Annotated in this window: 53 protein-coding genes and 1 tRNA gene (2 of these 54 cut by a window edge); 32 read left to right on the top strand and 22 right to left on the bottom strand. The window is 46.5% G+C overall.

Translation table 11 applies throughout. From position 1 onward, the window contains the following. The 12 genes from Q1B04_RS07345 to lepB all read left to right on the top strand — a co-directional run. Positions 1-119 carry the final stretch of a CTP synthase gene (locus Q1B04_RS07345; RefSeq protein WP_299757462.1) on the top strand. It extends 1,495 nt beyond the left edge of the window, so 119 of the gene's 1,614 nt are visible here — the last part of the coding sequence; its start codon lies off the left edge, out of view; its stop codon occupies positions 117-119. Between the two features lie 29 nt (positions 120-148). Next, positions 149-1,984, top strand: a complete 1,836-nt coding sequence (gene yidC / locus Q1B04_RS07350; RefSeq protein ID WP_299757465.1) for a membrane protein insertase YidC — start codon at positions 149-151, stop codon at positions 1,982-1,984. A gap of 103 nt (positions 1,985-2,087) precedes the next feature. Beyond that, complete coding sequence (locus tag Q1B04_RS07355; protein ID WP_299757468.1) at positions 2,088-2,675, top strand: hypothetical protein; 588 nt, start codon at positions 2,088-2,090, stop codon at positions 2,673-2,675. Positions 2,676-2,692: 17 nt separating this feature from the next. Then, positions 2,693-3,181: a DUF6438 domain-containing protein gene (locus tag Q1B04_RS07360; protein ID WP_299757470.1), complete on the top strand. Its 489-nt coding sequence runs from the start codon at positions 2,693-2,695 to the stop codon at positions 3,179-3,181. Between the two features lie 345 nt (positions 3,182-3,526). Beyond that, on the top strand, positions 3,527-4,030 hold the full coding sequence (locus Q1B04_RS07365; protein WP_299757471.1) for a YsnF/AvaK domain-containing protein: 504 nt from the start codon (positions 3,527-3,529) through the stop codon (positions 4,028-4,030). 53 nt (positions 4,031-4,083) lie between these two features. After that, positions 4,084-4,890, top strand: coding sequence for a YsnF/AvaK domain-containing protein (locus Q1B04_RS07370; RefSeq protein WP_299757474.1), 807 nt, complete (start codon positions 4,084-4,086; stop codon positions 4,888-4,890). 418 nt (positions 4,891-5,308) lie between these two features. Beyond that, entirely contained in the window at positions 5,309-5,989 is a 681-nt protein-coding gene (locus Q1B04_RS07375) for a metal-dependent hydrolase (protein ID WP_299757476.1), read from the top strand. A gap of 7 nt (positions 5,990-5,996) precedes the next feature. Continuing rightward, a complete protein-coding gene (locus Q1B04_RS07380) occupies positions 5,997-6,779 on the top strand; it encodes an AAA family ATPase (protein WP_299757479.1) in 783 nt (260 codons plus the stop codon). A 12-nt stretch (positions 6,780-6,791) separates the two neighbouring features. Further along, positions 6,792-7,706, top strand: coding sequence for a ParB/RepB/Spo0J family partition protein (locus tag Q1B04_RS07385; protein WP_299757482.1), 915 nt, complete (start codon positions 6,792-6,794; stop codon positions 7,704-7,706). 5 nt (positions 7,707-7,711) lie between these two features. Then, positions 7,712-8,359, top strand: a complete 648-nt coding sequence (locus Q1B04_RS07390; RefSeq protein WP_299757484.1) for a DUF5683 domain-containing protein — start codon at positions 7,712-7,714, stop codon at positions 8,357-8,359. Next, on the top strand, positions 8,356-9,072 hold the full coding sequence (gene dapB, locus Q1B04_RS07395) for a 4-hydroxy-tetrahydrodipicolinate reductase (RefSeq protein WP_299757486.1): 717 nt from the start codon (positions 8,356-8,358) through the stop codon (positions 9,070-9,072). Before Q1B04_RS07390 ends, dapB begins: the two co-directional genes overlap by 4 nt. A gap of 14 nt (positions 9,073-9,086) precedes the next feature. Then, entirely contained in the window at positions 9,087-10,190 is a 1,104-nt protein-coding gene (gene lepB / locus Q1B04_RS07400) for a signal peptidase I (protein ID WP_299757489.1), read from the top strand. A 75-nt stretch (positions 10,191-10,265) separates the two neighbouring features. Here the strand turns inward: lepB and Q1B04_RS07405 are convergent, their stop codons facing one another. Further along, positions 10,266-12,662, bottom strand: coding sequence for a Smr/MutS family protein (locus Q1B04_RS07405; RefSeq protein WP_299757491.1), 2,397 nt, complete (start codon positions 12,660-12,662; stop codon positions 10,266-10,268). A 162-nt stretch (positions 12,663-12,824) separates the two neighbouring features. Between Q1B04_RS07405 and Q1B04_RS07410 the strand changes: the two genes are divergently transcribed. The 7 genes from Q1B04_RS07410 to Q1B04_RS07440 all read left to right on the top strand — a co-directional run bounded on the left by Q1B04_RS07410 (position 12,825) and on the right by Q1B04_RS07440 (position 17,728). Beyond that, positions 12,825-13,274 (top strand): YhcH/YjgK/YiaL family protein, encoded by a 450-nt coding sequence (locus Q1B04_RS07410; RefSeq protein ID WP_299757493.1) that lies wholly within the window; start codon positions 12,825-12,827, stop codon positions 13,272-13,274. A gap of 206 nt (positions 13,275-13,480) precedes the next feature. Beyond that, entirely contained in the window at positions 13,481-14,020 is a 540-nt protein-coding gene (locus tag Q1B04_RS07415) for an SRPBCC family protein (protein WP_299757496.1), read from the top strand. Positions 14,021-14,152: 132 nt separating this feature from the next. Beyond that, positions 14,153-15,547: an MATE family efflux transporter gene (locus Q1B04_RS07420; protein ID WP_299757499.1), complete on the top strand. Its 1,395-nt coding sequence runs from the start codon at positions 14,153-14,155 to the stop codon at positions 15,545-15,547. A 73-nt stretch (positions 15,548-15,620) separates the two neighbouring features. Beyond that, the gene (locus tag Q1B04_RS07425; RefSeq protein ID WP_299757501.1) at positions 15,621-16,070 is read left to right on the top strand and encodes a GNAT family N-acetyltransferase; all 450 of its coding nucleotides are present in this window, start codon (positions 15,621-15,623) and stop codon (positions 16,068-16,070) included. Between the two features lie 59 nt (positions 16,071-16,129). Further along, positions 16,130-16,930 (top strand): HipA family kinase, encoded by an 801-nt coding sequence (locus Q1B04_RS07430; RefSeq protein ID WP_299757503.1) that lies wholly within the window; start codon positions 16,130-16,132, stop codon positions 16,928-16,930. Next, the gene (locus tag Q1B04_RS07435; RefSeq protein ID WP_299757505.1) at positions 16,908-17,294 is read left to right on the top strand and encodes a DUF3037 domain-containing protein; all 387 of its coding nucleotides are present in this window, start codon (positions 16,908-16,910) and stop codon (positions 17,292-17,294) included. The genes Q1B04_RS07430 and Q1B04_RS07435 overlap by 23 nt, the downstream gene beginning before the upstream one ends. 116 nt (positions 17,295-17,410) lie before the next feature. After that, positions 17,411-17,728: a PaaI family thioesterase gene (locus Q1B04_RS07440; RefSeq protein ID WP_299757507.1), complete on the top strand. Its 318-nt coding sequence runs from the start codon at positions 17,411-17,413 to the stop codon at positions 17,726-17,728. Positions 17,729-17,795: 67 nt separating this feature from the next. Here Q1B04_RS07440 and Q1B04_RS07445 read toward each other — a convergent pair whose 3' ends face one another. Together Q1B04_RS07445 and proB are read right to left on the bottom strand one after the other, a co-directional pair. After that, positions 17,796-19,043, bottom strand: a complete 1,248-nt coding sequence (locus tag Q1B04_RS07445) for a glutamate-5-semialdehyde dehydrogenase (RefSeq protein WP_299757509.1) — start codon at positions 19,041-19,043, stop codon at positions 17,796-17,798. A 4-nt stretch (positions 19,044-19,047) separates the two neighbouring features. Next, the gene (proB, locus tag Q1B04_RS07450; RefSeq protein ID WP_299757512.1) at positions 19,048-20,139 is read right to left on the bottom strand and encodes a glutamate 5-kinase; all 1,092 of its coding nucleotides are present in this window, start codon (positions 20,137-20,139) and stop codon (positions 19,048-19,050) included. A 60-nt stretch (positions 20,140-20,199) separates the two neighbouring features. Here proB and Q1B04_RS07455 point away from each other — a divergent pair, with 60 nt between their 5' ends. Beyond that, a complete protein-coding gene (locus tag Q1B04_RS07455; RefSeq protein WP_299757515.1) occupies positions 20,200-20,376 on the top strand; it encodes a hypothetical protein in 177 nt (58 codons plus the stop codon). On the opposite strand, the gene proC is transcribed toward Q1B04_RS07455, so the two are convergent. Further along, positions 20,373-21,200 carry a pyrroline-5-carboxylate reductase gene (gene proC, locus Q1B04_RS07460; protein WP_299757517.1) on the bottom strand — a complete coding sequence of 276 codons (828 nt, stop codon included), beginning with the start codon at positions 21,198-21,200 and terminating at the stop codon, positions 20,373-20,375. The genes Q1B04_RS07455 and proC overlap by 4 nt on opposite strands. A 361-nt stretch (positions 21,201-21,561) precedes the next feature. Then, entirely contained in the window at positions 21,562-22,341 is a 780-nt protein-coding gene (locus Q1B04_RS07465; protein WP_299757519.1) for a TIGR02757 family protein, read from the bottom strand. A 184-nt stretch (positions 22,342-22,525) separates the two neighbouring features. On the opposite strand from Q1B04_RS07465, the gene efp reads away from it, so the two are divergent. The 3 genes from efp (at position 22,526) to accC (ending at position 25,052) form a co-directional block, all read left to right on the top strand. Next, positions 22,526-23,089 (top strand): elongation factor P, encoded by a 564-nt coding sequence (efp, locus tag Q1B04_RS07470; RefSeq protein WP_299757521.1) that lies wholly within the window; start codon positions 22,526-22,528, stop codon positions 23,087-23,089. Positions 23,090-23,092: 3 nt separating this feature from the next. After that, a complete protein-coding gene (gene accB / locus Q1B04_RS07475; RefSeq protein ID WP_299757523.1) occupies positions 23,093-23,584 on the top strand; it encodes an acetyl-CoA carboxylase biotin carboxyl carrier protein in 492 nt (163 codons plus the stop codon). Between the two features lie 121 nt (positions 23,585-23,705). Beyond that, positions 23,706-25,052, top strand: coding sequence for an acetyl-CoA carboxylase biotin carboxylase subunit (accC, locus tag Q1B04_RS07480; RefSeq protein ID WP_299757527.1), 1,347 nt, complete (start codon positions 23,706-23,708; stop codon positions 25,050-25,052). A 257-nt stretch (positions 25,053-25,309) separates the two neighbouring features. Here accC and Q1B04_RS07485 read toward each other — a convergent pair whose 3' ends face one another. From Q1B04_RS07485 to Q1B04_RS07500, 4 genes are all read right to left on the bottom strand, one after another. Next, positions 25,310-26,737, bottom strand: coding sequence for a M56 family metallopeptidase (locus Q1B04_RS07485; RefSeq protein ID WP_299757530.1), 1,428 nt, complete (start codon positions 26,735-26,737; stop codon positions 25,310-25,312). A 1-nt stretch (position 26,738) separates the two neighbouring features. Beyond that, positions 26,739-27,104, bottom strand: a complete 366-nt coding sequence (locus Q1B04_RS07490) for a BlaI/MecI/CopY family transcriptional regulator (protein WP_299757532.1) — start codon at positions 27,102-27,104, stop codon at positions 26,739-26,741. 131 nt (positions 27,105-27,235) lie between these two features. Beyond that, a complete protein-coding gene (locus Q1B04_RS07495; protein ID WP_299757534.1) occupies positions 27,236-27,817 on the bottom strand; it encodes a DUF3109 family protein in 582 nt (193 codons plus the stop codon). Positions 27,818-28,017: 200 nt separating this feature from the next. Beyond that, on the bottom strand, positions 28,018-29,697 hold the full coding sequence (locus tag Q1B04_RS07500; RefSeq protein WP_299757536.1) for an ankyrin repeat domain-containing protein: 1,680 nt from the start codon (positions 29,695-29,697) through the stop codon (positions 28,018-28,020). 284 nt (positions 29,698-29,981) lie between these two features. Between Q1B04_RS07500 and Q1B04_RS07505 the strand changes: the two genes are divergently transcribed. The 3 genes from Q1B04_RS07505 to murA all read left to right on the top strand — a co-directional run bounded on the left by Q1B04_RS07505 (position 29,982) and on the right by murA (position 34,382). Beyond that, positions 29,982-32,219, top strand: coding sequence for a UvrD-helicase domain-containing protein (locus tag Q1B04_RS07505; protein ID WP_299757538.1), 2,238 nt, complete (start codon positions 29,982-29,984; stop codon positions 32,217-32,219). 204 nt (positions 32,220-32,423) lie between these two features. Further along, positions 32,424-33,074, top strand: a complete 651-nt coding sequence (locus Q1B04_RS07510; RefSeq protein WP_299757541.1) for a DUF4290 domain-containing protein — start codon at positions 32,424-32,426, stop codon at positions 33,072-33,074. Between the two features lie 3 nt (positions 33,075-33,077). Beyond that, positions 33,078-34,382 (top strand): UDP-N-acetylglucosamine 1-carboxyvinyltransferase, encoded by a 1,305-nt coding sequence (murA, locus tag Q1B04_RS07515; protein WP_299757544.1) that lies wholly within the window; start codon positions 33,078-33,080, stop codon positions 34,380-34,382. 70 nt (positions 34,383-34,452) lie between these two features. Here the strand turns inward: murA and arsC are convergent, their stop codons facing one another. Beyond that, on the bottom strand, positions 34,453-34,794 hold the full coding sequence (arsC, locus tag Q1B04_RS07520) for an arsenate reductase (glutaredoxin) (protein ID WP_299757547.1): 342 nt from the start codon (positions 34,792-34,794) through the stop codon (positions 34,453-34,455). 120 nt (positions 34,795-34,914) lie between these two features. Here arsC and Q1B04_RS07525 point away from each other — a divergent pair, with 120 nt between their 5' ends. Beyond that, positions 34,915-35,685, top strand: a complete 771-nt coding sequence (locus Q1B04_RS07525; RefSeq protein ID WP_299757550.1) for an outer membrane lipoprotein-sorting protein — start codon at positions 34,915-34,917, stop codon at positions 35,683-35,685. A gap of 387 nt (positions 35,686-36,072) precedes the next feature. Then, complete coding sequence (locus tag Q1B04_RS07530) at positions 36,073-37,617, top strand: hypothetical protein (protein WP_299757552.1); 1,545 nt, start codon at positions 36,073-36,075, stop codon at positions 37,615-37,617. A gap of 104 nt (positions 37,618-37,721) precedes the next feature. Here Q1B04_RS07530 and ung read toward each other — a convergent pair whose 3' ends face one another. After that, positions 37,722-38,384, bottom strand: a complete 663-nt coding sequence (ung, locus tag Q1B04_RS07535; protein WP_299757554.1) for a uracil-DNA glycosylase — start codon at positions 38,382-38,384, stop codon at positions 37,722-37,724. Positions 38,385-38,475: 91 nt separating this feature from the next. Here ung and apaG point away from each other — a divergent pair, with 91 nt between their 5' ends. After that, entirely contained in the window at positions 38,476-38,862 is a 387-nt protein-coding gene (apaG, locus tag Q1B04_RS07540; protein WP_299757557.1) for a Co2+/Mg2+ efflux protein ApaG, read from the top strand. Positions 38,863-38,943: 81 nt separating this feature from the next. Further along, entirely contained in the window at positions 38,944-39,729 is a 786-nt protein-coding gene (locus tag Q1B04_RS07545) for a class I SAM-dependent methyltransferase (RefSeq protein ID WP_299757560.1), read from the top strand. 82 nt (positions 39,730-39,811) lie between these two features. Here Q1B04_RS07545 and kdsA read toward each other — a convergent pair whose 3' ends face one another. Both kdsA and Q1B04_RS07555 read right to left on the bottom strand, forming a co-directional pair. After that, complete coding sequence (gene kdsA / locus Q1B04_RS07550; RefSeq protein ID WP_299757563.1) at positions 39,812-40,621, bottom strand: 3-deoxy-8-phosphooctulonate synthase; 810 nt, start codon at positions 40,619-40,621, stop codon at positions 39,812-39,814. A 123-nt stretch (positions 40,622-40,744) separates the two neighbouring features. Next, positions 40,745-41,335 (bottom strand): methyltransferase, encoded by a 591-nt coding sequence (locus Q1B04_RS07555; RefSeq protein ID WP_299757566.1) that lies wholly within the window; start codon positions 41,333-41,335, stop codon positions 40,745-40,747. A 110-nt stretch (positions 41,336-41,445) separates the two neighbouring features. Here Q1B04_RS07555 and Q1B04_RS07560 point away from each other — a divergent pair, with 110 nt between their 5' ends. After that, complete coding sequence (locus Q1B04_RS07560) at positions 41,446-42,387, top strand: hypothetical protein (RefSeq protein WP_299757568.1); 942 nt, start codon at positions 41,446-41,448, stop codon at positions 42,385-42,387. Between the two features lie 187 nt (positions 42,388-42,574). On the opposite strand, the gene cphA is transcribed toward Q1B04_RS07560, so the two are convergent. The 9 genes from cphA to tsaD all read right to left on the bottom strand — a co-directional run bounded on the left by cphA (position 42,575) and on the right by tsaD (position 54,189). Then, a complete protein-coding gene (cphA, locus tag Q1B04_RS07565) occupies positions 42,575-45,202 on the bottom strand; it encodes a cyanophycin synthetase (RefSeq protein ID WP_299757570.1) in 2,628 nt (875 codons plus the stop codon). A 359-nt stretch (positions 45,203-45,561) separates the two neighbouring features. Then, positions 45,562-45,632: transfer RNA gene (locus Q1B04_RS07570), tRNA-Cys, on the bottom strand. Between the two features lie 172 nt (positions 45,633-45,804). Beyond that, entirely contained in the window at positions 45,805-47,919 is a 2,115-nt protein-coding gene (locus Q1B04_RS07575) for an ABC transporter substrate-binding protein (RefSeq protein WP_299757572.1), read from the bottom strand. 292 nt (positions 47,920-48,211) lie between these two features. Continuing rightward, complete coding sequence (gene rpsA, locus Q1B04_RS07580; protein ID WP_299757574.1) at positions 48,212-50,101, bottom strand: 30S ribosomal protein S1; 1,890 nt, start codon at positions 50,099-50,101, stop codon at positions 48,212-48,214. A gap of 599 nt (positions 50,102-50,700) precedes the next feature. After that, positions 50,701-51,204, bottom strand: coding sequence for an HNH endonuclease (locus Q1B04_RS07585; protein WP_299757577.1), 504 nt, complete (start codon positions 51,202-51,204; stop codon positions 50,701-50,703). Positions 51,205-51,285: 81 nt separating this feature from the next. Further along, positions 51,286-52,062 carry a C40 family peptidase gene (locus Q1B04_RS07590; protein ID WP_299757579.1) on the bottom strand — a complete coding sequence of 259 codons (777 nt, stop codon included), beginning with the start codon at positions 52,060-52,062 and terminating at the stop codon, positions 51,286-51,288. 159 nt (positions 52,063-52,221) lie between these two features. Beyond that, the gene (gene smpB, locus Q1B04_RS07595) at positions 52,222-52,689 is read right to left on the bottom strand and encodes an SsrA-binding protein SmpB (protein WP_299757581.1); all 468 of its coding nucleotides are present in this window, start codon (positions 52,687-52,689) and stop codon (positions 52,222-52,224) included. Next, positions 52,690-53,109: a hypothetical protein gene (locus tag Q1B04_RS07600; RefSeq protein WP_299757584.1), complete on the bottom strand. Its 420-nt coding sequence runs from the start codon at positions 53,107-53,109 to the stop codon at positions 52,690-52,692. Positions 53,110-53,181: 72 nt separating this feature from the next. Next, positions 53,182-54,189 carry a tRNA (adenosine(37)-N6)-threonylcarbamoyltransferase complex transferase subunit TsaD gene (tsaD, locus tag Q1B04_RS07605; protein WP_299757586.1) on the bottom strand — a complete coding sequence of 336 codons (1,008 nt, stop codon included), beginning with the start codon at positions 54,187-54,189 and terminating at the stop codon, positions 53,182-53,184. A 65-nt stretch (positions 54,190-54,254) separates the two neighbouring features. On the opposite strand from tsaD, the gene Q1B04_RS07610 reads away from it, so the two are divergent. Continuing rightward, on the top strand, positions 54,255-57,671 hold the 5' portion of the coding sequence (locus tag Q1B04_RS07610; RefSeq protein ID WP_299757588.1) for a translocation/assembly module TamB domain-containing protein. It continues 1,062 nt past the right edge of the window; 3,417 of the gene's 4,479 nt are visible here — the first part of the coding sequence; it begins with the start codon at positions 54,255-54,257; the stop codon falls past the right edge of the window.

Genomic DNA, 57,671 nt, shown 5'->3' on the forward strand with positions numbered 1-57,671 from the left:
ACCATCCATGGTTTGTGGCAGCACAATATCACCCTGAGTTGAAGAGCACTGTGCTTAACCCTCACCCACTCTTCTCAAAGTTTGTGAAAGCGGCCATCAACCATACAAAATCTAAATAAGCGCAATACACACAATTCAATAAAAGTAAATGGATAGAAATCAAGCGATTGGCTTTGGACTAATTGCCGTGCTGCTGCTGGCATACTCGTTCTTTTTCACGAGCCCGGAGCAGCCTGAGCAACAGGCAATGCAGGAAACAGCCAAAATAGAGCAACTGCAAACCACCACCGCGCCTACCCAGGAAGACTCATTGGCACAAGCCCACAGAGTCGCCTCTCTTGGTGCTTTTGGTGCAGCCGCAAACGGCCAGGCCAGCACAACTACTCTGGAGAACGAAAACATCCGCGTTATCTTTAACACAAAGGGTGGACAAGTAGAGGAAGTGCTGCTTAAGAACTACAAGACGTACGAAGGCGAGCCGCTCATCCTTTTCGACAGCGAGAGCAGCAATACGGATGTTGCCTTCACTACAAATGATGGAAAGCAGGTACAGCTTTCAGATCTGTATTTTACGGCTTCAGAGGTTAAAAATGTAACTGCTGAAGATAAATCAGGCAAAACAATCTCTTTCCGCGCTAACCTGGGCAATGGCCAGTTTATAGATCAGGTATATACGCTTTATAATGAAAACTTCATGCTGGGTTACAAACTGGCATTTGAAGGGCTGGAGCAACAGGTAGCAGGCAACAACTTGACCTTTACCTGGAGTGACAGACTGAAGCAGCTGGAAAGCGACCTGACGCAGAACCGTGCAAAATCCACGATCAACTTCGCTACGGTAGAAGACGGATATGACAACCTGTCGATATCTGAAGATAAAGAAACCATGACCGTGGAAGAACCGCTGAAGTGGGTAGCCAACAAGCAGAACTTCTTTACGGCAGGCATTATTGCGGGCAACCAATTCTCTGGTGCCCGCATGACTGCAACCGTTGACCCAACTGACACAACAGTGGTTAAAACGCTGGCATCTGAGATATTTATACCTACCAAGGATGTGGTTAGCGGCAATGGCGGCGAGTTCATGTTCTACTTCGGCCCGAACGATTACAAGATACTCAAGCACATCGGAAATGATTTTGACAGAAACCTTGATTTAGGCTGGGGAATATTTTCCTATGTAAACAAGTGGGTTATTATCCCGGCATTCGATTTTCTGGAGAATTATATCGGAAGCTACGGCATCATCATCATGCTGCTGGTGCTTTACATCAAAACAATCCTTTTCCCGCTGACATACAAATCATACTTGTCGATGGCGAAGATGAAGGTGTTGAAGCCTGAAATTGATGCCATAAAGGAGCGCAATGATGGTGACATGCAGAAAACGCAGATGGAAACCATGAAGCTGTACCAGGAAATGGGCGTAAACCCACTGAGCGGCTGTATTCCGATGCTGCTGCAGATTCCGATCCTGTTTGCCATGTTCAACTTCTTCCCGAACTCAATCGAGCTTCGCCAGGAGGCTTTCCTGTGGGCGACTGACCTGTCGACCTACGATGTATTTGCCAGGCTCCCGTTCACTATTCCGTTCTATGGCAGCCACGTAAGTATGTTTACCTTGCTGATGACCGCATCAACCATACTATATACTTGGTCTAACAACCAGATAAACTCACAGATGCAGGGGCCGATGAAGTTTTACAGCTACCTGATGCCGGTAATCTTCATGTTTGTACTGAACTCCTTCCCTGCCGGCCTGTCCTTCTACTACTTTGTGTCTAACATCGTAACATTCGGACAGCAGGCAGCCATACGTTACTTTGTAGACGAGACTAAAATCAGAACAAGGCTGGAAGAGAACAAGCACAAGAGAAAAGAGAAAAAAGAAAAAGGCGGCCCATCCTTTACAGAGCGTATGCAAGAAGCCATGCGTCAGGCACAGGAGCGCGAGCAGCAGAAACGAAACAAGGCTAAAAAATAAGCCTAGATAAGCTCAACAAAAAAGCCTTCTCCAATTGGGGAAGGCTTTTTTGTTGAGCTCTAATGCCGCAAAGCACGTATATAAGCTATATATGAAGAGCAGAATGAATACAACCAAATGGCCATACTTGCTATTGCTGCCGCTAACATTGCTTGGTTGCCAGCAAGGAAATGAGAATGAAGACGGCCTCGCCAGCACGCACCCAGAACTTGCTGAAGACCTAGCAAAAGACTCACTTACAGTTCCTTATAACGATAGCACCGATCGCGATCTCTACGACCGCTACCGCATTTCTACGGAGCAGTACTTGAACAGCGGTGATTACAATGTGGGCAATATATATCGGGGTAAACTGGCGCCTCTGGATGAGAGCAGCCATACCGATGCCCACACCCACCGCGCCGTACTTCAGCAGGGGCTGGAGCAAGGCGTCAACTTTGCTGGCAAGTATACTGTGGTTAGCATTGGCTGCGGCACCAACTGCCAGGAGCATTTTGTGATAGACAGAGAAACAGGCAAAGTGCTTGACAAAATTCAGAGTAGTACTGGCGCTAGCTTTAATGCCCAAAATCATTTATTTATAGTTAACCCACCGGACTCTGCCATCAACTATAACGCGTGCGCAGACTGCGAACCTGTCGCATATAAATTTGAAAACATGAAGTTCCAGCAACTGGAGCAGCAACCATAAACCTGTACATATAAAGCATGGCAACTACATTGATAAAGTATTGGAGTTATACTTTGCTTTGGTTCAGCATTATACTTTTAAGCAGCTGCACCAAAGTAAAATCCCAAATTAATCAAGTTCAGGCTCAAGTTCAGCCACAGAAGCTGCTACTGTTTCAGAAGACGCCATGCTACGGTACTTGCCCGGCTTACAATGCTACATTCTACACAGATGGCAGCGTGTTCTACGAAGGTTTCAGATACGCACCTGTGCAAGACACGCTTACACTCCAACTCTCAAAGGAACAGCTTCAAACGCTTAAAATAACAGTTAAAGATTTAGACTATACTTCCCTTAAGGATAACTACCTATCGCCTTACACTGATTTACCCTCTTCGTACTTAACCTTCTATGAACAGGATAAAGAAGTAAGGCGCATTAAGCATCAGCAGGAAGGCCCGAAACAGCTGCAGGAGTTTATTAAAGAATTGGAGCAGCTCGTTATGCAGTTATTAAAGATTAAATAATATCAAATTCTACTTGTATAGGATTACATATTATTGCTCTTCAGCTTTAAAGTAATCCGTCCAAATCTATTAGACTAAAACAGTCACCACTGCTCCTGTTCTCTGGCTGCAGCTGCCTCGCCCAAAAAAGTTTTATAATTAAATAACATAACCTTTCTCTTACCATATATCTCCCTTCACTAGCAATTACCGGTTACTGACTTAAAAAATCATGCTATTACACTTTGTCTTGTAAGGTCGGATTTTACCATTAGCCCAACATGTGCTTGGAGCCTTCGTAGGAATTAAAGGAAGTTATGCAAAGCACACTCTCCAAAAAACTATATTTTAATATGGTTGTAAACTATGAAAAAAAACAAATCAAACGATAAAGTACTAAAAACCGAATTTGAAGATCATTACTTGAATAGCACATCAGGAACTGAAGCGGAAACACCTTCTGCTACCTCTGCCCGACAGGAACAAGAGACCATACCTGTAGTGGAAGAACAAGTAAAAATCGGGAAAAAGGAAGTCGAGACGTCAAAGGTGCATATATCCAAAAAGGTGCACGAGGAGCTGAAAGACGTTGATATCCCGTTTATGTACGAGGAAGTTGAAGTAGAACGTGTGGCCATGAATAAACATGTTAATGAGCCGCCGCCTCCTGTTCGCTACGAAGGTGAGAAAATGATTATTTCAGTTTTAAAAGAAGAAGTTGTGGTGCAGAAACGCCTGGTGTTAGTTGAAGAACTGCATGTTACCAAAAAGCAGGTGGAAACTCACCAAAAACAAAGTATACCTCTCAAAAAGGAAGAGGTTCATATTGAGAGGGTTAAAACCTCACCACATGATCAAAAGCAAGTTTAAATTAATTGGACGCTTGCTTAATTTTTTATTATACTCTTAAAATCTAGTAAACTATGAAACGACAAACAGTAATTGGTATTTTCGACTATGGTATTGACGCTCAGATGGCAGCACAGGAACTAGAAAAAAGTGGCATACCTAGCAATAAAATAGACGTTGCCGTTCACGGCGCACGCGATAAGTCTAACGCCGCGCCGCAGCAACAGCAACCACAGAGCAGAGACAACGATAGCCGTGTAGGTAATTTTTTTAATTCCCTGATAGATAACCGCGATGAGTCTGCCAAGTATTCCCATGCGGCTCAAAATGGATCCATCGTCACCGTCCATACTTCCTCAGAAGAAGAGGCTAAGAAAGTATCGCAAACCCTTGACAAATGTGGCGCTATTGATGTAAATGAGAGAGCTTCACAGCAAAGGGGCACAGCACAATCTGCTAAAGGTAACTGGACAAATTCCAGCGAATCAATCCCAGTAGTGGAAGAAAACCTACAGGTAGGCAAAAGAGAGGTTGAGACAGGCGGGGTTAAACTTAGAAGCCGCATAATTGAGCGGCCGGTAGAAGAAAATCTACGACTGCGTGAGGAACACGTGAATGTGGAGCGCAGACCGGTTAACCGCCCAGCTAGCGAAAAAGACCTATCTACCTTTAAAGATGGTGAAAAGACCATGACAGAACATGCCGAGATTCCTATGGTTAACAAGGAGGCACGTGTTGTGGAAGAGGTAAGGCTTAACAAGGACACGACCGAGCACACTGAAAAAATTCAGGAGAAAGTGCGCAAGCAAGATGTAGAGGTGGACAAACTGAATCCCCGCAATGAGCATCAAGATCCTAATAAAAACAGAGATATAAAGTAAAATTCTAAGTTTAAAAAAACTATAAAGCGCTAGCTATTAATTTAGTTAGCGCTTTATTATTACAAAGTACTTTAAGTTAATTCAGCCATTCGGCACCGAGTTTTGAGTTGTTGTATACTGAAATTTAGTTAGCTTAAACTTTATGCTTCTTTAAAATCATACCTGTGCAATCTGAAGCTTAAAACTGACGTTTCTGAAGTATAAATTACAGCAGCACAAGAGCATTCTGACTGCAACGATTAGGTGCTCTTTTAACTCCTCCCATACTATCATGAAATCATGGTGAAAGCACTTGAAATGTGGATAAAAATAGTTTTTTAGCTATACAATACCACAGCTAAAATGGCTAAAATAATGTATCTTTGTGGAAGAATAAGTTATCTTGCGCTAACACAGGCAAGCTAAAATATATAGGATTATGAAAATAACGTACTACGGCCAGTCTTGCTTTTTATTTGAAATAGGTGATAACCACGTTTTGTTCGATCCCTTTATTTCGCCTAACGGTTTAGCATCCAGCATTAACGTAGACGATATCAAAGCTGACTATATCTTGCTGTCTCACGGGCACCAGGACCACGTGCATGATACAGAGCAGATTGCCAGAAACAACAACAGTACTATAATCGCCACTTTCGAGATTGTGCAATGGTATGGCGCCAAGGGTTTAGAAAATCTGCACCCCATGAACACGGGAGGCAAAGTAACATTGCCCTTTGGTACAGTTAAAATGGTGAATGCCATCCATTCTAACTCACTGCCAGACGGGACGTATGGTGGTTCTGCCGCAGGTTTTGTGGTAGAAACTGAAAACCAGACATTCTACTTTGCCGGTGATACTGCCCTCACCTACGACATGAAACTCATACCAGAGCAGTTTGATGTTGATTTTGCACTACTGCCAATCGGCGATAACTTTACGATGGATATACATGACGCCATGATAGCCGCCGATTTTGTGCAGGTAGAGAAAGTAATCGGGATGCATTATGACACCTTCCCTTATATCGAAATTGATAAGGAAGAAGTGATGGAAGTGGCGAAGATGGCAGATAAGGAACTTATTTTGATGGAGATAGGTCAAACTATTGAACTATAATTATAGCATGGGAAAAATTATAGCGGTTGCCAACCAGAAAGGTGGCGTAGGTAAAACAACTACAGCCATTAACCTTGCAGCAAGTCTGGCAGCCCTTGAATATAAGACACTTTTAGTGGATGCCGATCCGCAGGCAAACGCTACATCAGGCTTAGGTTTTGACCCGGCCACTATTACCAGCAGCATTTATGAGTGCATGGTGGAGGATGTGAAGGCAGAGGAGATTGTGCTGCAATCGCCAAGTATAGAGTTTCTCGACCTGATCCCCTCTCACATCGACTTGGTTGGTGCTGAAGTGGAGATGATTAATATGCCCAACCGTGAGGAGAAGATGCGTGAAGCCTTGGTCGGTCTGAAGCAGCATTATGATTATATCATCATCGACTGCTCCCCTTCCTTAGGCTTAATCACAGTAAACTCTCTGACTGCGGCTGATTCGGTAGTAATACCGGTACAATGCGAATATTTTGCCCTGGAGGGTTTAGGTAAGCTCCTGAATACCATCAAGATTATACAGTCGCGGTTAAACCCAGAGTTAGCCATTGAAGGCATACTGCTGACCATGTATGATGTGCGCCTGCGCCTGAGTAACCAAGTGGTGGAAGAGGTGAAAACGCACTTTCAGCAGATGGTGTTTGATACCATCATTCCCCGAAACGTAAAATTGAGCGAATCGCCTAGCTTTGGAATACCGGCCCTGCTGCACGATGCTGAGAGCAAAGGAGCGGTAAGTTACCTGAACCTGGCGCGTGAGATAGCAGAGAAGAATAGCGTAGTGCTGGCGAAATAACCATACGAGTACATGTCTGATAACAAAAATTCTGCAGCTAAACGTAAAGGCGGCCTCGGTCGAGGCCTAGGCTCTCTTTTGGAGGGCAACAAGTACACCGGAAAAACTGAGTCTTCCACATTAAATGACGTTAATACCATCGCAGATATAGCCATTGACCACATACAGACCAACCCCTACCAGCCCCGTACCCATTTTGATCAGTCGGCGCTGGAAGAGTTGGCAGAATCTATCAGAGTACAAGGCATTATTCAGCCTATCACTGTAAGGCAGCTTGGCCCGAACAGTTATCAGCTCATATCAGGCGAGCGACGTTACCAGGCTTCTAAAATTGCTGGCCTGACGGTTATTCCTGCTTATATTCGTAAAGCCGATGACCAGCAGATGCTGGAGATGGCTCTTATTGAGAACATTCAGCGCGAAAACCTAAATGCCATTGAAATCGCCCTATCCTATCAGCGTTTGCTTACAGAATGCAGCCTGAAACAGGAAGAGCTAGGTGACCGTGTAGGCAAAAAACGTACAACCGTAACAAACTACCTCCGCCTTCTTAAACTTCCGCCGGATATCCAAATCGGGCTTCGCGACAATGCGATAAGTATGGGCCATGCTCGCGCTCTTATTAACATTGATACCATCGAGCAGCAACTGGACGTTTTTAAAGAGGTAGTGGCCAAAGAGCTTTCAGTACGCAAGGTGGAAGAACTGGTGCGCAACCTGCAAAATGCTAAAAAGAAGCCTGATGTGCAGCAAAAACTGCTGTTTGGCAAGTATGATACCGAGCTTAAAACAGTAGAGAGCAAGCTAACATCCCAGTTCGGCACCAAAATACAGGTTAAAGCTAACAATGATGGTAAGGGAGAGATCAAAATTCCTTTCGTATCAGTAGATGAGCTTAACCGTATACTGGAGATACTAAACTACTAAAGCGAATGAGCTTGAAGGTTGGCGCTGTGGCATGGCTGCTGGGCATGGTTTTATACTTTGCCCCAACATACTCTCAGGGGCAGGTTATTACTGCCGGCCCGGATTCAGTGCGTGTGCCCATACCTGCGGACACTGCTGCACGCCAGGGTTTTTTCCTGAGCACATGGGACAAGCCAGCTAAAGCAGCCCTTTTCTCAGCTGTTATTCCCGGAGCAGGGCAAGTCTACAATAAAGCTTATTGGAAAGTACCTATTATATATGCCACAGGCGCCGTTCTAGCCTATTTTTATATAGACAATCAAAATAACTGGCAAGATTACCGCACTGCTATTCGCTTACGTGGAGACAATGATTCTACAACAGTAGATCAATTTGCTGATCATCCGATCTTAGGTACTCAAAACACTAACGCACTTAGTAATTTAAAGTATAGACGCGACTTTTGGCGCCGCAACCGTGACCTTACCATTATAATTTCCGTGGCTGCCTATACGTTGCAAATTGCAGAGGCGTATGTGCACGCTCACCTGAAAGACTTTGAAGTAGGCGAAGACCTGGCCTTGCGCATACGGCCTAATTTACTGCCTATGCATTCTCAGCCTGGTACCCTTACCCCCGGCCTAACCCTGACTTTATACACGCGCCCCAAATGAAAATTCTTTTGATTGGCTACGGCAAAATGGGCAAAACCATTGAGCAGATAGCCTTGGCTAAAGGCCATCAAATTGTTGGTACAATTAACCACAGCAACACAGAGGAGTTGCAAAACTATTCAGCGGCTAATACAGATGTGGCGATTGAGTTTACGCATCCGGAATCAGCTTTCGGCAACATCAGCTACTGCCTTGCCAACGGAATTCCTGTCGTATCCGGTTCTACTGGCTGGCTCGATCAGTTTGAAGAAGCCAAAACTTTATGCACTGAAAATAAAGGAGCTTTCTTTTATGCCTCTAATTTTAGTGTGGGAGTAAACCTTTTCTTTCATTTTAACGAGTACATCGCCAGTAAAATGAAAGACTACAAAGCGTATCAAGTAGCCATACGCGAGGTACATCACTTGCAGAAAGTGGATAAGCCTAGCGGCACAGGTATTACTGCCGCAGAAGGTATACTTGCCAGCTATAAAGATTTAGACGGATGGATTGCAGATAATCCGGAAGAAAAAACTAAATTAAACATCGCCTCGGAGAGAGAGCCCGATGTTGTGGGCACTCATATAGTTACTTACAGCTCCGAAGTCGACCAAATTGAACTGGGCCACATTGCCCACTCCCGAACCGGGTTTGCCGAAGGCGCCGTAATGGCTGCTGCCTGGCTGCAGGGCCGTCAGGGTGTTTACAGCATGAAGGACATGCTGAACCTGTAAACATAGCTTAGCAGATGAAAGTAAAATTTTGGGAAAAGAAGCCCGAAACGAAAGAACCTAAAAAGAAGAAAAGCTTTGCCCGCGAGTGGGGCGATGCCATACTTTTTGCAGTTGTCGCAGCCAGCTTAATTCGGTGGGCTACTTTTGAGGCTTATACCATCCCCACGCCATCTATGGAGAAATCGCTGCTGGTGGGGGATTTCCTTTTTGTAAGTAAGCTACATTACGGCCCACGCACCCCCATGACGCCGCTGCAGGTGCCGTTAACGCATCAGACTATATGGGGTACCAACATCCCCTCCTACTCTGATGCCTTACAGTTGAAATCTTATCGCTTACCGGGCTTTTCGGAAGTACAGCGAAATGATGTGGTGGTATTTAATTATCCGCCGGAAGAAGAGCATCCAGCTGACCTGCGTACCAACTATATTAAACGTGCGATAGGTATGCCTGGCGATTCGCTGCAAATAAAGGATATGCAGGTTTTCATCAACGGGCAGGCGATTAAAGACCCTGCTGAGATGCAGTACAAGTATATCTTGGTGCCTAATATGCAGCTCTCCGAGAAATTCTTCCAAGACCGTAATATCAACCTGGACGGTGTTCAGATGTTTGAGAATGGTTATATTGTGGATGCTTCTCCTGAACTTGCTGAAGAGATCAGAAAACTGGATTTTATTAAAGATGTGGTTCTTTATAAGCATCCTGACGAGGCTGAGGCAGGCATTTTCCCGCATGTGCCAAGCAAGCTAGAATGGAACCGCGATAATTATGGCCCCATTTACATCCCGCAGGAAGGTGCCACAGTAGCAATTAATCCAGAGTCTTTACCTTTTTACGAGCGCGTAATTTTGGAGTATGAGCACAATGATAATGCTGAAATTCGCGATGGCAAACTGTTTATAGATGGCCAGCAGGTACAGCAGTATACATTTAAGCAGAATTATTATTTTATGATGGGCGACAACCGTCATAATTCTTTGGACTCGCGCTATTGGGGATATGTGCCAGCAGATCATGTTGTAGGCAAAGCCGTGATGATCTGGATGTCAACGAACCCTGAAGGAAGTATGTTCAGCAAAATCCGCTGGAACAGGATCTTCAATATAATTGAGTAACTCCCATTACAAATTAAAAGCAGAAGGCCATGTTAAATTAAGATGGCCTTTTGCTTTTAATTCAAAGTATAATACCTACTTCAGCACGGCCAGCGTAGCGCCATCGCCGCCGCGTTCTTCGGCTTCGTTGCCTACGCTGGCTACTTCGCGCACCGAGTACAGGTAATCGCGGACTACCTGCCGCAGCACACCGTTTCCGCGGCCATGTATGATCTTAATCTCAGGGATGCCCAGCATGAGCGCCTCATCGGTAAAGTTCATCACCTTGTTCAGCGCGTCCTCGGCATACTCTCCCCGAATATCCAATGTGCTCGTGAAATCAGACATGCGCTGGGTCATGTTCATCCCACGGCTAAAGCCGCCAGCATTCTCCATCTTAGACTTCTTCGGCTTCTGCGATACCTGACCTTCTATGCGCTCCAGGTTATCTATTTTCACGATAGTTTTCAGGCCTCCAAAAAGAACTTCCGCCGTTTTGCCTTTTATACTTACCACCTGCCCTACAGAGTCCTGGCCAATCAGCGCCACGTTATCGCCGGGCTTTACGCTACCGTTGGAGATGCGCTTGTGGGCTGGGCGCGGCTCGTCTTTGCGCACTTCCTGGGCAAAGGTTTCCAAGTCGCGACGGGCTTCTTTTGTTTTCTCTTTCTCGGCCTGGCTCTGCTTAATCTGCTGAATGGTAGCCTCAATTTTCTGGTTGGCATCTTTCAGGAGTAGTTTGGCTTTGCCTTTAGCTTCGCGCATTACGTCCTGTTTGCTCTCCTCCAGGAAGTTTCGCAAGTCGCTGTACTCCTTCACTGATTTAGCAAGTTTCTGCTCCAGTTTGCTGGCTTCATGCACCTTCTTCTCCAGCTCCTGCTTCTCCGTTTCCAGCTCTTCCAGCAGGCGGTCGTAACGGATCTTGTCCTTGCCTACCAGCTTGCTAGCCCTGTCGATGATGTGTTTGGGCAAACCAATTTTCTGGGCAATTTCAATGGCGAAGGATGAACCCGGCTTTCCTATTTCCAGCTGGTACAGCGGCTGCAGGTGCTTATGATCGTAACGCATGGCACCATTTACTATGCCCGGTGTGCGCTCAGCATAGTTTTTCAAGTTGGTATAGTGTGTGGTAATCACAGCATACACGTTACTCTCATTCAGGTTCTGCAGCACGGCTTCGGCTATAGCGCCACCAAGCACAGGCTCTGTACCCGTACCAAACTCATCTATCAGCACCAAGCTGCGCTTATCGGCCACCGTCACAAACTTTTTCATGTTGGTCAGGTGCGAGCTATAGGTACTCAGGTCGTTTTCGATGGATTGTTCATCCCCGATATCAATAAAAATATCATGGAAAACACCTGCCTCCGAGTTATCTGCAGCCGGAATCAAAAGCCCGCATTGCAGCATGTACTGCACCAGCCCCACCGTTTTCAGGCTCACGGATTTACCACCGGCGTTTGGCCCCGAAATAAGGAGCATGCGCTGGTCGCGGTTAAGTTCCAGGTCCATAGGCACCACCGGCTTACCCGCCTGCTTGTGCGCCAAGTATAAAAGCGGGTGAAACGCCTGCTTCCAGTTAATTAGCGGATACTTGTGCAGCGTAGGTTTGGTAGACTCCACGCGCCGCGCAAACACGGCCTTCGCCCGGATAAAATCGAGCAGGCCCAGGTATTGGTACGCCTTGCGCAACTCGGGTATGTGGTAGCGCATGGTATTGGTCAGCCCAACTAAAATCCGGATCAGCTCACGGTGGTAAGCGTTCTCCAGGTCCTTAATATCGTTGTTGAGCTCGAAGATAGATTCCGGCTCAATGTAAACTGTCTGCCCCGTGTTCGACTCATCGTGGATCAAACCTTTAATACGGCGCTTGTGCTCCGCGATAACAGGTATAACCAGGCGGCCGCCGCGTATGGTTGGCTCTACGTCAGAAGGCGTCCAGCCTTCGTTTTTAGCATGCCGAAGGATAGAGGAAATGGTTTTACGAAGTGCTGCCTGTTGCGATATCAGATCGCGTTTGAGGCGCTGCAGTTCCGGGGTAGCATCATCGCGCACGGCACCGGCATCGTCCACTACCTTATCCAAGGCGGCCAGCAGCGAGCGCTCCACGGCTACTTTAGCGCCCAGCGCCTTAAGGGCCTCATACTTGCCTTCTTCGGATTCTGAGATAAAGCGCAGCGAATCGCGGATAGTACGCAGCGACATCTTGATCTCGAAGAACTGCACCACATCCAGGAAAGTACCTTCCAGGGCGGCCCGGTCCAGGTAAGCGGTAGGGTCATAGTAGTGCTGCAGCGGAATTTCGGCATCCGACTCCAGCAGTTGTTTAAATTCTTCGGTTTGTTGCAACAGCCTTTCCAGCAGGTCGTGGCGGTTCAGGAATTGCATGCGGCTTACAAAGTGGCGGCCCAGCGGACTCAGGCAAAGCTCTGAGAGCATCTCGCGCACTTGTGCAAAGCCAATTTTTATTTCAAAGTTTTCTGGATAGATCAATTGTTATCTTTTAATTTACTGCAAAATTAGCAATATCTATAACAAGTATACAGGCCTGTTTTGTTCGCTGCTGCAGACATAAGATATAAGATTCAGGCCAAAAGAAAATTACAGCGTTTTCATTCCTTTCTAACATTCTAAATTTTAATGTTCCAACTTAATATGGTTCTCGATAAACTCAGTAATACCGCACGTTATACCTGTATGCACCCATTATTTGCGCAAGCTTTCTCTTATTTGCAGGAAACCGACCTGGCAAGCATTGCTACCGGCGTGCATGAAATAGACGGTAAAAATCTCTTCGCGATTATTTCTGAAGACAAGGGTATAGCTAAGGAAAACGCCAAACTGGAAGTGCACCGCAAGTACATCGACATACAGTACGTGATCTCGGGCACCGACCACATGGGCTGGAAAGACCTGGCGGAGTGCAGCCAACCCAATGATCCGTACAATGAAGCACGCGACGCAGCTTTTTTCCCGGATAAAACGCAGAACTGGTTCGATGTACCGGCAGGTTCTTTCACGATCTTCTATCCCGACGATGCCCACGCTGCCATGATAACCGACCAAGTGGTGCGCAAAGTGGTGTTGAAGATTGCAGTAAGCTAACATACACCCGCCTTCTGCCCTGCCTGACAGCATATCTGGAAAATTTATTTGGCAGGTCAAAGTATGCGGCTGCGGCACGTGCAGGCCAGATCTGAACATAAACGTGTAAACGTCAGTTGCGGTGCAGGCTTATGTCTGCCTGCATACTTGCTTGCAAGCTCCATATTTTTAATAACTTACGCCCCGGAAAATCAACTGAAAGCCAGATGAAAGTTTTAAAGACCACCCTTACCGTTATAGCCATACTTGTGGCTGTGCCCTTGCTTGTGGCCCTTTTCGTGGATCAGGATTACGCCGTGGAGCGCGAAATCATGATCAACAAGCCAAAGCAGGAGGTGCTCGATTACTTAAAATACCTAAGAAACCAGGACAATTACAGCACCTGGGCAACCCGTGACCCGAACATGAAAAAAACTTATACCGGCACCGACGGCACGGTAGGTTTTGTATCGGCCTGGGAGAGCAATGATCAGGAAGTAGGCAAAGGCGAGCAGGAGATTAAAAGCATTGTAGACGGCGAAAGAATTGATTTTGAGCTACGCTTTTACGAGCCGTTTGAGGCCACCGAACCCGCCGCTATGGTAACCGAAAGCATTTCTGACAACGAAACTAAAGTTAAATGGGGCTTTAACGGCCACATGAATTACCCGATGAACCTGATGCTGATTTTCATGAATATGGAAGAAGAAATCGGCAACGATTTACAGACTGGCTTAGACAACCTGAAAATTCAGCTCGAAAAATAACCATGACCGGAAGTGCATAGCGCTCTTCTACAAGTATAACATTGTAGCAAAAAGTAATGGCCTGTGCTGTTACTTTTTGTTTTTTACACCTAGTATACTTCCTTACAAACCTCCCCCCCTCTCCTAGCTGCCATGAACAATTTCCGGAACTTTCTGCAACTGGTCTGGTTTGCCATTAAAGGCAAGGAGCAGGATTATACTACGCTGGGCATTAAGCGCAGTATAATCCTGCTGGCTATCCCGATGATTCTGGAAATGCTAATGGAATCGTTGTTTGCCATCGTGGATATTTTCTTTGTGGGCAAGCTGGGCTCCAACGCGCTGGCCACTGTTGGCCTGACGGAATCTGTGCTGATGATCGTTTACGCGGTAGGCATGGGAATCAGTATTGCGGCCACGGCCATGGTGTCGCGGCGTGTGGGCGAGAAGAATTACACCGAGGCCGGAAGCATTACGTTTCAGTTGATGGTAACCGGTTTGCTGCTGGCCCTGCTGATGGGCGGCGTAGCAACTTATTTCGCCTCTGATTTGCTCACCCTGATGGGCGCCACGCCAGAGGTTGTGCGCACGGGCGTTACCTACACACAGATTATTTTTGCCGGCAACGCAGCCATACTTATGCTTTTCCTGGTTAATGGTGCTTTTCGTGGAGCCGGGCAGCCGCACCTGGCTATGCGCGCACTCTGGATTGCCAACGGCACCAACATCATCCTGGACCCGCTCCTGATCTTTGGGTTAGAAAACATAGAGGGTCTTGGGTTGGCAGGTGCCGCCTGGGCCACCACCATTGGCAGAAGCTTGGGCGTAGTTTATCAGCTGTACCACCTGTTTAATGGCAAGCATCTGTTAAAGATATCGCGCGAAAATCTGGTGCTCAGCGTTATGGTGATGTGGCGCATCCTTCGGCTGTCGGCGGGCGGCGTGGGCCAATACCTCATCGACTCGGCCAGCTGGATATTTCTGACCCGCCTGATTGCCGAGTTTGGCAGCAACACACTGGCAGGTTATACGATTGCGTTTCGCGTCATTATCTTTACCCTATTGCCTGCCTGGGGACTATCTTCGGCGGCGGCTACGCTGGTGGGGCAAAACCTGGGCGCACAAAAAGCGAAGCGGGCAGAGCTGGCCGTATGGCTTACGGCACGCTATAACATGATCTTTATGGCCGTGGTTACGCTGAGCTTTATACTGTTTGGCAGGTATGTTTCCGATTTCTTCTCCAACGATGAAGAGGTCATACACATCGCCACGCAAGCTTTGCAGATCATCACGCTGGGCTATATTTTCTTTGGATTGGGCATGGTGATGGTGCAGGCCTTTAACGGCGCCGGCGATACCCGCACGCCTGCCTTCATCAATATTGGGGTGCTGTGGCTCCTCGAGATTCCGTTGGCATACTTTCTGGCAATATATTTTGGCCTGGGGGCTACCGGCGTTTTCATCGCCATCGCTTTCTGCCACTCGTTTCATGCCCTTGTTACAGGATGGCTGTTCCGGCGCGGCAGGTGGAAGCAGGTAAAAGTATAAAACAGCCAAAGCTACTCTGGCACGCAAATCTTGCTTATACTTGCTCCTGCAAAGTATAAAGGCACTTTTTCTGATGATCAAACTACGCAGAACAAACTCAGACGACCCTGATTTTCGCCCGCTAGTTGCATTGCTCGACCAGGACCTGCGGATTCGGGATGGCGAGGACCACGCATTTTATGCGCAATACAACACGCTCGATACAATAAAGCATGTGGTGGTAGCTTACCAGAAAGACGAGTCTGTGGGTTGTGGCGCCATAAAAGCGTATGACGATACCACTGCCGAGGTAAAACGCATGTTCGTGCTGGAGCAGCAGCGCGGGCAAGGCATTGCCTCTTTGGTACTTGCCGAGCTGGAGCAGTGGGCATCAGCGCTTGGTTACACTTCCTGCATCTTGGAAACAGGCACAAAACAACCGGAGGCCATTGCGCTGTACCGTAAGTGCGGCTATACCGTAATTCAGAACTATGGCCAGTATGCCGGCGTTGAGAACAGCGTGTGCATGCAGAAAAAAGTATAAAACCATTGGCTGCAAAAGGTGTTTCAAAAGCATCTTCCAAAGTATAAATCAACCAAAACATGACCTATAACCCACCCGAGCTCAGAACCGTGGACGTAACGCGTTACGTAACGCCGCTGCGTGAAGGCGGCTCGCTGCCTGCCCTGGTAGAGGCCGACGATGAGTTCTTGTATGTGCTAAAGTTCCGGGGCGCCGGCCAGGGTATAAAAGCCCTTATTGCCGAGCTGATTTCCGGGGAGCTGGCGCGTGTGCTTGGCTTCAGAGTGCCGGAGCTGGTATTTGCCACCCTGGATGAGGCCTTTGGCCGTACCGAGCCCGACGAAGAGATACAGGACTTACTACGTGCCAGCGAAGGCCTGAACCTGGCGCTGCATTATCTTTCTGGGGCCATAACTTTCGATGCCCTGGTAACCACCGTGGGTGCAACGCTCGCCTCGCAAATAGTATGGCTCGATTGCCTGATAACCAATGTAGACCGCACGCCGCGCAATACTAACATGCTGATGTGGCACAAAGAGCTTTGGCTGATAGACCATGGCGCATCGTTATACTTTCACCATGCCGGCTATAACTGGGAAGAGCAGGCCATGCGCCCTTTTGCGCAGGTAAAAGATCACGTGCTGCTGCCCCAGGCTACCGAGCTGGAAAGCGTGGATGCCGCCTTCAAAGCCATACTTACACCGGGGCGCATCCGCGCCATCGTTTCCCTTATTCCTGATGCCTGGCTGGCTACGCCCGACACGCCTTTTGAGTCGGTGAGCGAACACCGGGCCGTTTATTCCAACTTCCTTGAAGCACGGGTCGCCCATTCAGATATTTTCATTAAAGCCGCACAACATGCCAGACAAGCACTTATTTGAGTACGCCGTAATTCGCGTGGTGCCTTGTGTGGAGCGCGAAGAATTTATGAATGTTGGCGTTATCCTGTATTGCCAGCCACAGGGTTTTCTGCAAACCAAGTATAAACTTAACCCAGAGCGCCTCCTCGCCTTCTCCGTTAACCTGGATTTGGATGAGTTGCAGGAGCGCCTGCATGCTTTTGAGCGCATCTGTGCCGGCCGAAAGGAAGGCGGCACCATTGGGGCGTTGCCACTAGCCTCTCGGTTCCGTTGGCTCACGGCAACGCGCAGCACGGTGGTACAAACATCTGCCGTGCATCCCGGCCTTTGCCCAACCAACGCCCAACATACGCTGGATAAACTGTTTGACCAGCTTGTATCATAAGCATCCTATAACATACCTAAAGTATGGAGTTGAAAGATGAGATTTCCGCGTTCCTGAAGAAAGAGTTTCCGCAAACCAAGGTTAGCGTGGAGCAAGTGGGCAGGTAATCGGCTACTGTGCGCCACACCATCGGCGCAGAGGAGCTTCGCCCGGGCGGCACCGTGTCTGGGCCTGTAATGATGGCAGTGGTCGATGTGGCGCTGTATGTGGCCATACTTGGCGAGATCGGCCTCGAAGCCCTTTCCGTTACTACCAGCCTCAATCTTAACTTCCTGCGCAAGCCTTCCGCCACCCGCGACATTATCGGAGTTTGTAAACTTTTGAAACTCGGGAAAAGGCTGGCAGTGAGAGAAGTAAGCATTTACTCCGAAGGGGAGCCAGAGCCTGTGGCACATGCCGTTGGCACCTATTCCATACCGCCAAGAAAGCTTTAAAGTATAAAAAAGGCGCCTACAGGTTAATGCTGCAGGCGCCTTTTTATACTTGCGGAGGCGATTATACTTAAGCCCTTACCTGGCCCTTTCCTTTCACAACCCACTTATAGCTTGTCAATTCATCCAGGCCCATCGGCCCGCGGGCGTGCAGTTTCTGTGTACTGATGCCAATTTCGGCACCCAAGCCAAACTGCGCCCCATCGGTAAAGGCAGTAGATGTGTTGGCATACACAGCGGCGGCATCCACGGCTTTCAGAAAGTGGTCAACATGTGCTTCATTATCTGAAATAATGGCTTCGCTGTGCTGCGAAGTATAGGTGTTGATGTGCTCAATTGCTTCGTCCAAATCTTCTACCGTTTTAACCGACATTTTCAGGGAAAGGAACTCAGTCCCGAAATGCGATTCGGTGGCGTGGTGCAGCTTATCGGCGGGATAAGTCTCTTTCAGGGCGGTAAATGCCGGAGCGTCCGCAAAAATCTCTACGCCTTCCGCAACCAGCCCGGCACCAATCTCAGGCAGATCGTTCAGGCGCTTATTATTGATCACGAGGCAATCCAAAGCGTTGCATACACTTACGCGGCGCGTTTTGGCGTTCACCACTATGTCTTTGCCGCTGGCTAGGTCCGCGAACTCATCAAAGTAAGTATGCACAATACCGGCTCCGGTTTCGATGACGGGCACTTTGGAGTTTTCGCGTACATAATTAATTAACCCTTGGCTACCACGCGGAATGATAATATCCACATAGTCCACGGCATGCAGCATCTCGTGTGTTGCCTCGCGGTCTGGGGGTAGCAGCTGCACAATGTTCTTATCCACGCCGTGCTGCTCCAGTACCGCGTGGATCAGTTTCACGATGGCCGCGTTAGAATCTTTGGCATCGCTGCCGCCTTTCAGTAAAAGCGCATTGCCGGAGCGCAGGCACAGGGTAAACACGTCAAAGGTTACATTCGGGCGGGCCTCGTAAATTATCCCGATCACGCCTAAAGGCACGGATACTTTTTTAAGCTCCAGGCCATTATCGAGGGTGCGCTCGGAGAGCACTTTGCCCAGTGGCGAAGGCAGGCTGGCCACATTTCTGATATCAGCCGCAATCGTCTCGATGCGCTCCTTGGTTAGCTTCAGGCGGTCATACTTCGGGTCGCTGGTATCCATGCGGGCCAGGTCCTGCTGGTTTGCGGCAAGTATGGTTTCGGTGGCTGACACGGCCTTATCCGCCAGTGTTTCCAGCACCTGCTTTATGTTATCTTCTGATACTAAGTTTAGTTTTCTGCTTGCTTGTTTTACGCGCTTAAAAACCTGTTGTAATTCCATAGTTTTATAGGGTATGATATTTAAATAAGTACAAGTAATCGTAATGGATGATCGGTTTCTGGTTGCTCAGGCCAATTGTCATAGTCGCTTTTTTGGAGCCATACTCCGCTTTGCCAAGCCCCAGCTTCTCCCCGCTCTCATCTTTAATCCGAACTATATCTCCTTTTGAGAAATTGCCGCTGATGCCCACTATACCAACCGGCAGCAGGCTGGCGGCATCCTCTGCATGCAACGCTTCTTTCGCTCCTTCATTCACAATCACCTCGCCTTTGGTGTAGTTATCGCTGTGCGCCACCCACTTTTTAGGATTGGGCTTAGACGATTCCGGCTCGAAATAAGTCGCTTTAAGCTGGCCGTTATAAAAGTCCAGCAAAACTTTATCACGGTTACCGTTCGCGATGTAGACATGTATGCCAAGATAGGCCGCCTTCTTCGCCATTTTCATTTTGCTGCCCATACCTCCGCGGCCATAAGTCGACTTAGAGGAAGCGATATAACGGCTCATGCCAGCTGTTCTGCGCCCTACACGCTCTATCAGTTTAGAGTCTGGATCGCTGGGGTGCCCTTTATAGATGCCATCTACGTTAGTGAGTAAGATGAGCGTGTCGGCATCAATCATGGCGGCGGTCATACTTGCCAGCTCATCATTGTCAGTAAACATCAGCTCTGTCACGGCCACGGCATCATTCTCGTTGATGATAGGAATGATGTCGTGGTTTAGCAGCCCCAGCAGGCATTCTTTTATATTAAGGTAATGGCGGCGCGACAGGAAATCCTGCGGCGTTACTACAATCTGAGCAATCTGGTGCCCCTCACGCTGAAACAGCTCTTTGTAAGACTGCACAATGTCGATCTGCCCCACGGATGCCAGTATCTGCTTCCGTACAACAGACTCTGTTTTATCTTCAAATTTGATGTTATTTCTTGCAAAGGCCACCGCCCCAGACGAAACCAGCACCACCTGGATGCCCTGTTTCTTCAGGAAATCGATTTGTTTGACAAGAGAAGCCATGCGTTGCCTATCTGGTGAGCCATCCTCCTGCGTAAGCACATTAGAACCTACCTTAACGACAACTAGCTGTGGCTGATAATCCATAGTTATTGGTGTTTATGAAACAATAGTTTAGCTACGACAACAGATTGCTCCGTTGCGCAAATGATATGCTATAAATTCGGTGATTTATACTTTGAGATGATGCGGCTTCAGCTTTTCCTGACCAGCCTTAAGCTGGCGCTGGCGCTAAAAATAAGAGGCTGTTCTGCAGCTGGTATACCGGGAGCAAAAAGCTACCGCACCCGCCACAGAACAGCCTGTCTTAATGTTGGATATTAAACAGCTTCTTTCTCGCGCTGCTCTTTCAGGTCCAAAATTCTTTTGTGAGAACCCACTAAGCCTTTAATAACGGCAGAGCTTAAGCCCTGGTGCTCCATTTCGTTGAGTCCGGTAATGGTGCAGCCTTCCGGCGTGGTTACTTTATCTATCTCCTGCTCTGGGTGAGATTTATTGATGGTAAGCAAGGTTGAAGCTCCTTTACTTACCTGCACGGCAATTTTCTGGGCATCCTCAGCATCCAGGCCAAGCTGAATACCGCCTTGTGTTACGGCACGTATAAAACGCATGTTAAAGGCAATACCGCTGGAGCACAGCACGGTGGCTCCTGCCATCAGCTCTTCTTCAATTATAAGGGTCTCGCCAACGCAATTGAAAATCCCCTTTATTTCTTCCTCCAACACGGTGGCTTTATCATTAAAAGCAAGGCACGTCATGGACTGTTGTACGGCTATGGCAGTGTTAGGCATGCTGCGCACAATGGCAAAATCACTACCTACCACGTCACGAATATAATCAATGGTGATGCCGGCAATAACACTCAGCAACACGTGGCGTTCCGGATCAAGATATGGCTTTATTTCGTTGAGTACATTTTCTAAATGGGCTGGCTGCACGCACAGAAGTATAAAACGGCTGTTGTTAACAGCAAACTTATTGTCGTTAGTCACCTGTACGCCTTTGTCTTTTAAGTATTGTAAGGATTTCGTGTTTCTCCTGGTTACATAGATGTTTTCCGGCTGATACTGCCCGTTGCTTAAAAGCCCCTCCGCAATAGATTTACCAAGATTACCTGTTCCCAAAATAGCTACGTTATCTGTGTGCATTCCTTATAGTTTGATTTGTTTCTGGCAGATTTAATCAGTTCAAAACCTGCGCTCTAAATATATGTTTACGGCTACAAAAGTACAAAAACCAATCCAAAGACCAAAAGCACGCAAAAGGCATCCAATCAATTTAAATCAACTAAAATAGTATTATCTGCACATTTTATCCATCGGAAAAATCATACTTATACTTTTAAATTGCTTGTGCTTAAAATGAATGAATATGACCTGATATCTACCTTGGCAGCCGCTGAGGCTACATACCAGTGAAATACATTTTCAGTGTAGCAACAGCTAAACTGAAGCGTTTCACTTTTAAGTTAGAGTTGGGATATCTGCAGAAACAAACCAGGTAAAAAAATTAGAATTTTTCTTCTACTCCTAAGCCAAATAGAGCATAATCATACTTTACTGGGTCAGTTGGGTCAAAGAATCGTAGGTGGGCTGTTAGTTCTTCAGCCGTTTCCCAGTCCATACCTTTGCGGGTTATTAACCCAAGCCGGCGGGCTACCCGCTCCACATGCACATCGCAGGGGCAAACCAGGTCACTCATCGGAAGAGAATCCCAGATGCCGAAATCCACACCGCAATTGTCTTTGCGCGCCATCCAGCGCAGGTACATATTCAGGCGCTTACAGGCAGACTTGCGGGCAGGTGTGGCAATGTGCTTGCGCGTACGCTGTGGGGCATCTCCCAGGCTGAAAACCAGGTTATGAAAATACACCAGCCGCTGTTTCTGCGTCTGCAGTTCCTGGTTTTGGCCGGTAAAGGCTGTTTCCAGGCTCTCGTGCTGCCCGTAGTACCACCTGAAGAAGTGCAGCAGGTATAGAAGGTCGGTGTCGTTGAAGGTGCGGTGCTTGAAGCCTAAAAACCGCTGCAGGTCCTGCTCCTGGTGGTTAAGTATAAAATCGTGCGGCGCGTTGTCCATCAGGTCCATCAGCTTTATACAATTGTTGATGATCGTCTTCCGCTGCCCCCAGGCAAGTATGGCTGCAAAAAAACCGCTTATCTCAATGTCCTGCTTCTTTTCAAACCGGTGCGGAATAGAAATCGGGTCATGCGGTATAAAATCAGGGCGGTTATACTTCTCCACTCGATCATCGAGCAATGCTTTAACTTCAGCTAATTCCGGGTGCTTCATAAAATGCTATACTTGGCTCTATTGCTATGTTTAATAGGTAAATCGAAGATATTAAGTAATATAATTGTATGTTATACACGCTTTTTCACGACTTTTTATGCAGATTAACTAATTTTGTTTTGCAAGACAGCAAAAACAAACATAGTTTTACTCCCTTATTAAGTATACAGATAAGTTAACTTGTATGGCAACCACAGCTGATATTAAAAACGGTGTTGTAATAGAGTATAACAACGACCTTTACGTGGTAATTGATTTCCAGCACGTAAAGCCCGGCAAAGGTCCGGCATTTGTTAGAACCAAACTGCGAAACGTAAGATCCGGTAAAGTTCTGGACAATACATTTTCGGCAGGACATAAAATTACCACTGCACGTGTAGAGCAACGCCCGCATCAATTTATTTATAAAGATGATATGGGTTACCACTTTATGGATATGAACACCTTTGAGCAGGTTGCTATAGAGGAATCCATGGTGCCTTTTGCAGACCTGATGAAGGAAGGACAGGAAATCACTATACTTTTCCATGCTGAGACAGAGTCGCCGCTTACCTGCGAAATTCCTCCGTTTGTGGAGCTGACCATCACTTACACAGAGCCGGGCTTAAAGGGCGACACAGCTACAAACGCGTCTAAACCAGCTATTGTGGAGACAGGCGCTACTATTCAGGTGCCACTATTTATTGGCCAGGACGAAAAAATCAAAGTAGACACTCGTACATACTCATACGCAGAAAGAGTTAAATAAAACATGAAAGCGAAAGAAATCCAGGACCTCATCGACTTTATTGCCAAATCCGGTTTGAATAAAGTTAACATCGAAACAGAAGAGTTTAAAATCTCGGTTAAGCGCGATCCGGACCAAAAGGTAACCTACATGAAAGGTGCTGAGCCAACTGCTCATGCCGCTCCGTCGGCTCCTGCGCCACAGCCTGCAGCAGGTGCTCCTGCTGCGGCACCTGCTGCCGCTGCTCCGGCTCCGGCAGCATCTGACGACAGCAAGTATATTGCTATCAAAGCGCCTATGATCGGAACGTTCTACCGTGCATCGAGCCCTGACACTCCAGTGTTTGCAAACGTTGGGGACGAAATTAAAAAAGGACAGGTAATCTGCATCATCGAAGCAATGAAGCTGTTCAACGAGATCGAATCAGAGGTATCTGGTAAGATTGTAAAGGTTTTGGTTGATAACGCCTCCCCGGTGGAGTATGATCAGCCGTTGTTCCTGGTAGATCCTAGCTAATTTATTGATTGGGAATTGTGAAGATTATTAAATGGAGATGGTATAGACCTTCTCCATTTTTATGTCTTTTTCAAAGTAGATCTCTACGTTTCCATATCCATAAATCTCCAAATCAAAACTTATGTTTAAAAAGATACTAATCGCCAACCGTGGCGAAATTGCCCTACGTATTATCCGTACCTGCAAGGAAATGGGCGTTAAAACGGTGGCCGTGTACTCTACAGCCGATAAGGAGAGCCTGCACGTTCGCTTTGCTGATGAGGCCGTTTGCATTGGCCCGCCTCCGAGCTCGCAGTCATACCTCAATATACCAAATATCATAGCTGCTGCAGAGATAACCAACGCTGACGCAATTCACCCTGGCTATGGTTTCCTTTCCGAGAATGCAGAGTTTTCTCGCATCTGTGCTGATAACGGTATTAAGTTTATCGGTGCTTCTCCGGAAATGATTAACCAAATGGGCGATAAGGCTTCGGCAAAGGCAACCATGAAAAAGGCCGGCGTACCAACTATACCGGGTTCCGAAGGTTTACTGAAGTCTGTGGAGGAAGGCCTTAAAATAGCTGAGCAAATCAAGTATCCGGTTATACTTAAGGCAACTGCCGGTGGTGGTGGCCGTGGTATGCGTATCGTGAAAGACCCTTCTGAGTTTGAGAAAGCCTGGAACGATGCCCGCACCGAGTCTAAAGCTGCTTTTGGTAACGATGGCCTGTACCTGGAGAAATTCGTGGTAGAGCCACGCCATATCGAGATTCAGCTGATCGGTGACCAGCACGGACAGGTAGCGCACCTTTCGGAACGTGACTGCTCTATACAGCGCCGCCACCAGAAACTTGTAGAGGAAACGCCATCCCCGTTTATCACCGACGAGCTGCGTGAGAACATGGGCCAGGCTGCCATTGCAGGTGCCAAGGCTATCAACTACGAAGGTGTGGGTACCATTGAGTTCCTGGTAGACGCTAACCGCGATTTCTACTTTATGGAAATGAACACGCGTATCCAGGTTGAGCACCCGATTACGGAAGAGGTAATTGACTACGACCTGATTAAGGAGCAGATTAAGGTAGCCGCCGGTGAGAAAATCACAGGTAAAAACTACTACCCTAAAATGCATGCCATCGAGTGCCGTATCAATGCTGAAGACCCTAAAAACGGCTTCCGCCCTAGCCCAGGTAAAATCACTACCCTGCATACGCCGGGTGGCCACGGTGTACGCATCGACTCACACGTGTACTCTGGCTACACCATTCCGCCAAACTACGACTCTATGATCGGGAAGCTGATCGTAACTGCGCAGACGCGGGAGGAGGCTTTGGTGAAAATGAAGCGCGCACTAAGTGAGTTTGTGATAGAAGGCATCAAAACGACGATTCCTTTCCACCTGAAGCTGATGGATGACCCTGGCTTTAAGGCAGGTAACTTCACAACCAAGTATCTGGAAGATTTTGACTTCGGCTCGATTGAGTAGTTATCAAACGGATTAAAAACAGAAGCCTCTGCTAAATAGCAGAGGCTTCTGTTTTTAATCCGTTTGATAACTACGAAGTTATTTAGATTTTTTAGTTAAAAACCTACACCCGCCATTGTTGGTGTTTTTCACCAACAATCAAAATGCAGATGCTGTTAATCTTGCGCGTGAAACACGCAGCAAGGGCAGACAGTGTAGTATTAATAATACTCTAAAAGGCTCTTCTTTTAAATAGTTTGCCTGGTTCTTATCTAAACTTATTTTTTCGTATAAATAATAACTACACCGTTCTTACCCTTTTCACCATACTTCTGTAAAGCATTTTCATCCTTTAGCACATCAACAGTAGCAATGTCTTTGGGATTAATGGCTTGCATTTCTTTGTAGCTGATTTCTTTGCCATTCAGTATGTAAATCGCCTCGGATGGTGCCGCGAGAAAATCCTCTTTTCCTGAAACGTACCCTAATACAGCTGTATCAGTAACGCCAGCACTGGCATTTATACTTTTAATCTTACGTCGCATTTCTTTTGCTTCAGAAGAATTTTGTCCGGCTTCAGTCATAATAGCAACCACACCTTTCAGTGTGTTATCCGCCAAAAGTGTCTGAGCCCTCTCTCCTTTCAGCACGTCAATTTTAACAATCTTTTCTGGGTTTATACTATTGATTTTATCAGCGGCCATACGATTGCCATCTACTAAGTATACTATCCCCTCCTGAGGTATGCTGGTGATGCTTACACTGGCTTTATTTACAGTGGTGTCCTGGGGAGTTGAAGTTATACTTTGACTTAGGCCTTCTGCAGCAAGTTCTACCTCAGCCCTGGAGGTAGTTGCAAACAGCGCAAGCGCCAAAACGGCGGGCGTTAAAAGCAGGTACTTGAGCTTGTGCAACGGGTTGATTTCCTGTTTGTTCATCATCATAATTCTGTCTTTTATATGGTTAAAGTTAAAGCTCATGATCAGGCTGTTCTCATTTAACTGCTGCTGCCCTACGTGCAGCAAACTATATTGATAGCTGCGCGAATCAACTCCCTGATCCAATACTTTTCTGTCGGCGATATACTCCAGATTCTGGCGCACATCCTGCTGCAGCAGCCATGTAACAGGGTTAAACCAATATACTACACATGCCAACTGCGCTAACAGTATATCTAAAGTATGGAGTTGCTGCACGTGTACCTGCTCATGCAAAAGCAGCGCCTTTAACTCCTGCTCTGAGTGCTGCTTCGGATTTAAGTAGATCGAACGCCAGAACGAGAAAGGACTGATTTTTTCCTTAAGCTCCCGGAAACTATGCCCGTTCCATATTTTAAAAGTGGAGCTTCTATGCACCTGCCACAGAGACACAGCCTGAAGTATAAACCGAGCAGCCATCACCAGACCACCACCAAAGTATAGCAGCACAAGCCAATGCCAATAGTTCTGCTCCTGCCCCTGTTCAGCCACCTCTTTCCCCGACCACTCAGGCAGAAGAAGTACAAACCTGTGACCTATCTGCGACGGCTGTGTGTAAAATGCCGAAAGATCCAGCAGCGGGATAATAGCGGAGATTAGCAAGGCTGTAAGCAGATAGGCCCTGTTGTAAGTGTAAAAGGTGAGCCGCCGCAGCAGCAGACGGTATGCCAGGTAAAACAGCAGCAATGCAGCATTTGCTTTCAGCAGGTACAGGATTGACTCGGGCATATTATTCTGTTTTTCTATTCTCGATCATGTCGATAATCTCCTTCAGCTCCTCGGCGCTTATCTGTTTTTCCTTGGCAAAGAAGGCTACCAATTCTTTATAGGAGTTTTTAAAATAGCCTCCTACAAAGCCTTTCATAAAACGCTTTTTATAATCCTCCTGCTTTATCATCGGCAAATAACGGTACGAGTTGCCCAGTTTCTCACTCCGCACATACGCTTTCTTATCCAGGTTTTTTACTGTGGAGGCCAATGTGGTGTAAGGTGGCTTTGGTTCCGGCAGTTTCTCCAGTACCTCTTTAATAAAACCACCATTCAGCTGCCACAGCGCCTGCATGGCTTCTTCTTCGGGTTGTGTTAATCGCTCCATTCGTTACGAACATTTCGTAATTATACGAAACTTTCGTAAATAGATACAGATGTTTCCCTTATTTTTAAAAATAAAAAAACTGCCATCAGAAAAATGGCAGTTTTCATAAATATAAATAATAGCTGTTGATGCTAGGATGAAGCCGCAGCGGTCTCGTTTTCCATAAGCTGTTCCAGCTCCTGGTACCAGCCTTCACCATACCTGCGGATAAGCGGCTCTTTTAGAAACTGATAAACCCGAACGCCCAGGTCTTGACCAAAGCTGCAGGCAGCGCTGCAAATGCTCCACCGGTCATAATTCAAAGCCTCAAATCCATCATACTTTGTAATACGGATCGGATAAAGATGGCAGGAGATGGGCTTTTTCCAGTTGATCTTGCCATCATTGTAAGCCTGCTCTATGGCACACTTCAGTTTGTTGTCTTCATCATAAATAGCGTAGGCGCACTCGCGGTTGCCAATGGTTGGCGTGGAATAATCGCCTTCCCAATCTTTGATGTAAAGCCCCTGCTCCTCCACCGCCTGAAGGCCAGTAGCAGACATGTAAGGCTTAATTTGCTCATACCCATCCTTCAAAATTGCCAGTTCGTCTTCTTCCAGCGGAGCACCAAGGTCGCCTTCTACGCAGCAGGCTCCTTTACACTTCTCAAGGTTGCAAACAAAAAACTTATCACGTACGTCGTCACTGATTACGGTATTCTGAAGAACAATCATAGCAAACTTAAACTCTGATAAAGTATGGAAAAGCGAAATTTTATACTCACTTTTTAACCATTGTAAGACAAAGGTAGCCAGAAAATAGTTTAAAACCGGGGCTGAGGGAAAACACCAGAGCAGATGTCGGTTTTGCTTCTGCTATAAAACAAAAGGGGGCACTGCATCAGCGCCTCCTTTTCTGGTAACTGCTATTTTGACTACTCCTGCCTTGGAGGAGAGCCTGCGGCTAAAAGCATATTCTGAACATTTTCATGCTTGGTGTAATCTATAGCCGCTTTGCCTGAGTTGTCTGTGATGGTCACATCGGCATTCGACTGAAGTAAGGCAAGTATAATCTCATAGTTAGCGTCAATTTCGCAGGCCAGCATGAGAGGGGTTTTGCCTTCGTTGTTAACCACATTCGGGTTAGCGCCGGCACGAAGCAGCTGCTCCAGCTCTAAAATACCAATATGTTGGCCAATGGTGGCATGCAGCGCCTGCGACAGCACCGTATTTCCTTCAACATCCTTTATATCCGGGTTGGCACCATGCGCCAGCAGCGTGTCAATCAGCTGTACCTGCTCCTGCTCATAAAACTCGGTTTTAATCCGCAAGCTGCTCACTACATAATGCAAGGCGGTTTTACCGTTTTCATCCTGCGCGTTTACATTGGCTCCTCTACCGAGCAATAAGCTGGTCGCCTTTAACCGCGCTTCCGGCTCATACTCTACTCCATAGTCCTCCAAGAGCATCGGTACATACAACGCATGCATAAGCGGCGTGCGCTTTTGTAAGTTGGCCTCATAGTCATCTGGCTGGTCCTGCGTATTGGCGTCACCTCCTGCCGCGAGCGCACGTTTCAGCATTTCCGGGTCGCGGTGAATGGCCGCAATCACTACTTTCTGGTTTGGCGTCTGGTTAATGTAAATCAACTGCTCATAAGCGTTAACGCTGCCTTTGGCCACTGCTTTTCGGTACAGCTTTCGGGCGTCGTTTAGCTTCACCTCACCCAAGTTGCCTTCCTCATACAAAAGCGCCAAAGTATACATAGACTCCCGTTCTCCGGCATCTACTCCCTTTTGTAGCCAGTAAGCAGCCTTATCGTTATCTTTTGCCACACCTTCTCCATTCAGGTAAAGGTTTGCCAACGATGCATACGCCACTACATCATTTGCCTCAGCCGCTCGCCTTAAATAGTTATAGGCCAAGGAATGATTTCTCATTTCGCCATAGCCGGTATAGTACATGCTCCCGAGAATACGGTTGCTAAAAGCATCTCCCTCTACGGCTTTTTCGCGGATAGTAATGGCAGCTGTGCGCATGTGCTGCAGAAAACGCTGCTCGTCGTCTTTGTTTCGGAGTGTCATGAGTTCTGCCAAGCCTAGGTTAGCCAGTACACTGCCGCTATCTAAGGCGGTTTTGTAATAATATTGGGCAGAGTCGCGGTTGGCAGAGAAAAATTTATCAGCACTTTGTATCTGCTTAACAGTATCCACCTGCACCGAATCATACTTTAACTCGCGGTACTGATGCATGCGGCCCAAAAAGTAATAGGCGTCGTGCTCTCCCGCAGCGGCAGCGGCCCTGAACTTCTTCTGCGCCTTCTGGTAATTTAAGGTACTATAATAGTACATGGCCTCATCCATTGCAGGCGTACGCCAAATGCGCCTGATAACTGGAGCTGGAGTGGCTACAGTTTGTTTGTTAGCAGTAGTTACAGTTTTCTTGGTGGCTGCAGAGGCAGCTGCATTCTTAGTGGTAACAGGTGTTTTAACAGAGGCTTTCACGGCGGTGCCTGTCTGCGCCAGACCAAGCTGGCTAAAACAGGCTAACAAACACAGAAGCGAAATTCTTTTCAAATCTGTCAGGTGCAGTGATATAGTAGGAAATTTTTTCAAGGTAATTAATTTAGGTGTCGGCGTGGTGCAAAAGTAAGCGCTATAGGCTTTTAATCAAAAATGCTACCAAAACAGCCGGTAAACGCCCAACTGCAGCAATTGTTATACTTGCCAATCGCTAAACGCTTTAGGCTCAGAAGGTGTTCATCCTGAACAGGGATTTATACTTTATATATTGCGCAAGTATAAGTTACCTCAATAAAACCAGTTAAGCGAACAAGCGGTTCTAAAAAAGGATTTAGATTCGTAAATTGCATAGATTTTAAGCACGCGGAAGAGAAGAAATGGATTATATAAGCTTACTAAACGAGTCGCAGCGCGCGGCGGTACTGCACACCCAAGGGCCAGCTATGATTATTGCCGGCGCCGGCTCAGGCAAAACCAGGGTTTTAACTTACCGAATCGCACACCTGATCAGTCAGAATGTAGATCCCTTTAACATACTTGCCTTAACATTTACCAACAAGGCAGCCAAGGAAATGCGCCACCGTATTGAAAAGGTTATCGGTAACGAGGCCAAAAATATCTGGATGGGCACTTTCCACTCGGTGTTCTCCCGTATTCTGCGTGCAGAGGCTGAGAAAATCGGTTACCCTAAGAGCTTCACCATTTACGACACGGACGATTCTAAAACCCTGATCCGAAATATCGTGAAGGAGATGAACCTGGATGACAAGCTGTATAAGCCAAACGTAGTGCTGGGCCGTATTTCATCTGCCAAAAACAAACTGATCTCTGTTAAACAATACCTCAACGATGCCACCATTCAGGCAGACGATGAGGCGGCAATGCGTCCTAAAATCGGTAAGATTTACGAAATGTACCAAAGCCGCTGCTTCAGGGCCGGCGCTATGGATTTTGACGACCTGCTGTTTAACACAAACGTGCTTTTCAAGGATCATCCTGACGCCCTTAACAAGTATCAGAATATCTTTAAGTATGTGATGGTGGACGAGTATCAGGATACCAACTACTCACAGTACCTGATCACGCGCAAGTTGGCTGCCCAGAACCGCAACATCGTGGTGGTAGGCGACGATGCACAGTCGATTTACGCTTTCCGTGGAGCTGATATTCAGAACATCCTCAACTTTGAGCGCGATTACCCGGAGCTACAGGTATTTAAGCTGGAGCAGAACTACCGCTCCACCAAAAATATTGTAAGCGCAGCCAATTCAGTTATCAAGAACAATTCGGCGCAGCTAAAGAAAGATGTTTACACTGATAACGAGCAGGGCCCGCTAATAGAGGTTATAAAAGCCAACTCAGATAATGAGGAAGGAAAACTGGTAGCCACCTCTATTTTTGAGGAGAAAATGAGCAACCACCTCTCCTACGACGACTTTGCCATACTTTACCGTACCAACGCGCAATCAAGGGCCATGGAAGAAGCCCTGCGCCGCATGAACATCAAGTATAAAATTGTCGGTGGCCTGTCGTTTTACCAGCGCAAGGAGATTAAAGACCTGATCGCTTACCTGCGCCTGACAGTGAACCCAAACGATGAGCAGGCGCTGCGTCGTGTTATAAACTACCCGAAGCGCGGCATTGGCGAAACTACAGAGCAAAAGCTTTTCGTAACGGCCAATGATACCAACCATAGCGTGTGGGAGATTGTGCAGAACGCTTCGGAATTTTTGGGCAACCGTGTGGGCACCACCATTGAGAATTTCTCTATCATGGTCCGCGACTTTGCCCGCATTGCAGAGCATAGCGATGCCTTCGAGGTAGCCAAACACATTGCCAAACACTCAGGTATTGTAGACGAATTGTATCAGGATAAAACCGTAGAGGGCCTGGCACGTTACGAAAACATACAAGAGCTGCTGAACGGTATAAAGGAGTATGTGGATGACCCGGAAAAGGAGGATAAAAGCTTATCAGCCTTTTTGCAAGATATTGCGCTTGTTACCGATGCCGACACCAAGGCTGATGATGACGGAGAATTTGTAACCCTGATGACCATCCACTCGGCCAAGGGACTTGAGTTTAAGAACGTTTTTATAGTTGGTATGGAGGAGAACCTCTTCCCGAGCCAGATGATGCTTAACTCAAGAGCCGACCTGGAGGAGGAACGCCGCTTGTTTTATGTGGCCATTACCCGTGCCGAGAAAAAGCTATACTTAACCTATGCCACCAGCCGTTACCAGTGGGGTAACCTGAGAGCATGCGAGAAAAGCCGCTTCCTGGATGAAATCGATCCGAAGTACATTAACTTCAAGTATGGTGAGAGCAACTCCGGCGGCAATGTACTTGACCGGGTGCTGCAGCGTAAAAGCAATTTGGTAACGCCGCCGCCACGCAAGCAAGTGGCCAGCAACTATACCGCCCCTACCGACTTTAAGCCAAGCGACACATCCAATTTAGCCGCTGGCATGAAGGTAGAGCACCCCAAGTTTGGTTTTGGCGTAGTGGCTAAAATAGACACGCAGGGCAACAGCACCAAAGCCATAATCAACTTTGATGAGGTAGGCGAAAAAACATTGCTGCTAAGCTTTGCCAAGCTACGTATACACAGTTAAAATAACAGTATAGCTGCCGCGTGAGGCATCAATCGTATAGCAGATCCGTAAAATTTGGCGCTTGCTAAACTTGTGCAAGTATAGCCGACTCAGCACAATAGAGCCTGTTGGCATACTTATATACATAATCTGTTATTCAAAACTGAGCCCTCTACGTATTTTATAATTCATATTTTCTATTTTTGAATTTCATAAACTGATATAATGGAAGCGAGTACCACATTTAAACAAGAGCTATTGCTGCGCGAGTACGGCCGCAATGTACAGGACCTGGTAAATTACATTACCAAGGTAGAAGACCGCAAGGAGCGCACACGCCTGTCGCAGTTGCTCATTAACCTGATGTCTAAGCTGAACCCGCAGCTACGCGACACCCAGGATTACCAGCAAAAGTTATGGAACCACTTGTTCGTTATGTCTGGCTCGAGTTTAGATGTAGATGCTCCCTACCCGCTCAGCCCTATGGAGTACCTAAATGACAAGCCTCAGCCGATGGATTACCCGCTTGAAACCCCGAACTTCAAGCACTATGGCAAAAATGTTGAGCTTCTGGTAGAGCGTGCCACCGAGCTAACTGACACAAAAGAGCGTGAGGCCGCCATCATCTCTATAGGTAAACTTATGAAAACCCTTTATAAGTCTTATAACAAAGAGAATATTACAGATGATGTTATACTTGGGGACATCCGCCAGATTTCTAAAGGGCAACTGGACATGAACCTGCAGTACATCGAAAGTAATAACCTATTTGAGTCGAACCCGAGGCAGCAGGAAAGCAACTACCAGCAGCGTTCTCAGAACCAAGGCCCTCGCAACAAGAAAAGTAACCGTTCCTCCAACCAAAGAAATAAGTAATACATGGCTTCTTTTGAAGTAATAGGCGGCAATAAATTAAAAGGCGACATCTATCCGCAAGGCGCCAAGAACGAGGCATTGCAGATACTTTGCGCTGTGTTGCTGACCGCAGAACCAATTGTTATCTCTAATGTTCCTGACATTCGGGATGTAAATAAGCTTATTGAGCTGTTAAGGGATATGGGTGTTAAAGTGGAGCGTAACGCCCCTGACACTTATACTTTTCAGGCTGACAATATAAACTTAGATTACCTGAACTCTGAGAAGTTTGTAGAGCAGGGCCGTGCCATTCGTGGATCTGTCATGATTGTAGGCCCACTGCTAGCGCGTTTTGGCGCGGCTAAAATGCCTAAGCCAGGTGGAGATAAAATCGGGCGTCGCCGCCTTGATACGCACTTCATTGGCTTAGAGAAACTTGGTGCTAAGTTCAACTATGATACTCCGGATGAATTTTACAGCGCCAAAGCGGATCAGCTGAAAGGAGCTTACATGCTGCTGGACGAAGCTTCAGTAACTGGTACTGCTAACATCATGATGGCTGCTGTGCTGGCCGAAGGCACTACCACAATTTACAACGCAGCTTGCGAGCCTTATGTGCAGCAGCTAAGCCGTATGCTGAACCGTATGGGTGCTAAAATCAGCGGCATTGGCTCTAACCTGCTAGTAATTGAAGGCGTGGAGAAACTGGGAGGCACTGAGCATCGCATGCTTCCGGATATGATCGAGATCGGCTCTTTTATAGGTATGGCCGCTATGACAGGTTCTGAAATCACGATCAAAGATTGCCAGATTCCGGAGCTAGGCCTTATACCTGAAACGTTTATGCGATTAGGTATAAAAATGGAATTTAAAGGCGATGACATCTTTATTCCTGCCCAAGACCATTATGAAGTAGATACTTATATTGACGGAAGTATTCTAAACATATCTGACCATACTTGGCCGGGCCTTACTCCGGATCTGCTAAGTGTAGCGCTTGTAACAGCCACACAGGCCAAAGGTACAGTTCTTGTTCATCAGAAAATGTTTGAAAGCCGCCTGTTCTTTGTAGACAAGCTGATAGATATGGGCGCGCAAATCATACTTTGCGACCCGCACCGCGCTACTGTTATCGGCCAGAATAAGCAGATTCCGCTTCGTGGCATCCGCATGACCTCTCCGGATATTCGTGCCGGTGTAGCGCTGCTCATCGCAGCCCTCTCTGCCGAAGGCAAAAGCATCATCGACAACGTAGAGCAGATCGACCGTGGCTACCAAAACATCGACGGGCGCCTGAACGCGCTTGGAGCGCAAATCAGAAGAATATAAAGTATACTTTTGCAGTAAACAGAAAGAGCAGCTCAAAAAGGCTGCTCTTTCTGTTTTTCCGGCTTAAAATCTACAGCAGCTCCTGCACGTTTTCGGGCGGCCTGCCTAGCACAGCTTTATTATCCTTTACAACTATCGGGCGTTCGATCAGGACCGGATTCTCTACCATAGCCTCTATCCACTCCTCATCGGACAGCTCCTGACCTTTATACTTTTCTTTATAGATGGCTTCGCCTTTGCGCAGCAGTTGCTCAGGTCGGATATGGAGTTTATTCAGAATATCGCGTAGCTCTTCGGCCGTGGGCGGTGTTTTCAGGTACTCTACCACCTCCACCTCCTGCCCCGATTGGTTTATAATTTCCAGTGTCTGGCGGCTTTTACTGCACCGGTTGTTGTGGTATATCTTTAACATATCTGGTCTGATTTAGAAGCATGAAGTTACAAAAACATATGTAAAAGCATCACCATAAATATAGCGCGGAAACAACGGATTTTAGTAATTTGGCCGATTAAAATCACACACCTAACTACTATGAAAAAATATCAAATTATGCGCAGCACAGTACTGCTGCTTTGCCTCGCCCTCCTGCCCTGCTTAGGTTTTGCCGTGGCACCCAAACTCAAGTATAAAAATGGACATGAGGTAGTGAAGGCAATGTATAAGCGCTGGCAGGGCAAATGGTATCCTAACTTCCAATTTGAGCAACGTGCTATTTTTTATGAGAACGAGCAGGTTAGCAAAGAAGAAGTATGGCAGGAACTCTATAGCCAACCCGGCAGGCTGCATATTCGGTTTGATGGCTTTGAAAGCGGCAACGGGGTAATTTTCTCGGAAGATTCTGTTTACCATTTCAAAGCGCGCAAGTTGGCAGCTAAAATGCCCCAGGTGCACCCGCTGGTTCTTTTATCTTTTGATGCATACTTTCTCCAGCCACAGGAAACAGCCGCTAAGCTACAGCAACTTAACTTTGACTTAGGCAAAATATCCGAAGCCGACTGGCAGGGGCGCAAAGCGATTGTGGTTGGCACTAAAAACCCAGCTGACGGCAGCAGCAGCCAGTTCTGGGTTGATAAAGAACGACTATACGTTGTGCGGGTAATCACCAATAATACAGGGAGTGTGCGTGATGTGGAGATGAACAACTACCAGCTACTGGATAATTATTGGGTAGCCACTGAAATTATCTTCAAAACAGACGGCGTAACTACGTTACGCGAGGAGTATTACAACATGAGCTTCCCGAAAAGCATAGATAACAGCTGGTTTAACCCTGACAAATTCGGCAGCACCAAATGGCAGTAAAAAAGAAGCCGCTGAAACCCATATCAGCGGCTTTTTTAGTGCAACCAAAGTCACACTTTGTCAGAAAACTACACTCTAGTAGCGTGCAGCTTAATAATCTGGAATTAAAAACTAATCAAAACTATTATCTTTATCTGCTACATCAGTTCTTAAAACTGATCCAGGAAATTTCTCTTGAATGCTTTCTGCACGTCCTCCTGCATACTGGCCTGTACCATAAAGAAGCTTTTAGAACTATAAAGCCTATCTTTACTGCTTAACCTTTTGCTAAATTCATACTTTTGTTGCTACACTGAAAACTATTTTCGGGTATCAATACTATTTCTAATAGCTAATTTTAAAAATATTTAAGCTGATTATCAATAACATAACTGAAATAAATATACAATGTCAAACACTTCGCAGGATGCTGTTTTTCAGTTAATAAAATCAATGGCCCGCTCAGAAAAGCGCCATTTCAGGCTATTAGCTACGCGGCAAGGCTCCAGCGGCGACATAAAGTTCCTGCAGCTATTTGATGCGCTGGACGGCACGTCGGACTATGACGAAGAGCGGGTGCTGCGGCAGGTGCCAGGTATCAGAAAGGTGCAGCTTGCCAACCAGAAGGCCAACCTCTACAAGCAGTTGCTGGCCAGCCTGCGCATGTACCATGCCAACCAAAACCCTGACATCCAACTGCACGAGCAGCTGGATTATGCACGCGTGCTTTATAATAAGGGCCTCTACCAGCAAAGCCTGAAAATGCTAGAAAAAGTGAAAGTGGCGGCACAGCAAAGCTCTTACTTACACATCTCCTTATCTGCCCTAAATTTTGAGAAGCAGATTGAGCAGCAGTACATTACCCGCAGCCTGGAGGGGCGCGCTGAACAACTGACAGAAGAGACAGATTCTTTAGTGGCGCATCTTAGCCGCACACACCATAACTCCACCCTGGCGTTACGCCTTTACGGCCTTTATATAAAGCTGGGGCACGCCCGCACCCAGGATGACCGTGATCAGCTGACAAATTTTTTCAAGGCTAATGTGCCAGCCCTTAATCCTAAGGAGGCAAGTTTTACTGAGAAGCTGTCGTTTTATCAGTCGCATGTTTGGTACCATTACATACTTCAGGATTTTAAGGCCTGTTATCGGTATGCCCAGAAGTGGGTGGATTTGTTTGAGGATGAGCCCCAGATGAAGCAGCAGCAAACCACCAATTATATCAAGGGACTGCACAACCTGCTGCTGGCCCTCTACAGCATGCTGTACTACAGTAAGTTTAAGGAGGCTCTAAAAAAGCTTGAAGACTTTGCCGCAGAAAGCAACAGGCGCAGCAACCCGAATATTGAGATGCTGCTTTTCCTGTACATTTATACAAACCGCATTAATGCTAGTTACATGGAGGGCCGCTTTACAGAGGGGCTCAAAATTGTGCCGGAGATCAGGCGTAACTTAAATGTATTTAAGCAGCAGCTGGACCCGCACCGCCAGCTCGTCTTTTACTATAAAATTGCTTCGCTATACTTTGGCAGCGGCGACTATTCCAGCACAATTTTATACTTGCAGAAAATCATTCAGTACAAGGATATCAGCTTACGAGAAGATATACAGTGCTTTGCCCGCATCCTGAACCTGATTGTGCACTATGAAGCCGGTAAAGATGAGTTATTAGAATACCAGATAAAATCAGTGTACCACTTTTTGGGCAAGATGAACGACCGGCAGCCGATGCAAGTAGCAATCTGTGAATTTTTGCGTAAACTCCCTGATATAAAACCGTTGGAGCTCAAATCAGCTTTCATAGCCCTTAAGGAGCAGCTGCTGCAGATTTCCGGTAACCCGCTTTACAGGCGCCCATTCCAGTACCTGGATATTATCTCCTGGCTCGACAGCAAAATTACAAACCAGTCGGTGCAGCAGGTTATGCAGCAGAAATTTAAACAGCTGAAGTAGGCTTTATTCGCTTCTGCTTTTCAGGTATAAAAATGACGGGCGGTCGAAATCTTTAGTGATTCTTAGCGCCCATCATTTTAAAATTTTGATTTTGAAGTATAGACTTACCAATCAATCGGCTTTTTGCCGTGCTCCTGCAAGTATGCATTGGCTTTACTGAAGTGCCGGCTCCCGAAAAAACCTCTGTCAGCTGCGAAGGGTGATGGATGTGCGGCCTTTAATACCAGGTGCTTCCGCTCATCTATAAATGCTCCTTTTTTCTGTGCATAAGCTCCCCAAAGTATAAATACTACATTCTCTTTCAGGTTATTCACTTTCTGCACAACAGCGTCGGTAAACTCTTCCCAGCCTTTTTTTTGATGAGAACCGGCGTCGCCTGCCCGCACAGTCAGGGTAGCGTTTAGCAACAGTACACCTTGGGTGGCCCAGCGCTCCAGATTTCCGGTTTCTGGCATGTCTTTGCCAAGGTCACTCTTTATCTCCTTGAAAATATTTAACAAGGAAGGCGGCGTGCGCACCTTATCGCTTACAGAAAAAGCGAGACCGTTTGCCTGGTTTGGCCCATGATACGGGTCCTGCCCCAAAATAACGACCTCCACTTTATCGAATGGGCACATCTCAAAGGCGTTAAAGATTTGATTTCCGGGAGGATAAACTTTTTGCGACGTGTATTCGTCTTTTACAAATGAAACCAGCTCCTTAAAATATGGTTTTTCAAATTCATCTTGTAAGATATTTTGCCAGCTTTCTTCTATCTTTACATGCATGGGTTAGTTCGGCTTGTTGAGTTAGGTTAACAAAAGCTACAGCATAAGCAGCAGCCGCATTAGTTTCTAAGTATACAAAAAACTCTGGAACATGGATACAAAAACAACGGAAGGTGTAAAAGTTACTGTCACCGCCAACTACTTACCAGACTACTCCAGCCCGGTACAGCAGCACTTTGTTTTTGCCTATAGGATAAAGATTGAGAACAACAGTGAGTTTACCGTAAAGCTGATGCGCCGCCACTGGTACATTCATGATGCCACCGGCCAGATGCGTGAGGTAGAGGGCGAAGGCGTAGTTGGCCAGCAACCCACATTGGAACCTGGCGAGATGCACGAGTATGTATCAGGCTGCAACTTGAAAACCGGCATCGGCAAAATGCGCGGCACATACCTGATGGAGCGCATGGTGGACGGACGCCAATTTGATGTCACGATACCTGAGTTTACGCTTGTCGTGCCTTATAAACTTAATTAACCTAAGCCCCGCCAGCACCTATACTTTAGAATTAACTTTCGCTGGATTTATACTTGAGCGCTGTCTCCAACATCAACCCTTGTGTCTTACTTTAGATTAGCTGCTGATTACCTGCTGTACCGAATGCGTGCTTACAAGCTGCATGGCGTCCACTCCCCTTTCGTATTTGATCTCTACCATCATGTGCTGCACCATACCGGCCATTTTCCTGCTTATACTTATGTAGAGGCGCTACGGGATAATCTGCTTAACGATGAGCGACAGCTTCAGGTAACAGATTTTGGTGCAGGATCGAGAAGTATAAATCTAAAGGCTCGCAAAGTGAAGGACATTGCGCGTACGTCTGCCAAGCCTGCCAAGTATGGACAGCTGCTTTTCCGCTTAGTCAATCATTTTCAGCCCAAAACTATACTTGAGCTGGGCACCTCACTTGGCCTTACCTCCTCCTACTTAGCAGAAGCACGGAAAAATAGCAGAATTTATACTTTTGAAGGTTGCCCGAATATTGCCCAAGTTGCCCGTGAGAATTTCCGAAAGCAGGGATACAGCAACATTACACTGGTAGAAGGAAACATTGACGAGACACTGGAGCAGCAGTTACAAAAGGTGGAGCAGCTTGATTTCGCTTTTCTGGATGGCAACCACCGTTACGAACCAACTCTCCGTTATTTTGAGCATTGCCTCAGTAAGAGCCATGAAAATACTGTGCTGGTGCTAGATGATATTTACTGGTCAGCGGAAATGAAGCGCGCCTGGCAAGAGGTGAAGCGCCACCCACAGGTGCGCCAGACAGTAGATTTATACTTTGTAGGCTTAGTGTTCTTCCGGAAGCAACAGCCCAAAGAATATTTTACGCTTTATTATTGATAAAACAGATCATCCTAAAAGTAAAAGGGCCAAAAAGTAGATATTACTTTTTGGCCCTTTCTAGTTTGCTGTAGAATAACTCTTATTTAATAGCCTGACGAATGCGCACAAGCTTTTGCAGCAGCGCTTCCAGTTGATCGAGCGGTAGCATATTAGCGCCGTCCGACTTGGCAGTACTTGGCTCCGGATGCGTTTCGATGAACAGACCGTCTGCGCCAACCGCAATAGCTGCTTTGGCAATGGTTTCGATAAGCGCTGGCTTGCCGCCCGTTACCCCCGAATTTTGGTTAGGCTGCTGCAGTGAGTGCGTCACATCCATTACAACCGGGGCACCTGTAGCCTGCATGGCCGGTATGTTACGGTAATCCACCACCAGGTCAGAATAGCCGAAGCTGTTTCCGCGGTCAGTTAAAATCACTTTGTCATTACCTGATTCCCGCACCTTATCCACGGCAAAGCGCATCGCATCACCAGACAAAAACTGGCCTTTCTTTATGTTTACTACTTTGCCGGTATTAGCTGCTGCTACCAAAAGATCCGTCTGGCGACACAAAAAAGCAGGAATCTGCAGCACGTCCACATACGCAGCGGCCATAGCAGCCTCGCCACTCTCATGAATATCGGTTACAGTCGGCACATTAAACTCTTTCCCCACTTTCTCCAGAATGCGCAGTGCCTTCTCATCGCCTATACCGCAAAATGAATCGAGGCGTGAGCGGTTAGCCTTCCGGTATGATCCTTTGAATATCCACGGAATCTGCAGCTTATCAGTTATTGTTTTGATGCGTTCTGCAATCTGCAGCGCCATTTCTTCGCTCTCAATGGCGCATGGACCAGCCATCAGGAAGAAATTGCCGCTGTCTGTATAGTTTAATTTCGGTATCTCAAACATAGCTTTTATACTTTATACTTGCCTGTTCCGGCAATGCAAAGGTAAGGAGAAACTTAGATAGTTGTGAGTTTTGGTAGCCCGGGCATTTCATATGACAACCCTTTAACCTAACTCGGCAACCACTTACTTTTTTACTTTCAACTCAATGAACAGCTCTTTTCCCTGCCTTGGCGGGATAGAATTGTAAGCGGTGTCAAAGTGCAGAAAGTCAAAGTATGGTGCAAAGCACTGCCGGTATTCTTCACGGTTTCCGCCAAACGGAGGTCCTTCTTTTTCGAATGTAGTGTTAAACAGCAGCCCCATAAGCTTACCATCTGGCTTTAACAGCTCTGCACATTTACGGGCATAAGCGCTTCGCAAGTCAGGATGTAAGGCACAAAAGAAAGTCTGCTCTACAATAAGGTCATAACAACCTTGCAGCGAGAAGAAATCCTGATGCAGCAGGTGTTGCTTTGGGAAATCGGGAAGACGAGCAGCTAAGTTTTGTAAAGGCGCTTCAGCCAGATCCGCTACGTAAACATCTGTAAATCCGTTTTTATGCAAATATTCTGCTTCGTAGGCATTCCCGCACCCAGGAATCAAAATGCGCAGACATTTGTTGCTTATCTGATCAAAATAATATTTTAGCGGTGGCGTTATACCTCCAACGTCCCAGCCAGTCTGGTTTTGCTGGTAGCGCTGCTGCCAGTAGCCGGCATTAAAATCTTGGTTCATCTTGCTTCAATTATAAAACCAAATTTATATATTTGACTTTTACACTAGAGCGAAATCTAGTGATGGATTTAAAACTAATGTATAACTTCGGGTAATCAAACATTTAATATATGTCTACAAACACTCCTGAGAATCGCAGTAACCGCAAACTTTTAATAGGAGGCCTTTTGGTTGTGCTTATTAGCATCAACGGCATTCTGATTTACATGAATTATCAGAAAAAAGAGAAAACAGAAGAGCAGGCTGAAATCATAAAAGTAAAAGACAGCGAACTGGAGAATCAGATTAAAGTATACGAAGCACTTAAAGCTGATTTTGAGCGCCAAAGCCAGGAACTTTCAGCAATGGGATTGGAAAATGACTCGCTGGAGGCTCAGATCTCCTCTATTTCAGCTGACCTGGATGAGCTCCGTGGTTTCAGAAAAAGAAGCTATAGCCTGGCCGACCAGCGCAGATTCCGTGACAGAGCTTCCGCTTTTGAAAAGCAGCTGCAGGAGAAGGATAATGAGATATCGCGCCTGAAGCAGGATAACGAGGTGCTGTTTACAGAAAACACAGACCTAAAAACTACCCAAACCCGCATGTCTGACAGCCTGACCACCATGCGTTCTACCAACCAAGAACTCAACCAGCAGGTGCGTATTGCATCACGCTTAGAGGCTAAAGGGCTTAACGTGAACATCATCAACCAGCGTGGCAAGGAGAAAGAAGATAACGACAACGAGTTCAGAGCGAAGCAGGTAGATAAATTAAGAATCGACTTTACACTTGCCCGTAACGAGGTGGCTAAAAAAGAGCCTAAAACAGTTTACATGCGCATGATCGAGCCTGACGGAGCTGCTCTTTACAACCTTTCTACCGGTTCAGGCATGTTCCAAATCGATGGCGAAGAAATGTACTACACTGCTAAGCGCGATTTTGTATTTGACAACTCGCAGCAGGCGCTTAGCTTTACTTACGATAAAAACGCAGAGTATAAAAAGGGGCAGCACACCGTAGAGCTTTACGCGGAGGGTTTCCTGATCGGTAAGACTACCTTTATTCTGAAATAAAGATATTTCATACTTTAGCCAAAGTATGAAAAGCCTCTGTCCTACACGGCAGGGGCTTTTCTGTTTTTAATGCTTACTGATTAATCTTTAGCGAATAAAAAAAGCCCTAACCTACGGCAAGGGCTTTAGTCCATCGTTCACATTTATATCTTTCTATTACTACCTCTCTAACGTGGCTTAGCGGTGTTTATTCTGCAAAAACCTTACGATCCTGAATTACCTTGAAACTCTCTACCATTTTCACAGATTCATGCACATCTTCGGTAAAAATGGCGACTAAAGAACCTTCTTCTGCATTCTCCAGCGCATACGCTATAGCGCGCATTTCCTCCGGAATCTGGCGCACTGGCTTATTAGGCGCGGTGTCCTCAATGCCCCGCAGTACAGGCCCCAAAATTTCGTCTGCTGTTCTGCCTCTTAGGTCTGAGTCCAGGCGGACTATTATCTCGTCAAATATGTCACCTGACACGCGGCCGATTTCATAAAAATCCTCCTGCCGCCTGTCTCCTACGGCCGCCACGATGCCTATTTTCTTCGTAACGTCCAGCTCACTCATATATTCGCCGATTGCCTTCAGGCCTCCGACGTTGTGTGCGTAATCTACCAGCACCTCAAAAGTCGGGAACTTGAACAGGTTCATACGGCCTGGGGTTTTGCTTGGAGAAGGTATAAACGTACGAAGAGAGGTTTTAATGTCTTCAATTTCGAAGTGCGAAATATAACCAGCCAGCGCAGCAGCAAGTATGTTCTCAATGTTAAATTTAGCCTTACCTCCGAAAGTAAGCGGCACATCTGCCACACGATCTATCCGAATTTTATAGCTATTTTTGAAAATAGAGATATAACCGTTTTCAAATACTGCGGCTAGCCCGCCTTTTGCAATATGCTTAAGTATGCGCGGGTTGTCTTCGTTCATGCTAAAGAAAGCTACTTTGCAGTCTACCTCTTCAGCCATTGCGTAAACCAGATCGTCGTCAGCGTTAAGTACAGCATAGCCGTCTTTGCTCACGCTCTTTGGCACAACTGCCTTTAATAGGGCTAATTCTTCTAAAGTATGAATGTCTCCTAAACCCAGGTGGTCTGAGCTCACGTTAGTTATGATACCTATGTCGCATTGCTCGAAACCAAGTCCGGAGCGGAGAAGGCCTCCTCTGGCGCATTCCAGCACGGCAAAATTTACAGTTGGGTCTTTCAGCACAAATTGCGCGCTGTAAGATCCGGTTGTGTCGCCTTTCTCCAGCAACTTGTCCTGTATATAAATACCCTCTGTTGTAGTATAACCAACCTGGAAGCCCTTATGCTTCACCATATGCGCTATCAGACGGGTAGTAGTTGTTTTGCCGTTCGTGCCGGTAACAGCAATAATCGGAACCCGTGCCGGCATGCTGTGCGGGAAAAGCATATCCACAACAGGCTCAGCAACATTGCGCGGCAAGCCATAGGTTGGCGATATGTGCATTCTGAAACCTGGCGCAGCATTAACCTCCAGCACTGCTCCACGAGCCTCGTTTAAAGGTATGGCAATATCAGTGGTCATTACGTCTATGCCGCAAATATCAAGACCAATTAAACCGGCAATGCGTTCGGCCATTAATATGTTATAAGGATCTACCAGGTCTGTAACATCGGTGGCAGTACCGCCGGTGCTAATGTTGGCCGTACTTTTCAGGTATAGGTCCTCACCTGCCGCAATAACAGATTGGGTTGTCAGGTTCAGGCTCTTCAGGATATTAGCTGTGTGCTTATCCAACTTAATCTTAGTGAGCGCCTTCTCATGCCCGATGCCGCGACGAGGGTCTTTGTTTTCTTTATCTATGAGCTGTTTAATAGTAGAAACGCCATCTCCTGTAACTTTAGCGGGTGTGCGCTTTGCAGCAGCCACAAATTTGCCGTTTATAACCAGAAGCCTGAAATCAAAGCCCTGTATAAACTGCTCTACCATAACGCCATCCGAAAACTTCTTCGCTTCAGAGAAGCCTTTCTGGGCATCCTTTAGGGTAGTGATGTTTATGGTAGCGCCTTTGCCGTGGTTTCCGTCTAATGGCTTGATAACAAGCGGAAAGCCAAGCCAGTTAATGGCTTTCTTAAGTTCGTCAGGCTCATAAATAGTTCTGCCTTTGGGCACCGGAATGCCAGCCTCTTCCAGAATATCTTTGGTGGCTTTTTTATCTCCTGCTATCTCTACAGCAAAACAAGCTGTGCTGGATGTCATGGTGGCTTGTATGCGCTTTTGATGCACCCCGTAACCCAATTGGATGAGAGAGTGGCGGTTTAGCCTGATATAAGGAATGCCGCGGCTTACTGCTTCCGAAACGATAGAATAGGTACTAGGGCCAAAATACTCATCCTCCCGAATATCATGCAGGCGGCTGATGTCTTCTTCTAGTTTATACTTCTCTCCCGCTATCAATGCCTTTGTAATACGAACCGCAGCATATGCAGCGTATTCTCCGGCTCTCTCTTCCTGGTACGAGTACACTACAGCCTGGTGCCCCTCCTCAGGTGCTGGGTAGCAGCGACCGTAACCGCTTTCCATTCCTGCCATTGTTTGCAGCTCCAGTGCCACGTGCTGCACCACATGCCCAAACGTGGTACCTTCTTCAACTGACTTAAAAAAGCCGCCTTCTACCCCTTCTGCAGCCCGGTGGCGCTGCATATCCGGAAACATTTTTTGTAATCGTGCTAAAAAGTGAGGGACTTCATCAGTAGACAACTGGCTGAGTTGCTCCAGGTCCAATTTTAAAACAATAAGTTTAGGGTGCTTTACTGACCAGTAGTTTGGCCCGCGCATTACGCGCAAATCGATAATTTTCATTAGTTTTCTCGCTGAGTAAGCTATGCTATTATACTACTTTGGGATGCTATATCCTCATTATACTTCCTGCGCTATCATTGTAAAAGATAGTTGCCGGAGCTACCATTGCTTTTGATCGATGCAATTACTTAAATCTGTGGCTACTAATATTTTAAACTTCAAATATGTGCTTTAAAGCAATTATAACTGACTGCTTACACCTTTCTTAGTTAAGGACATTACGGATTTAGACATCAAAAGATTAAGCAGCAAGGATAATTTTCAGAGAAATGGAAGCGAATAGAAAGCAGCTCCGGCAGCCAAGGAAGGAAAAGTAATAAAAACAAAAAACCCCGCCAGTTATACTTAGCGGGGTTCTGAGGTAACGAGCGGATTCGAACCGCTGTAGCAGCTTTTGCAGAGCTGAGCCTAGCCACTCGGCCACGTTACCGTGTTGTTGGGAGTGCAAATATACATAGAGAAGTATACTTGTCAAACTTTAATGGGTTATTTTTTGGACATCCTGCCTGCATAGCGCTAAGCCGGTTGAGTTTCAGACGTTTAATTTTAGCGTTTTATTAATTTTATTTTCTGCTTTGGCTGATGAAAGCCTTCTGCACTTACTAAGCGACAATGAGCATCGTAAAAACAAAAATAATAACCGGAAAAATGAAACGCTGATACATTTTTGCCACCTTACTTTCTGTATTGTGCTTTTTCCTCTTCACAAACTGAAGTATAGAAGTGCCAATAAGCGACGTAATCATGATGTAAGTGAAGATGAAAATCCGATCAGAGATAGTGGCATACTCCATTTCCGGTTTGTAAGCAGAAAAGTATAAAGCAATAGAAGCCAAGAGCGATGTGACTTGTATAGCCTCCAGCGTTTCGAACCGATGCAACGGAATAAAAACCGAAAAATAAGTTACTACAAGTATAACAAGTAACGGGGTCAGCACTTTCAGGAAAAAATCGATTCTTGCCCGCGCCAGCACATACGTATAGCTAAATTTATAGAACGGTAGTGTCTGCACCTTGTCAGTGAAAGTATTTACAAAATTTATAATATCATGGTCATAGCCCACATATTGGCTTTGGTAATTCCATCCATCTACATCAAAAATAGAATCGTTCAAAGCAGTAACTGAGGGTTGAACCAGAAACGGCTGGGCCGCACTCATGGGTTGGAAATGAATGGAGAACTTCTGCTTATCGAAAGGGTAGTTCTTTAAATCTGGTTCAAAGAGAAACTTACCCGATATTTTATACATGTGGTTGAAAAGCGGCATTCCATTTCCAACCTGTGCAATTCTGATTTCCTTAATATCCAGCAAGTATTCATGGCTTGTCTCGCTGCGGGCCGCATTGGTGAAGTCAATCTGCTGGACAGAGAAATCCTTTGTAGAGGTAAGCTCCAGGTAGAATGTGGCATAGAAGCTGCCTTCAACATCACTCACTCTGTTTATTTCCACCAGATTCATGTGTGTGTAAAGCACAGGCACTTTTTGCAGTGTATCATTTTTGCGCAAATACTGGTCTGGCGCTAGCATATGCCGAGGCAAGGTCGGGGGCTTCCAGGCGAGCAGCACATCACCGGCTATGGCTCTGTCGGAGGTAAAATACCAATCCGCAAACCAGCCCCGATAAATCTGCCCCCCACCAATATAGTTTTCTAAACCTTTGTTTATCTTCTCTCTGATATTGTCTTCACCCGCAGCGCTTTCATGCTTAGCAGCCTCCGCCATCAGCCCTAAGCAATCTGCCAGCCTTGCGCCAAAGTTAAGTTGGAGTTCCAGGGTCTCGCCTGGTTTAATTTCATCCATAAACGTCGGGATCTGTTCCTGCATCCTTAGATTAAAAGTGCCGGGAATTCCTACCACATTCAAATCAAATATCTCACCTATACTTTGCCCCTGCGTATGATGCACAACAAAGCCAAGATCACCGAGAGCAGTAAAAATGGGAATTTCAATGCCTGCTTTGCGTATATGGTCTAAAAGATCTGAGGTAATAATGCTCCCAAAAGAAATCATGGCAAAGTCCGCTTCTTCTGCCAGCGCGTTTGTGATGGAGTCATAGTCACTTGATGTGAAGTTGTAACCTGACGGATACCATTTTTCAAGCACCAGTTCAATAGAAGAGTCTGACTTTTCCAGCTGTTTTATTCGCTCCAGCAACTCAATCGAATATAAATCCCCTGTTTTGCCGATAAAAGCAGGCCTTTTGTACTTAGACTTCAGGAACAGATCAAAACGCGCTGCTATATCTTTAATGCCCTGCTCAGCAGTATACATGGTAGGATATTCTTCAAAGAGCGTAGTAAGGGCATAGCCACCTATAAACGGAACCCGCGCCGGGCCCACTACCTCTGCTATTGCTTTTGACCTGGTAGAGCTCCAGCACCCTACATAGCCAATAAGGTGCTTATTATCCACTGTCTCCTGAACTACTTGTCTCGCGACCTCAGGGCTACCTTCATCATTGAGATAGTTTACTCTTAATTCCCTCCCTTCAACTCCTCCTTGCGCATTAATGAGATCAACTCGTTTCTTAATCACAAACTGCACCACCTCCATATCCTTAGGTGTCAACTCTATATTAGTAAGAATTACACCAACTGTATAGTAGCCTTTCAGGGAGTGATTGGAGAGCCTTTCCTGATAGATGACATAACCCACAAGCAGAGCACCTACCAAAAGTATGGCGGCCTGTTTATAAGTTATGTTTTTCAGATTCATTGTTTAGCCCCTAAATAAGAATTTAATGCTATCTGTTGTAAGCCTAAAATCTTATAATCATAATACATAGTTAATATATATGTATACGATAAAACAACTTAAATCGGGCACTTTGCTTATTACCTAAAGCCCTGGTAGACAAGCTGAAGCCAAGTGCTGCTTCTACTGCCACTTAAAATACAGTACGTTTATACTTTTACCTGCCATCTCCATCATATCAGAATCTATTGAAAACAAAAAAGCCCCGGATTGCTCCGGGGCCTTCTTGTTGTATAACAAGCTTAAAGATTAATTAAGCGTTGTTTTCTTCTTCAGAAGCTTCATCATCAGAGTCTTTTGCTTTTTTAGCAGCAGCAGCCTCTAATTTCTTAACACCAGCTTCTTTCTCATTCTCAAGCATCTGCTCTTTCAGGGCAGAAAGTGCGTCCAGGTCGCCCAGTGTAGAGCGATCTGCCTCTTTCTGAACTTTAGGAGCTTTCTCTTTCTTCTCACCACCACCTGTAGCAGGAGCGGCGGCTTTCTTAGTAGCTCTTGCAGCTCTAGAAGACTCTACTTCAGAGTGCGTAGCAGTATGAGAAAGGATAATCTTACGATCATCTTTAGAGAACTCAGTTACTTTGAAATCAAGTGTCTCGCCTGCTTCAACCTGAGATCCGTCTTCTTTCGTCAGACCTTTAGGGAAAGTGAAGCCTTCGATACCGTAAGGCAGCTCCAGTGTAGCGCCTCTTTCTGATTTCTCAAGTACAGTAGCTTTGTGAACTGAACCGATGTTGAATACAGACTCAAACGTATCCCAAGGGTTCTCCTCCAGCTGCTTATGGCCTAATGCAAGTCTTCTGTTAGGAACGTCAAGCTCCAGAACAACTACATCCAGGTTTTCACCAACTTTTACAAACTCAGATGGGTGCTTGATCTTCTTAGTCCAAGACAGGTCAGAAACGTGTACCAGACCATCAACACCTTCTTCCAGCTCCAGGAACAGACCGAAGTTAGTCAGGTTGCGAACGATACCAGTATGTTTCGTACCGATAGCGTATTTCGTCAACACATCTTCTTTCGTCCATGGGTCTTCAGTAAGCTGCTTAATGCCTAATGACATTTTGCGCTCTTCGCGGTCAAGCGTCAACACAACTGCCTCAACCTCGTCGCCTTGCTTGATGAAGTCTTGTGGGTTGCGCAGGTGCTGCGACCATGACATTTCAGAAACGTGGATCAGACCTTCAACGCCTGGCATCAGCTCAAGGAATGCACCGTAGTCAGCCACGTTAACGATTTTACCTTTAACTCTAGAGCCAACCTCAATCTCAGTTGGAAGTGCATCCCATGGGTGCGGAGTCAGCTGCTTCATGCCAAGAGAAATACGCTTCTTGTCATCATCGAAGTCAAGCACAACTACGTTCACTTTCTGGTCTAAATTCAGAACTTCCTCTGGATGGTTGATACGGCCCCAAGAGATATCTGTGATGTGAAGCAGACCGTCTACGCCACCAAGGTCGATGAACACACCGAAGTTTGTCATGTTCTTGATAACGCCTTCCAGTACCTGACCACGCTCTAAGTTGTTCAGGATAGCGGCACGCTGCTGCTCCAGGTCTTTCTCGATAAGTACTTTGTGAGATACAACCACGTTGTCGAAAGCGGCGTTGATTTTCACAACTTTCACTTCCATTTTCTTGCCAACGAACACATCGAAATCACGGATCGGCTTCACGTCGATCTGAGAACCTGGCAAGAAGGCCTCCACACCATGGATATCCATGATAAGACCACCTTTGGTTCTTCTCTTAACCACACCCTCCAGAACGTTGTCGTTCTCAAGTGCGTCGTAGATACGAGCCCAGGCGCTAACGATTTTCGCTTTCTTGCGAGACAAGATAAGCTGACCGTTTGGATCTTCCTGGTCTTCGATAAACACTTCAACCTCGTCGCCAGCCTTAAGATCAGGCATGTCTCTGAATTCAGAGATAGACACAAGGCCATCAGATTTGAAACCGATGTTCAGGATCACGTCACGATCAGTGATACCTACCACGATTCCTTTAACAACCTCCTGCTCCTGTACAGTAGTCAGGGTGTCGTCATACATTTTTTCCATTTCGGCTTTCTCAGCTTTGCTGTAGCCAGCACCGAAACCCTGAGACTCAAACTTGTCCCAGTCGAAATTTTCTGGAGAATTACTCATATTGTTTTACTGCTCTTGAGTAGCCACCGGCTTAGAGCAATTGGCCGGTTTGGTTTAGTTATACATACCCAGACACAAGGTTTAGGCTCACTCAATCGAATGAACGGCAAAATTAAGTAATAAATTCAAGAAATGCTAGTTTGCCCACAGATTACAAGATGCTTTTGGTGAGCACTTTACAGAATTGAGTAAGCACCTGGTATAAATTAGCGGTGGTTGTGCTGGTAGCTTATACTTACTATTGTGTTAGAGAAATTCGCCGATGCCCCACGATAGCTTTGCTTGAGTAGCCCAGATGAAAAATAATTGCTACAACCTTAAAACAAAGCTGCAGTGTATTCATACTTTATTGCTTGATCTGAATAATCATAAGGCCGCAGCATGAAAGCAAAAGAACTTACCGGGCTAATAAGTTAAAAGCAAAGGCGAACAATAAGGTTATAAATTCAGCAAAACAATTAGACTTACCATACTTGTCGGAGTATGATAAGCATGCAACTTTATACTTTGTTCCATACTTCACTTAAATCCACGTTAATACCTGAACATGATGTAAGTATAAAATCAACACTAAGGATATTAGCACAAGTATAATCCAGTTAATTGTTTACACCAAGGTATACTTTCCAGTCGGTGTTTTTGGGATTGAGATGCAGCTGCAGGAAGTTTTGTAAGGTGGGCCGCGTTGGCTTTCTGTTTAGCTTCAGACCGGCCTCTTCTGGCGTACGGTCGCCTTTGCGGGCATTGCAGCGCGAGCAGGCAGTTACAAGATTTTGCCACTTCGTCTCCCCTCCCCGGCAGCGCGGAAGAAGGTGATCTAACGTTAGCTGCTTAACAGAGCCGCAGTACTGGCAGCTATAGTTGTCGCGGCGCATCACGTTATGCCGGCTCAAGGCAATGCCATAGTAAGGCACCCGCACGTAACGCTGCAAACGAATGATAGATGGTACAGGATAAGTAGTACTGACAGTATGCAGCACTTCGCCATCAGACTTCGAGACCATCTCCGCCTTATCGAGGTAAACTAAACGAAAAGCTCTTTGGATAGAGCAGACGGCAATAGCGCTGAAATCTTGGTTTAGGATGAGAACTTTGTCTTTCATGGCCAATTTCTGGTCTTACGCCTACTCTTTTACGGAATCTGCGGAAAACCTATACTGTTTGACCAAGAAAATCAGCAGCTTTTAGAGATGTATTCGCTTGATAATACGCAGGTTGTGGGAATATCGCTTGCGGTCAGCGTTATAAATTCCGTTATGATCCAGTGTATCGATGCGCACCTCGCCATGGGCATGCATAATCTTCTGGCCCTCCAGCACCAAACCGACATGCGTGATACGTCCTTCAGCATTCGAGAAGTATGCCAGGTCTCCGGGCTGTGACTGCGTTACAAAGTGAACCTCCTCACCAAGGTCTACTTGTTGGTACGCATCGCGCGGAAGCTGATAGCCGCAGATACCGAACACCAACTGGGTAAAGCCAGAGCAGTCGATGCCAAAAACCGATTTGCCGCCCCACAAGTATGGCGACTTCAAAAAGTTATCTGCCACCTTTAGCAATTCTGCTGTGGTTGCAGCACTAGCAGGATCAGAAGCCTTGCCAGTATACAGATACCGCTCCTCGTTAACCCGAATGGATTCACCGTCAAAAAATGGAAGGTAACAACCTATCCCAACCGGAATTCGGACATTGCCATTGCTTACCACCTGCAAGAGGTCCGTAACACGCGGATGATTGGTTTTAGTCCATTCTTTGTAGTAGTCTGCAGTTACTGGGGTGTGCTGCTTCGAGTCAATCCAACCACGGTAGCCATCGGCAGCCAACTGCAGCTGCAGCCAGTTCCCATCCTGGCCTACCACCTCGTAGCATTCGCCAAAAGTTAGCTGCGTTACAATTTCAGCTTTGTCAGATGTTTCGGCGCGCATGGGCACCACACTTAGCAGACCTATACCGTATTCCACGATTTTCTAATTTTGATGGAGTAAATGAGAGATTAAGCGAGTTGTAAATGAGCAAAGGGTAATGCGGTTATAGTTTTCAAAGTATAAACTTATTTGCTAGGACCTATAAAAACACACTTCTATTCACACATTCACTCATTCATTCATTCACAATTATACTTAATACCCGCTGCGCTGCATCTCGCGCTTCACGTCTTTCTCTTTTATGTCTTGCCGCTTGTCATACAGCTTTTTACCACGTGCTAAGGCAACCTCTACTTTAGCATACCCACGGTCATTTACAAACAAGCGTGTCGGTATAATCGTTACGCCTTGTTCTTCTGCGCCTTTCTCAAGTTTACGGAGTTCGCTTTTGTTTAGCAGCAGCTTGCGCGCACGCATGGGCTCATGGTTGTAATGGGTGCCTTCGGTGTAGGTAGAGATGTGCACGTTATGCAGCCAAAGCTCTCCGCGCGTAAACACGCAGTAACCATCCTGCATATTTACCTTACCCTCTCGAATAGATTTGATTTCGGTACCCATTAGCATAACGCCAGCGGTGTACTTATCAATAAACTGGTACTCGAAGGATGCTTTGCGGTTAACGATGTTAACGTGCTTCTTAATTCTGTCTTTATCTTTCGCCATTTATACTTTCTTCGGCGCCAAAATTTTCGCCAGTTTCTCTTTTTTCAAAATTTTTTGCCCGGTTTCTCCGTCAGCCACCAAACGCTCCCCTACTTTTGCCGTGAAGCTACAGATTACGTTATTGCCTTCATACTTCTCAAGGGTCGCCACAATCACAACATCATCTCCTTCAAAAGCCGGAGATTTATGGTTGATAATCAAACTAGTACCAACACCTTCCTCATCCTCCGCTTTCATATCCAACACAAACAAACGGCCAGCCCATTCAGCAGCCTGCGCCAACGAAAACGTGGAGCAAACGGCATGTACCAGACCATCATCGAATCGGGCAAAGTCTGCTGCCGTTACATGCTTTGTATAGGTACGGGTATCGCCTAGCTTTATATTGTTGATTGCTGATCGCTGATAGTTGTCTTCCATACTTTATAAATACATGTACAAGCCTTTTAGACAAAGTGGCACCTCAGCTAATCTCTGGAGACCAGTGAGTAATTAAAACTTCAGCCTCGGCTCCGGACTTACATACTGAGTTGCAAAGTCACCTTTAAGGTACTGGTAATGAGCAGCAATAGCTATCATGCCTGCATTATCGGTGCAATACTGAAAGGCAGGGATATACACATTCCAGTTATACTTAGACGCATACTCCTGCAGTGTAGTACGTAAGCCTGAGTTAGCCGATACACCACCTGCAATTGCTATTTCAGAAATACCCAAGTCAGTTGAGGCTTTCTTCAACTTCTTGAGCAGCGTTTTAATAAGTGTCTTCTGAACGCTGGCGCAGATATCGGCTAAATTCTCCTGTACGAAATCCGGGTTTCCCTTCGTTTTATCTCTAAGAAAGTATAAAACAGAAGTTTTAATACCGCTGAACGAGTAATTATACTCGGGCATGTTACCTACCGGAAATTCAAAAGCATCGGGGTTACCTTGTGCCGCCATTTTGTCCAGCATGGGTCCGCCAGGGTATGGCAGGCCGAGCATTTTGGCTGTTTTATCGAAAGCCTCCCCAACGGCATCGTCCGTGGTCTGTCCTATTATCTCCATGTCCAGGTAGTCTTTTACGAGCACGATTTGAGTATGGCCGCCACTCACAGTTAAACACAGGAACGGAAATTGCGGCTTAGGTTCATCTATGAAATGAGCCAGAATGTGGGCCTGCATGTGGTTTACCTCAATTAAAGGAATGCCTAAGCCAAGCGCAAACGACTTGGCAAAAGAGCAACCCACCAGCAGCGCACCCAAAAGACCGGGGCCGCGAGTAAAGGCAACTGCATTTAGCTCACTTTTTGTTACATTTGCCGTAAGCAAGGCCTGAGTTACCACCGGTATTATGTTCTGCTGGTGGGCTCTGGAAGCAAGCTCTGGTACAACACCGCCATATTGCTCGTGCACGGCTTGTGTGTTTACGATATTAGACAATACCTTGCCCCCACGGATTACCGCGGCGGAGGTCTCGTCGCAAGAAGATTCTATCGCTAAGATTGTAGGTTCGGTCATCTTTGGAAAAAGAACAGTCAACAAATTACTTCAAAGTTATAGGAAAAGCTATTCTAAAAATAGTTTTGGGGCTATTCCTGTTCCTTTTACTGCTTTTTGCGGCTGTTTTTGTCGCTATTCGCTTTCCGGGGGTGCAAACGGAAGTGGCGCAGCGCGTGGCAACTTACCTCTCCGATGCCACCAAACACGAGGTAAGCGTTAGCCGGGTAGACATTGAGTTTTTCAGCAAGGTGGTTCTGGAGCAGCTAGAGGTAAAAGATAACCGCCAGCAGCAGCTTTTCTATGTGGGTCGGGCCGAGGCGGCTATAGACGCCTTCTCTATCTTTTCCCCGAACAACCTAAGTATAAGTTCACTGGAACTGGAGGAGCCTCGCGCCAACCTGGTAAAGTATGAAGGCAGCGACTCTTTAAACCTCAGCTCCTTTATCAGCGCTATGCAGCAGCTTTTTGTGAAAGACACCACAAAAGCTTCTACTCCATTTAACTTTGAACTGGGCGAGCTGATCATTAAGAACGGCAGCTTTGCCTATGATGATTTTAATTACCCCCGCGCGGAGTACGGAATGGATTACCGCCATCTGGCCATTACCAACCTGAACGGCCGGTTTAATGAGTTACAGCTCGGCGATACGCTTCAGGTAAGTGTAACGGACCTGCAGGCTTTTGAAGCCAACTCCAACACGCGCCTGCACAACCTGGATACGCGTATGACCTATGCTGCCACCTTCTGGGAGTGGGACGAACTTGACCTGCAGCTGAACAAGAGCAACCTGCAAAACTATATCCGATTCGATTACAGCACTTTCAGTAACTTCCCTGATTTTGTGGATAGTGTCAGTATGACGGCCAACCTGCAGAACAGCAAATTATTTTCTCAGGATATTGCCGTCTTTGCCCCTCAAATCCGCGAATATGATGAGAACCTGCAAGTAAACTCCCTCAAGCTAAAAGGCATCGTTACTAATTTTTCTGCCACAGACGTAGACCTGGAGTATGGCCGCAACACACACATTGTAGGCAATATCAGCGCCGATGGCCTACCAAATTTTGAGGAGACTTTTGCCAACCTCAGGCTTCAGCCCTCTACTATCAGCGCACAGGATCTCCGGCAGTTCTTGCCTGAGGAAGCTTTCCGTATAGCAAACCGGTTGGGCACCGTACAACTGGAGGGGCGTTTTCTTGGTTTCTATAACGACTTTGTTGCCAACGGTGAATTTGGAACGGCGCTTGGCAACCTGCGCTCCGATATAAACCTGAAGATCGACGACGACACCCGCACCTCTTCTTACAGCGGCTTTGTAACAACCAACGGCTTTAACCTGGGCCGCCTGCTGGATGCGGAGGAGCAGATTAAGACAATTTCCATGAGCGGCCGGCTGCAAGGCTCAGGCTTTACCCTGAGCACAGCCAATGTAAAAGCTGATGTTGCCATCAGGCAAGTGCAGTTGCTGGGGTATAACTATCAGAATATTAACGCCGATGGGGTGCTACAGAAACAGGTATTTGTAGGGGATGTCACTATCAACGACCCGAACCTTGTCTTTAACGCAAGCGGCGAAATAAATCTAGCCGAAGATCGAAAAGCCTTCAACATGAGAGCTGATCTGGAGCGCATCAACTTTCAGGCGCTAAACTTGAGTAATGAACCTTTGTTATTAAGCGCCAATGCAAATCTAAATTTTAAGGGTTTAAGACTGGATGACTTTGAAGGCACGGCTCGCTTTGACAGCGCCTTTGTTAGCTATCAGGGCAAGAGCCTGTCGCTCGACTCTATGTTGGTTGAATCGGATATTGCTGAAGGGCAGCGCCGACTGAACCTGTTTTCAAACCTGCTCGACCTGCATATTGACGGCAACTTTGACTATACCACCCTCATCGCCGACTTAAAAACCTTGGTTCAGGAGTATAAACTTAACTTTGAGAGCGATCCAGTTGCCACAGCGGCTTACTATAATAGAAAAGAAAAAGGCACAGCCGATGAGTATGCGGTTAACTATACTATCAACTTAAAACGCGCCAATCCCATACTTGATTTATTTGTGCCGGAGCTTGTTTTTTCGGACAGCTCTAAGGTAGAAGGCTCTTTCCGACACGATGCCACCGCCATTTTAGAGCTTTATGCCACTATCGATACTATACTTTATGAGGATTATACTTTATTTAGTAATAATATCGAAATCAGCACCTCCAAGTTGCTTCACAATGCAGATGTGTTGGCAGCAGCATTATTCACATCACAACAGCAGGAACTGCCGGGAGCAGAAAAAACAGAGGACTTTTTTCTGGAAGGCATCTGGAGCGAGCGCACCATACAGTTTGCTACCAGCTTACGGCAGCCACAGCAGAACAACCGCGCCCTGATAACAGGAGACCTGAATTTTCTGCAGAACCAGGTGCAGATTGTCTTTGATGAGTCTGATATAACGCTACAGCAGAACATATGGGCTTTTGTGCCTGGCAACACCTTATACATCAGTGAAAGAGGCAACCGATTGGTGTTTGAGAACTTCGCGCTCACCAACCAGAATCAGGTAATTCGTGCAGAAGGAACTGTTTCTGCAGATCCGGACAGCCGCCTTGTGCTGAACATAGAGAACTTCAAGCTTAACAATCTGAACCCACTCCTGCCTATGAAAATAGCCGGGGAAGTAACGGCGCAACTCACTGCGCAAGACCTTTACAATGAGGCCAAAATAAACGCAGCCATGCAAGTAGACTCTTTCTACCTGGATAATGTATTTATCGGAAACGTGGTAGGCAGCACGGACTGGACAAAAGCCAACCAACGGGCCTCTGTTGATTTAGGTATTCAGCGCGATGAAAAGAAGGTACTGGCGCTTAGCGGCTTCTACAACCCGCAAGCCGAAGAAGATCAGCTAGACCTGCTGGCCGTGCTGGACCAGGCAAACCTAAAATTGACAGAACCAGTGCTGCGAGGGTTATTTTCAGATTTGGGTGGTGATATGGAAGGCCGCATCCGAGTGCTCGGTAACTTGAGCGCTCCTGTGCTTAAAGGCTCTGTGATGGTAACCAACGGCCAGTTTACGTTTGATTACCTTAATACGACCTACCGCTTCTCCGACCGCATCTACTTTGGACCCAACAGCATCAGCTTCCGAAATGCGCAGCTACAGGACTTGTTCGGCAACAAAGCAACCGTATCGGGAGGTATAGCCCACGATGGTTTCCGGAACATGGTGATCGACATGGAGGCGCGTTACCGTAACTTTATGGTTCTCAACACCACGGAAACCCAAAACGAGCTTTTCTATGGTACGGCTTTCGCCACGGGCACCGCCAGCGTACTTGGCCCCACTGAAAACCTGCAGGTAAACGTAGATGCGCGAAGCGACGCGAACACACGCATAGTGCTTCCGCTTGATTACCAAACAGATGTATCACGTAAGGATTTCATTCGGTTTGTCAATAAAAATCCAGAATCCGGCACAGGTGTGGAGGTAGAAGCAGAAAGCAGCACAGTG

This window comes from uncultured Pontibacter sp., from assembly GCF_947495565.1.
Taxonomy (GTDB): Bacteria; Bacteroidota; Bacteroidia; order Cytophagales; family Hymenobacteraceae; genus Pontibacter.

Bases quoted from the DNA above. Each gene is read 5' to 3' on its own strand.
- apaG (WP_299757557.1), top strand. From the start codon at position 38,476: ATGGATACAAAAACAACGGAAGGTGTAAAAGTTACTGTCACCGCCAAC.
- Q1B04_RS07455 (WP_299757515.1), top strand. From the start codon at position 20,200: ATGATATGCTATAAATTCGGTGATTTATACTTTGAGATGATGCGGCTT.
- Q1B04_RS07435 (WP_299757505.1), top strand. From the start codon at position 16,908: ATGCCAGACAAGCACTTATTTGAGTACGCCGTAATTCGCGTGGTGCCT.
- Q1B04_RS07390 (WP_299757484.1), top strand. From the start codon at position 7,712: ATGAGCTTGAAGGTTGGCGCTGTGGCATGGCTGCTGGGCATGGTTTTA.
- Q1B04_RS07425 (WP_299757501.1), top strand. From the start codon at position 15,621: ATGATCAAACTACGCAGAACAAACTCAGACGACCCTGATTTTCGCCCG.
- murA (WP_299757544.1), top strand. From the start codon at position 33,078: ATGGCTTCTTTTGAAGTAATAGGCGGCAATAAATTAAAAGGCGACATC.
- Q1B04_RS07505 (WP_299757538.1), top strand. From the start codon at position 29,982: ATGGATTATATAAGCTTACTAAACGAGTCGCAGCGCGCGGCGGTACTG.
- smpB (WP_299757581.1), bottom strand. From the start codon at position 52,689: ATGGCGAAAGATAAAGACAGAATTAAGAAGCACGTTAACATCGTTAAC.
- yidC (WP_299757465.1), top strand. From the start codon at position 149: ATGGATAGAAATCAAGCGATTGGCTTTGGACTAATTGCCGTGCTGCTG.
- cphA (WP_299757570.1), bottom strand. From the start codon at position 45,202: ATGAAAATTATCGATTTGCGCGTAATGCGCGGGCCAAACTACTGGTCA.
- Q1B04_RS07445 (WP_299757509.1), bottom strand. From the start codon at position 19,043: ATGGAATTACAACAGGTTTTTAAGCGCGTAAAACAAGCAAGCAGAAAA.
- rpsA (WP_299757574.1), bottom strand. From the start codon at position 50,101: ATGAGTAATTCTCCAGAAAATTTCGACTGGGACAAGTTTGAGTCTCAG.
- Q1B04_RS07560 (WP_299757568.1), top strand. From the start codon at position 41,446: ATGTCTACAAACACTCCTGAGAATCGCAGTAACCGCAAACTTTTAATA.
- Q1B04_RS07380 (WP_299757479.1), top strand. From the start codon at position 5,997: ATGGGAAAAATTATAGCGGTTGCCAACCAGAAAGGTGGCGTAGGTAAA.
- Q1B04_RS07525 (WP_299757550.1), top strand. From the start codon at position 34,915: ATGAAAAAATATCAAATTATGCGCAGCACAGTACTGCTGCTTTGCCTC.
- lepB (WP_299757489.1), top strand. From the start codon at position 9,087: ATGAAAGTAAAATTTTGGGAAAAGAAGCCCGAAACGAAAGAACCTAAA.
- proC (WP_299757517.1), bottom strand. From the start codon at position 21,200: ATGCACACAGATAACGTAGCTATTTTGGGAACAGGTAATCTTGGTAAA.
- accC (WP_299757527.1), top strand. From the start codon at position 23,706: ATGTTTAAAAAGATACTAATCGCCAACCGTGGCGAAATTGCCCTACGT.
- Q1B04_RS07370 (WP_299757474.1), top strand. From the start codon at position 4,084: ATGAAACGACAAACAGTAATTGGTATTTTCGACTATGGTATTGACGCT.
- Q1B04_RS07575 (WP_299757572.1), bottom strand. From the start codon at position 47,919: ATGAATCTGAAAAACATAACTTATAAACAGGCCGCCATACTTTTGGTA.
- Q1B04_RS07490 (WP_299757532.1), bottom strand. From the start codon at position 27,104: ATGGAGCGATTAACACAACCCGAAGAAGAAGCCATGCAGGCGCTGTGG.
- Q1B04_RS07355 (WP_299757468.1), top strand. From the start codon at position 2,088: ATGAATACAACCAAATGGCCATACTTGCTATTGCTGCCGCTAACATTG.
- Q1B04_RS07485 (WP_299757530.1), bottom strand. From the start codon at position 26,737: ATGCCCGAGTCAATCCTGTACCTGCTGAAAGCAAATGCTGCATTGCTG.
- dapB (WP_299757486.1), top strand. From the start codon at position 8,356: ATGAAAATTCTTTTGATTGGCTACGGCAAAATGGGCAAAACCATTGAG.
- Q1B04_RS07495 (WP_299757534.1), bottom strand. From the start codon at position 27,817: ATGATTGTTCTTCAGAATACCGTAATCAGTGACGACGTACGTGATAAG.
- Q1B04_RS07375 (WP_299757476.1), top strand. From the start codon at position 5,309: ATGAAAATAACGTACTACGGCCAGTCTTGCTTTTTATTTGAAATAGGT.
- Q1B04_RS07385 (WP_299757482.1), top strand. From the start codon at position 6,792: ATGTCTGATAACAAAAATTCTGCAGCTAAACGTAAAGGCGGCCTCGGT.
- Q1B04_RS07365 (WP_299757471.1), top strand. From the start codon at position 3,527: ATGAAAAAAAACAAATCAAACGATAAAGTACTAAAAACCGAATTTGAA.
- tsaD (WP_299757586.1), bottom strand. From the start codon at position 54,189: ATGACCGAACCTACAATCTTAGCGATAGAATCTTCTTGCGACGAGACC.
- arsC (WP_299757547.1), bottom strand. From the start codon at position 34,794: ATGTTAAAGATATACCACAACAACCGGTGCAGTAAAAGCCGCCAGACA.
- Q1B04_RS07420 (WP_299757499.1), top strand. From the start codon at position 14,153: ATGAACAATTTCCGGAACTTTCTGCAACTGGTCTGGTTTGCCATTAAA.
- Q1B04_RS07430 (WP_299757503.1), top strand. From the start codon at position 16,130: ATGACCTATAACCCACCCGAGCTCAGAACCGTGGACGTAACGCGTTAC.
- Q1B04_RS07555 (WP_299757566.1), bottom strand. From the start codon at position 41,335: ATGAACCAAGATTTTAATGCCGGCTACTGGCAGCAGCGCTACCAGCAA.
- proB (WP_299757512.1), bottom strand. From the start codon at position 20,139: ATGGATTATCAGCCACAGCTAGTTGTCGTTAAGGTAGGTTCTAATGTG.
- Q1B04_RS07360 (WP_299757470.1), top strand. From the start codon at position 2,693: ATGGCAACTACATTGATAAAGTATTGGAGTTATACTTTGCTTTGGTTC.
- Q1B04_RS07600 (WP_299757584.1), bottom strand. From the start codon at position 53,109: ATGGAAGACAACTATCAGCGATCAGCAATCAACAATATAAAGCTAGGC.
- Q1B04_RS07530 (WP_299757552.1), top strand. From the start codon at position 36,073: ATGTCAAACACTTCGCAGGATGCTGTTTTTCAGTTAATAAAATCAATG.
- efp (WP_299757521.1), top strand. From the start codon at position 22,526: ATGGCAACCACAGCTGATATTAAAAACGGTGTTGTAATAGAGTATAAC.
- Q1B04_RS07415 (WP_299757496.1), top strand. From the start codon at position 13,481: ATGAAAGTTTTAAAGACCACCCTTACCGTTATAGCCATACTTGTGGCT.
- Q1B04_RS07410 (WP_299757493.1), top strand. From the start codon at position 12,825: ATGGTTCTCGATAAACTCAGTAATACCGCACGTTATACCTGTATGCAC.
- accB (WP_299757523.1), top strand. From the start codon at position 23,093: ATGAAAGCGAAAGAAATCCAGGACCTCATCGACTTTATTGCCAAATCC.
- Q1B04_RS07510 (WP_299757541.1), top strand. From the start codon at position 32,424: ATGGAAGCGAGTACCACATTTAAACAAGAGCTATTGCTGCGCGAGTAC.
- ung (WP_299757554.1), bottom strand. From the start codon at position 38,384: ATGCATGTAAAGATAGAAGAAAGCTGGCAAAATATCTTACAAGATGAA.
- Q1B04_RS07585 (WP_299757577.1), bottom strand. From the start codon at position 51,204: ATGAAAGACAAAGTTCTCATCCTAAACCAAGATTTCAGCGCTATTGCC.
- Q1B04_RS07465 (WP_299757519.1), bottom strand. From the start codon at position 22,341: ATGAAGCACCCGGAATTAGCTGAAGTTAAAGCATTGCTCGATGATCGA.
- kdsA (WP_299757563.1), bottom strand. From the start codon at position 40,621: ATGTTTGAGATACCGAAATTAAACTATACAGACAGCGGCAATTTCTTC.